The organism is Paenibacillus bovis (genome assembly GCF_001421015.2).
Taxonomy (GTDB): Bacteria; Bacillota; Bacilli; order Paenibacillales; family Paenibacillaceae; genus Saccharibacillus; species Saccharibacillus bovis.
In genome coordinates, this window is sequence record NZ_CP021170.1 from 57,672 (window position 1) to 115,342 (window position 57,671).

60 protein-coding genes and 1 pseudogene (1 of these 61 only partly in view) are annotated in these 57,671 nt (G+C 44.5%); 52 read left to right on the forward strand and 9 right to left on the reverse strand.

The window, feature by feature from the left end; all coding sequences use genetic code 11:
- On the forward strand, positions 1-641 hold the final stretch of the coding sequence (locus AR543_RS23405; protein ID WP_087071398.1) for a hypothetical protein. 1,120 nt of this gene lie to the left of the window's left edge; the window shows 641 of its 1,761 coding nt (coding positions 1,121-1,761); the start codon falls outside the window, past its left edge; it ends in the stop codon at positions 639-641.
- A 98-nt stretch (positions 642-739) separates the two neighbouring features.
- Here AR543_RS23405 and AR543_RS23410 read toward each other — a convergent pair whose 3' ends face one another.
- Both AR543_RS23410 and AR543_RS23415 read right to left on the reverse strand, forming a co-directional pair.
- Positions 740-1,318, reverse strand: coding sequence for a PBECR4 domain-containing protein (locus tag AR543_RS23410; protein WP_087071399.1), 579 nt, complete (start codon positions 1,316-1,318; stop codon positions 740-742).
- 600 nt (positions 1,319-1,918) lie between these two features.
- Positions 1,919-2,296, reverse strand: a complete 378-nt coding sequence (locus AR543_RS23415) for a hypothetical protein (protein ID WP_087071400.1) — start codon at positions 2,294-2,296, stop codon at positions 1,919-1,921.
- Positions 2,297-2,578: 282 nt separating this feature from the next.
- On the opposite strand from AR543_RS23415, the gene AR543_RS24400 reads away from it, so the two are divergent.
- Positions 2,579-2,719, forward strand: coding sequence for a hypothetical protein (locus AR543_RS24400; RefSeq protein WP_158524021.1), 141 nt, complete (start codon positions 2,579-2,581; stop codon positions 2,717-2,719).
- A 206-nt stretch (positions 2,720-2,925) separates the two neighbouring features.
- Here AR543_RS24400 and AR543_RS23420 read toward each other — a convergent pair whose 3' ends face one another.
- From AR543_RS23420 to AR543_RS23425, 3 genes are all read right to left on the reverse strand, one after another.
- On the reverse strand, positions 2,926-3,342 hold the full coding sequence (locus tag AR543_RS23420) for a hypothetical protein (RefSeq protein WP_087071401.1): 417 nt from the start codon (positions 3,340-3,342) through the stop codon (positions 2,926-2,928).
- 133 nt (positions 3,343-3,475) lie between these two features.
- The gene (locus tag AR543_RS24405; RefSeq protein ID WP_158524022.1) at positions 3,476-3,613 is read right to left on the reverse strand and encodes a hypothetical protein; all 138 of its coding nucleotides are present in this window, start codon (positions 3,611-3,613) and stop codon (positions 3,476-3,478) included.
- Positions 3,614-3,818: 205 nt separating this feature from the next.
- Entirely contained in the window at positions 3,819-4,811 is a 993-nt protein-coding gene (locus AR543_RS23425) for a hypothetical protein (protein ID WP_087071402.1), read from the reverse strand.
- Between the two features lie 618 nt (positions 4,812-5,429).
- Here AR543_RS23425 and AR543_RS23430 point away from each other — a divergent pair.
- Both AR543_RS23430 and AR543_RS23435 read left to right on the forward strand, forming a co-directional pair.
- Entirely contained in the window at positions 5,430-6,017 is a 588-nt protein-coding gene (locus tag AR543_RS23430) for a DUF3841 domain-containing protein (protein WP_227871920.1), read from the forward strand.
- Positions 6,005-6,373, forward strand: a complete 369-nt coding sequence (locus tag AR543_RS23435; RefSeq protein ID WP_087071403.1) for a helix-turn-helix transcriptional regulator — start codon at positions 6,005-6,007, stop codon at positions 6,371-6,373. Before AR543_RS23430 ends, AR543_RS23435 begins: the two co-directional genes overlap by 13 nt.
- Before the next feature lie 173 nt (positions 6,374-6,546).
- Here the strand turns inward: AR543_RS23435 and AR543_RS23440 are convergent, their stop codons facing one another.
- Positions 6,547-7,950, reverse strand: a complete 1,404-nt coding sequence (locus AR543_RS23440) for a helix-turn-helix domain-containing protein (protein ID WP_087071404.1) — start codon at positions 7,948-7,950, stop codon at positions 6,547-6,549.
- Between the two features lie 479 nt (positions 7,951-8,429).
- Here AR543_RS23440 and AR543_RS23445 point away from each other — a divergent pair, with 479 nt between their 5' ends.
- Complete coding sequence (locus tag AR543_RS23445) at positions 8,430-8,654, forward strand: hypothetical protein (protein ID WP_087071405.1); 225 nt, start codon at positions 8,430-8,432, stop codon at positions 8,652-8,654.
- Between the two features lie 64 nt (positions 8,655-8,718).
- On the forward strand, positions 8,719-8,898 hold the full coding sequence (locus AR543_RS23450; protein WP_087071406.1) for an aspartyl-phosphate phosphatase Spo0E family protein: 180 nt from the start codon (positions 8,719-8,721) through the stop codon (positions 8,896-8,898).
- Between the two features lie 1,952 nt (positions 8,899-10,850).
- Here the strand turns inward: AR543_RS23450 and AR543_RS23455 are convergent.
- Together AR543_RS23455 and AR543_RS23460 are read right to left on the reverse strand one after the other, a co-directional pair.
- Positions 10,851-11,276 carry a hypothetical protein gene (locus AR543_RS23455; protein ID WP_087071407.1) on the reverse strand — a complete coding sequence of 142 codons (426 nt, stop codon included), beginning with the start codon at positions 11,274-11,276 and terminating at the stop codon, positions 10,851-10,853.
- A complete protein-coding gene (locus AR543_RS23460; protein ID WP_158524023.1) occupies positions 11,276-12,547 on the reverse strand; it encodes a ParM/StbA family protein in 1,272 nt (423 codons plus the stop codon). The genes AR543_RS23455 and AR543_RS23460 overlap by 1 nt, the downstream gene beginning before the upstream one ends.
- Before the next feature lie 529 nt (positions 12,548-13,076).
- On the opposite strand from AR543_RS23460, the gene AR543_RS23465 reads away from it, so the two are divergent.
- Positions 13,077-13,424, forward strand: a complete 348-nt coding sequence (locus AR543_RS23465; RefSeq protein ID WP_158524024.1) for a hypothetical protein — start codon at positions 13,077-13,079, stop codon at positions 13,422-13,424.
- On the opposite strand, the gene AR543_RS23470 is transcribed toward AR543_RS23465, so the two are convergent.
- Positions 13,402-13,764 carry a helix-turn-helix domain-containing protein gene (locus AR543_RS23470; RefSeq protein ID WP_158524025.1) on the reverse strand — a complete coding sequence of 121 codons (363 nt, stop codon included), beginning with the start codon at positions 13,762-13,764 and terminating at the stop codon, positions 13,402-13,404. The genes AR543_RS23465 and AR543_RS23470 overlap by 23 nt on opposite strands.
- Positions 13,765-13,936: 172 nt before the next feature.
- On the opposite strand from AR543_RS23470, the gene AR543_RS23475 reads away from it, so the two are divergent.
- From AR543_RS23475 to AR543_RS23690, 45 genes and pseudogenes are all read left to right on the forward strand, one after another.
- The gene (locus AR543_RS23475; protein ID WP_087071411.1) at positions 13,937-14,455 is read left to right on the forward strand and encodes a hypothetical protein; all 519 of its coding nucleotides are present in this window, start codon (positions 13,937-13,939) and stop codon (positions 14,453-14,455) included.
- A gap of 387 nt (positions 14,456-14,842) precedes the next feature.
- Entirely contained in the window at positions 14,843-15,232 is a 390-nt protein-coding gene (locus AR543_RS23480; RefSeq protein ID WP_087071412.1) for a hypothetical protein, read from the forward strand.
- A complete protein-coding gene (locus tag AR543_RS23485) occupies positions 15,232-15,546 on the forward strand; it encodes a hypothetical protein (protein WP_087071413.1) in 315 nt (104 codons plus the stop codon). Before AR543_RS23480 ends, AR543_RS23485 begins: the two co-directional genes overlap by 1 nt.
- Positions 15,547-15,639: 93 nt before the next feature.
- Positions 15,640-15,891 (forward strand): hypothetical protein, encoded by a 252-nt coding sequence (locus tag AR543_RS23490; RefSeq protein WP_087071414.1) that lies wholly within the window; start codon positions 15,640-15,642, stop codon positions 15,889-15,891.
- A gap of 381 nt (positions 15,892-16,272) precedes the next feature.
- Positions 16,273-16,683 (forward strand): hypothetical protein, encoded by a 411-nt coding sequence (locus AR543_RS23500; protein ID WP_087071416.1) that lies wholly within the window; start codon positions 16,273-16,275, stop codon positions 16,681-16,683.
- A 64-nt stretch (positions 16,684-16,747) separates the two neighbouring features.
- On the forward strand, positions 16,748-17,119 hold the full coding sequence (locus AR543_RS23505) for a hypothetical protein (RefSeq protein ID WP_145953959.1): 372 nt from the start codon (positions 16,748-16,750) through the stop codon (positions 17,117-17,119).
- Between the two features lie 18 nt (positions 17,120-17,137).
- Positions 17,138-17,884 (forward strand): hypothetical protein, encoded by a 747-nt coding sequence (locus tag AR543_RS23510; protein ID WP_087071418.1) that lies wholly within the window; start codon positions 17,138-17,140, stop codon positions 17,882-17,884.
- 129 nt (positions 17,885-18,013) lie between these two features.
- Positions 18,014-18,244: a hypothetical protein gene (locus AR543_RS23515; RefSeq protein WP_087071419.1), complete on the forward strand. Its 231-nt coding sequence runs from the start codon at positions 18,014-18,016 to the stop codon at positions 18,242-18,244.
- Positions 18,241-18,585 carry a hypothetical protein gene (locus AR543_RS23520; protein WP_087071420.1) on the forward strand — a complete coding sequence of 115 codons (345 nt, stop codon included), beginning with the start codon at positions 18,241-18,243 and terminating at the stop codon, positions 18,583-18,585. The genes AR543_RS23515 and AR543_RS23520 overlap by 4 nt, the downstream gene beginning before the upstream one ends.
- A 378-nt stretch (positions 18,586-18,963) precedes the next feature.
- Positions 18,964-19,737 (forward strand): DUF1492 domain-containing protein, encoded by a 774-nt coding sequence (locus tag AR543_RS23525; protein ID WP_087071421.1) that lies wholly within the window; start codon positions 18,964-18,966, stop codon positions 19,735-19,737.
- Between the two features lie 149 nt (positions 19,738-19,886).
- On the forward strand, positions 19,887-20,894 hold the full coding sequence (locus AR543_RS23530) for a hypothetical protein (protein WP_087071422.1): 1,008 nt from the start codon (positions 19,887-19,889) through the stop codon (positions 20,892-20,894).
- A 16-nt stretch (positions 20,895-20,910) separates the two neighbouring features.
- On the forward strand, positions 20,911-21,267 hold the full coding sequence (locus AR543_RS23535; protein WP_087071423.1) for a hypothetical protein: 357 nt from the start codon (positions 20,911-20,913) through the stop codon (positions 21,265-21,267).
- An 81-nt stretch (positions 21,268-21,348) separates the two neighbouring features.
- Positions 21,349-22,029, forward strand: a complete 681-nt coding sequence (locus tag AR543_RS23540) for a hypothetical protein (protein WP_087071424.1) — start codon at positions 21,349-21,351, stop codon at positions 22,027-22,029.
- A gap of 204 nt (positions 22,030-22,233) precedes the next feature.
- Positions 22,234-23,268 (forward strand): CpaE/TadZ family protein, encoded by a 1,035-nt coding sequence (locus tag AR543_RS23545; protein WP_087071425.1) that lies wholly within the window; start codon positions 22,234-22,236, stop codon positions 23,266-23,268.
- A gap of 78 nt (positions 23,269-23,346) precedes the next feature.
- A complete protein-coding gene (locus tag AR543_RS23550) occupies positions 23,347-24,177 on the forward strand; it encodes a metal-dependent hydrolase (protein ID WP_087071426.1) in 831 nt (276 codons plus the stop codon).
- 37 nt (positions 24,178-24,214) lie between these two features.
- Positions 24,215-24,655: a hypothetical protein gene (locus AR543_RS23555; RefSeq protein ID WP_087071427.1), complete on the forward strand. Its 441-nt coding sequence runs from the start codon at positions 24,215-24,217 to the stop codon at positions 24,653-24,655.
- Positions 24,656-24,716: 61 nt separating this feature from the next.
- Positions 24,717-25,082 (forward strand): hypothetical protein, encoded by a 366-nt coding sequence (locus AR543_RS23560; RefSeq protein ID WP_087071428.1) that lies wholly within the window; start codon positions 24,717-24,719, stop codon positions 25,080-25,082.
- Positions 25,083-25,126: 44 nt separating this feature from the next.
- The gene (locus AR543_RS23570) at positions 25,127-28,360 is read left to right on the forward strand and encodes a hypothetical protein (protein ID WP_162495396.1); all 3,234 of its coding nucleotides are present in this window, start codon (positions 25,127-25,129) and stop codon (positions 28,358-28,360) included.
- Between the two features lie 18 nt (positions 28,361-28,378).
- Positions 28,379-30,424 carry a hypothetical protein gene (locus AR543_RS23575; RefSeq protein ID WP_087071430.1) on the forward strand — a complete coding sequence of 682 codons (2,046 nt, stop codon included), beginning with the start codon at positions 28,379-28,381 and terminating at the stop codon, positions 30,422-30,424.
- Positions 30,405-32,432: a TraG/VirB4 family ATPase gene (locus tag AR543_RS23580; protein ID WP_087071431.1), complete on the forward strand. Its 2,028-nt coding sequence runs from the start codon at positions 30,405-30,407 to the stop codon at positions 32,430-32,432. The genes AR543_RS23575 and AR543_RS23580 overlap by 20 nt, the downstream gene beginning before the upstream one ends.
- Before the next feature lie 14 nt (positions 32,433-32,446).
- The gene (locus AR543_RS23585) at positions 32,447-33,745 is read left to right on the forward strand and encodes a M23 family metallopeptidase (RefSeq protein WP_087071432.1); all 1,299 of its coding nucleotides are present in this window, start codon (positions 32,447-32,449) and stop codon (positions 33,743-33,745) included.
- Positions 33,746-33,750: 5 nt separating this feature from the next.
- The gene (locus tag AR543_RS23590) at positions 33,751-34,014 is read left to right on the forward strand and encodes a hypothetical protein (protein ID WP_145953962.1); all 264 of its coding nucleotides are present in this window, start codon (positions 33,751-33,753) and stop codon (positions 34,012-34,014) included.
- A gap of 1 nt (position 34,015) precedes the next feature.
- Positions 34,016-36,364, forward strand: a complete 2,349-nt coding sequence (locus tag AR543_RS23595) for an FtsK/SpoIIIE domain-containing protein (protein ID WP_087071434.1) — start codon at positions 34,016-34,018, stop codon at positions 36,362-36,364.
- A 15-nt stretch (positions 36,365-36,379) separates the two neighbouring features.
- Positions 36,380-37,558, forward strand: a complete 1,179-nt coding sequence (locus AR543_RS23600) for a hypothetical protein (RefSeq protein WP_087071435.1) — start codon at positions 36,380-36,382, stop codon at positions 37,556-37,558.
- Positions 37,559-38,124: 566 nt separating this feature from the next.
- Positions 38,125-38,688: a winged helix-turn-helix domain-containing protein gene (locus AR543_RS23605; protein WP_087071436.1), complete on the forward strand. Its 564-nt coding sequence runs from the start codon at positions 38,125-38,127 to the stop codon at positions 38,686-38,688.
- Between the two features lie 86 nt (positions 38,689-38,774).
- On the forward strand, positions 38,775-38,981 hold the full coding sequence (locus AR543_RS24410) for a hypothetical protein (protein ID WP_158524027.1): 207 nt from the start codon (positions 38,775-38,777) through the stop codon (positions 38,979-38,981).
- A 196-nt stretch (positions 38,982-39,177) separates the two neighbouring features.
- The gene (locus AR543_RS23615; RefSeq protein ID WP_087071438.1) at positions 39,178-41,274 is read left to right on the forward strand and encodes an ATPase, T2SS/T4P/T4SS family; all 2,097 of its coding nucleotides are present in this window, start codon (positions 39,178-39,180) and stop codon (positions 41,272-41,274) included.
- Positions 41,274-42,143: a type II secretion system F family protein gene (locus AR543_RS23620; protein ID WP_087071439.1), complete on the forward strand. Its 870-nt coding sequence runs from the start codon at positions 41,274-41,276 to the stop codon at positions 42,141-42,143. Before AR543_RS23615 ends, AR543_RS23620 begins: the two co-directional genes overlap by 1 nt.
- Before the next feature lie 30 nt (positions 42,144-42,173).
- On the forward strand, positions 42,174-43,067 hold the full coding sequence (locus AR543_RS23625) for a hypothetical protein (RefSeq protein WP_087071440.1): 894 nt from the start codon (positions 42,174-42,176) through the stop codon (positions 43,065-43,067).
- A 20-nt stretch (positions 43,068-43,087) separates the two neighbouring features.
- The gene (locus tag AR543_RS23630; RefSeq protein WP_087071441.1) at positions 43,088-43,309 is read left to right on the forward strand and encodes a hypothetical protein; all 222 of its coding nucleotides are present in this window, start codon (positions 43,088-43,090) and stop codon (positions 43,307-43,309) included.
- 4 nt (positions 43,310-43,313) lie between these two features.
- Positions 43,314-43,736, forward strand: coding sequence for a DUF4320 family protein (locus AR543_RS23635; RefSeq protein ID WP_087071442.1), 423 nt, complete (start codon positions 43,314-43,316; stop codon positions 43,734-43,736).
- 10 nt (positions 43,737-43,746) lie between these two features.
- The gene (locus tag AR543_RS23640; protein ID WP_087071443.1) at positions 43,747-44,172 is read left to right on the forward strand and encodes a hypothetical protein; all 426 of its coding nucleotides are present in this window, start codon (positions 43,747-43,749) and stop codon (positions 44,170-44,172) included.
- Between the two features lie 13 nt (positions 44,173-44,185).
- Positions 44,186-44,878: a Flp pilus assembly protein CpaB gene (gene cpaB, locus AR543_RS23645; RefSeq protein ID WP_158524028.1), complete on the forward strand. Its 693-nt coding sequence runs from the start codon at positions 44,186-44,188 to the stop codon at positions 44,876-44,878.
- 135 nt (positions 44,879-45,013) lie between these two features.
- Positions 45,014-45,304, forward strand: a complete 291-nt coding sequence (locus AR543_RS23650) for a hypothetical protein (RefSeq protein WP_087071445.1) — start codon at positions 45,014-45,016, stop codon at positions 45,302-45,304.
- Positions 45,305-45,314: 10 nt separating this feature from the next.
- A complete protein-coding gene (locus AR543_RS23655) occupies positions 45,315-46,211 on the forward strand; it encodes a copper amine oxidase N-terminal domain-containing protein (RefSeq protein ID WP_087071446.1) in 897 nt (298 codons plus the stop codon).
- A gap of 56 nt (positions 46,212-46,267) precedes the next feature.
- Complete coding sequence (locus AR543_RS23660) at positions 46,268-48,589, forward strand: CARDB domain-containing protein (RefSeq protein ID WP_087071447.1); 2,322 nt, start codon at positions 46,268-46,270, stop codon at positions 48,587-48,589.
- Positions 48,590-48,643: 54 nt separating this feature from the next.
- On the forward strand, positions 48,644-49,066 hold the full coding sequence (locus tag AR543_RS25085; protein WP_158524029.1) for a prepilin peptidase: 423 nt from the start codon (positions 48,644-48,646) through the stop codon (positions 49,064-49,066).
- A gap of 17 nt (positions 49,067-49,083) precedes the next feature.
- Positions 49,084-53,562: a fibronectin type III domain-containing protein gene (locus AR543_RS23670; protein ID WP_087071449.1), complete on the forward strand. Its 4,479-nt coding sequence runs from the start codon at positions 49,084-49,086 to the stop codon at positions 53,560-53,562.
- A gap of 102 nt (positions 53,563-53,664) precedes the next feature.
- Entirely contained in the window at positions 53,665-54,750 is a 1,086-nt protein-coding gene (locus tag AR543_RS23675) for a DUF3900 domain-containing protein (RefSeq protein WP_087071450.1), read from the forward strand.
- Positions 54,751-54,825: 75 nt separating this feature from the next.
- Entirely contained in the window at positions 54,826-55,311 is a 486-nt protein-coding gene (locus AR543_RS23680; protein WP_087071451.1) for a hypothetical protein, read from the forward strand.
- A gap of 423 nt (positions 55,312-55,734) precedes the next feature.
- Positions 55,735-55,860, forward strand: a complete 126-nt coding sequence (locus tag AR543_RS24910; protein WP_257790514.1) for a hypothetical protein — start codon at positions 55,735-55,737, stop codon at positions 55,858-55,860.
- Positions 55,861-55,876: 16 nt separating this feature from the next.
- A pseudogene (locus AR543_RS24785) lies at positions 55,877-56,362 on the forward strand (DNA cytosine methyltransferase); the annotation flags it as partial.
- Positions 56,363-56,501: 139 nt separating this feature from the next.
- Entirely contained in the window at positions 56,502-56,927 is a 426-nt protein-coding gene (locus AR543_RS24790) for a hypothetical protein (protein WP_227871922.1), read from the forward strand.
- A gap of 2 nt (positions 56,928-56,929) precedes the next feature.
- The gene (locus AR543_RS24795; RefSeq protein ID WP_227871923.1) at positions 56,930-57,091 is read left to right on the forward strand and encodes a hypothetical protein; all 162 of its coding nucleotides are present in this window, start codon (positions 56,930-56,932) and stop codon (positions 57,089-57,091) included.
- Positions 57,091-57,492, forward strand: coding sequence for a hypothetical protein (locus AR543_RS23690; protein ID WP_087071452.1), 402 nt, complete (start codon positions 57,091-57,093; stop codon positions 57,490-57,492). Before AR543_RS24795 ends, AR543_RS23690 begins: the two co-directional genes overlap by 1 nt.
- Positions 57,493-57,671: the final 179 nt, after the last annotated feature.

Here is a 57,671-nt window from a genome sequence, read left to right on the forward strand (position 1 = left end):
CGGCGCGAATAAGGTATGAAGAAGATATTGCCAGAGAAGAGGCTCAGAAAGCAGTCCAGGAGCTTCAAAACGAGGAAGTTGATCAGCAAGCTGCTGGAAGGGAGCAATCCGAGTCTGCTGACACGCTGGAAATTAATCAACTCGATGACCGTTCATACGAAGAAGCAGAGTTATTAGCAAGCGATCCAGATTATCCACCCAACATCCGAATGAATGAAAGAAAAGAATGGGCGCCTTTTGAGTATCCGATGAATTATAAACAGCGGGAGCAGGTCACCTATGAAATTCAAGTTCGTGGTTATACACTGGCGGAACCTGATCAGCTCCTGCATTGTAGTGAGGCGGAGGGGCTGCAGATTGTACAGGCGATGAAGGATGGCAGGATTGAAAATTCTCCACTAGAACTGATTCGTAATGAGCAGACGATCACAGAAGCTTATGCGCACCTGGATGATAAAGGCCGACTCGCAATGGGACACTTTTTGTATCCAGAAGGACTTGCCGAACCTTGGTTTTTTACTATGACGACTAAGCAGAAAGAAAAAGATCAACAAAAAATGAAGCGATTACAGAAGCTGCAGCGTCAACAAGATAAGCAAAAAAAAGGTGTTCCTGAAGATCAAGAACGCTTTGATTTTTAATTTATATATCTTTATGTATCTAAATAAATATAAATGAGTCCTACTAGTTGTTAAGTAGAACTCATTTTTCATATCTTCTATTTTTTGTCTTCTAACAGCTAATAGCTGTCATTCAAATCAAGAGTTTCTACATTCCGTACTTTTACTTGAGTGAATGGTTCTGATCTTCCTACTCGAAAACTTAATGGACTATAAAATCGAGATTCTGGATCTTTGTTAATTTTACGAATCCGGAACTCACAAAATTTTTGGCTAAGTGGATGCCGGAAAACGAAACTTGCTTGAGTAGGATCATTTGACTTCGCTAATTGAAGTTGAGGTTTTTGCATCATTTGATATAGAAATGGAAAACAAAGCATTCGGAGCTCGTCATCTTTAAATGTTCTATTATTAGCTGCCTTTAATGATTCAAAAGTAATATTTTCATTATTTAATTGAATGAAACCATTATATCCACCACCATGATTCCCTAAAATATGGTGAATACCTAGCAGATGAGCAAGATTACCACGTTCAAATCGTATTCTAATCTCTTTTAAAGGACTAGCTATTTCCATTCGGAACTGTCGATCAGATAAGTGCTGAAGGTAAAAATCTGTAATAATTTTTAGTGTGAGCTCACTAGATTTGGGAATTTTATTTAACGTAAGTAGCTGTTCGACAGTTAATAGACCCAATGCATAATCTCCTAATATAAAGAGAAGACCTTGATATGCTCAAGGTCTTCTCATAGTATAATTTGGCAACGGCAGGGACCTTCTCCCTACGGGATAAACCAAGCCAGTCAAATATTCGAATTCCCAATATAAGACTGTAGTATCAAAAGATACCTTAATTATTTTACATCTTGTATAAACAAGATGCCGCCCGGCGCGGTATGCGAAGTGCCAAAATTTCACTTGCTCAAAAGCAAGCCTCGTTCGCATATATGAGTATCGTTAACTTTACAACAACTTTTTTTACTCTTCATACACTCTTTAGAAAATTATCATTAACGATACATGTATATTATATTTTAAAACGCATTATATTTCAAGAGGATTTTTAATGAGAAGCCCGCCGCCTGCGGGTCGCAGCGCATACCTCGCATGAATAATACACTGTTATTTTCAATGTAATTGTAGGCTTAACAAAGGAATTAGGAGTCTATTAAAAGTCGGTAGGTTTTATACAGCTAACCTAAGCTTGAGTGACCGGGAAGCGGCCTGCATCCAATAAGCATCTTGAGCCAGCTGATTATAGAGCGCCCATTCTTTTTGTAGCATGCAGCCAGTCACTTAGCCTGCAGATAGCTGTGTATGACTGCACAGCAGTAATTGTACAGCCTGATACCGCGTACGGTAGGGTTTAGGGATGGTATAAAGCTGCTCGATCACCACTGTATACGTTTCAGAAAGTACATAAGCTCGATTCATAGCGTCCAGGGAGAGCAGGCCAAATACGCCTAAGGACTCTTCGATCAGCTGGATGCGCCAGGCTTCCGCGATCTGCTGATCCGGCAGCAGGCAGCTGCTTGTAAATACACCCGGCCGATCCCGATCAAAATCCCAAAACAGACCGCTGTCTTGCTGCAAAACAAAGCCGGTCAGCGGCGATTGTAAAAACGACTCAATCTGGACGTGTTCAGATAGCAAATCGGCGTGCTGCTCGGTCATTGTTTCTTCCGGAAGCAAGCAGCCGGGCTACAGCATAGTTCATAGGATCACCTCTGCCAGCGAGTATAGAAGGGCAAAGAGATCGAAGTCAATAGAACGAATACCACAAAAATAAAGAGGGAAATTAACACCGGTATGCCTCAGAGGAGACAAATAGGACGGGGAAGGCTTTAAAAAGAAAGCTATAGTTTAGCGATGTTTCTGGTTAGAATGCGGAACCACGGTACGCTAGCGTAAGCGCGTAGAACGAGTGCGTGGATGGCTGTGTAGCGGTGGTTTGGCTTGTTCTTCCGTTTCGATACGCTCGGTGCGATCAATTCGCTGCAGCGCGGTCTCATCGTGCTGTGGATCGGTTTCGAAGGCTATCCATTCTCGCCCATGCATCTTGGCGGCAGCCGGACCTATGCTTCTTCTGGCAAATAGATCGACAACTTGTTCACCAGGCTGTCTGCTGTTTAAAATTATCTGCAGGTTCGTAATATCGAGGAAGCTGTATCCTAATTTGTATACTTCATCCTACTCTTATTACATAGTTGTTCCTGGGATAGAAAGAGTAGAGGAGAGTAAAAAGCCCCTGTTCTTCCAATTTAGAAGACAGGGGTTTTCATTATTTAATCAATGGTCATTAGTCAGACCGGTGTAACTGAAAAAGTTCCTTTAACACCATCGGGGGCGGTAATGGATACTTGGTAGCCCGAACCATGGAAACTACCAAATCCTACAGTAGATTGATACACAGCACCACCAGGTCCTGTGGCACGCATCGGCATTTTAACCACGACTTGTTTACCATCGTTAGCATATACCGTGAAGTATACAAGCTGTCTTGGAGCAGGATTGTAAATGAATATACGTACATCCACGCCTCCATCGAGATCTAATTTTGTGGATTTTGATCCAAACGAATAGGGACCGTAGGTCACAGATTGCGCTTGTACAGACATGGTTTCTGCTGATGGCTCAGCGGATGCTGACGTTGATGCAACACCGAAAAGGGATAATGATAGAGACGCTGCCAGGGTACTTGTAATGATTTTTTTAAACATATGTATGCTCCTTTTTATTTTTTTCCGTATAATTGTAACATAAGGAAAAAATTATACAAATATAAACAGTCTCATGAAAAACGTTATACAGGATAAAACAAAGCGAGCCATGATGCGGCTCGCTTTGTTCAAATTAATACACATAGGCGCCAGTCGTAGGAGCTTTGGGAGCTGTCAGTTTGATGAGCACAAAAGCTGCAATCACAAGGAGCACTAGGACGGGAACGCCGAACGCTTTTCCGCCGCCCAGGGCAATACCAATTTTGCGCATAGGATACACCTCTTTTCAGGAATAAGGCTTTGTGCAGAGATCCACCAAAGAGTAGCGAGAAAGTGCAGCAGAACACTCTGGGGTTTTATTTAAAAGCAGAATTTGAGGCCCCTAGCTGGCTGCTAGACCATATTTGGTAGCTGTTTAGGTATACCAATCAGGATCGATACCTTATTAGCGCCTTATACGCGGGCTCAGGAGCTCATTATTTTACCGGGAACAGAGATGAGGATTGCCACTTGGGTTGATTTTTCAGAACCATCTGCTCATTCAGCTGCTTGCAAAAGTCTTCCCACTTCTGCAGACGCCCAGGAGTGGATAAATAGTCGACGATCATTGGAGCAAGTCCACTGGCCATTAGCAAAAAGATCAGCAGCCGGCAGCCAGCTGGGTTGGCTGTAAAAAAGGGGAGGCTCAGCAATTCACGAATTCCTTCCCCTGCAGGGGAGTGTAAAAAGGGAGCTGCAGCCAGAGCAGCTGCATAGCTTCGAATCCACTGGACAACATTTTCAAGAATCTCCTCATTGTTTTGACGTGTAAAGGTAGTGGGCTGCAGCCAGGTCTCCAGTTGAAACATAGCCTGCTGCTTTAAAAATTCTTCCATGTCTGTATTTTGCAGCTTTGGATCCCCTACAAACTTGGCGATCAGAGGAAAAGCGATGTAGCCAAGTGTTTTAAAGCCTTCTAAAAACAGCTCGGCTTGAAGCGCTGCTTCTTTTCTCGCCTCAATCTCAGCGTTCATACGTTCCTGGTCTGATTTTTTCGGTCGTCCGCCGCGCGGAGTCGTAAAGGACATAAGAATCTCCTCTTTAATGATTTCTTTCAGACTTTCCTCAAATGCAGATCCACTACTGATGTTTTCGACTGCAGTTATCAGCCGAGCTTGGAATTGCTGCTGGTAGTCATAAAGCTTGTTCATCAGGATAGGGGTTCGAACGGGTAAGCCTGCCCAGTATAAAACGAATAGCGTATCTTTCTTGGTAATATGCCGATGCTTTACCAGTTGATGAATCAGGCGAATCGCGTCCATCGCCTGGGCATAAGTAGCCGGTTCGGTACCGTGATATCCTTTGCTGCGCAGGCTGGACCGTAACAATCCCCAGGATACGTATTTGTCGAACATGAATGAGCTGAGAGGAATGTTCTCTTTGCTCGCCTGCTCCAGGATCTGTTCTTTGGTACATAAGGAAGTGTGCATGTTTGATTCCACCTTTTATTTGATTGAGAAGATGGTTTAATCGTACAATTCTGCGGATGTCGAAACTACAGCAATTAATTCTTAAATGCATAAAAGTATGAAGGAGAGAGATAAGAAGCGAAATCGAGGGAATGATGATATGATCGAGAAGATGAAGAGGCTGCCAGAAGCACTGGTTCATCCGCTCATCGATCTTTCTTGAAATAAATAGGGGTTACACAGATGCTGGGATATAATCACGGGATGGGTGCCTGAGCAAGGTGCGTTGTATAATAAAAAGAGTCTCGCAGATCTGCGGGACTCTTTCTATAAGCGATATTTGTTAGTGGCTTGCTATATGGGTGTTCCGGGTAAAAAAAGCAGCCTGGACATCTTATCCAGACGCGGTCAATTACTACGGAGTCGTCTATTAAAAAAAGCCCCGGTAGAATCGGAGCCCCGCCAACACGCGGTGATATACACCTTATTACGTATACGATCCGATAAGAAACGTATGTAGCGAGTATAATTTAGAATGATGAAAATGAAAATCGGTAATCCTGGTCTTCATGAAGCAGGGTAGAGCATACGATATGATCTTTCTGCAGCATGTCTGTACATAGAAGGTGGAATTATCGGTTGTCCAGGAGTGTGAAAGTCATAGAGACGTATTGGACCATACAATCTGAGGAAGTCTGGGAGCTTGCTGTCCGGCGTGGCTACCTGATAGGAGATCCACACTATTATATGTTTCCGGAAGAATATGAATGGATGATCCAGCAGATGAGAAACCGGCTACCGGGCTATATCGGCGAACCACCGATATGGCTGTGGTTACAGAAACCGGATATGCGCAGTACCGGTCACGCAGAGTCCGGAAGTAAGATCGTTCGCCTTACGGTGCAGTTGGATCCGCGCAGCGTCCTGGTGTCGGACTGCTGGGATTGGGAAATCGTGCTGAATAATGGATTTAATGCAGACACAGAGGCCGAATCCCAAGCGTTTGATGCAGGAGAATTGCAGCTTACGAAGGAACAGAGCTGGGAACGCATATTTGAACTCGATCGGCCCCGGGATAGCTCTTGGATCGGTAGCCATCCTCGTATACTACAAGGTACGACAGGACGGATTGATCTGCAGTATATTCGGAAAGTAGAGTACTTTACTGCTCGCCAGTTAGGACGATATTTAAAATCGAAGAAGGAGACTGAAGTATGGCATTTTTGATTGGTCAGCGACCGTTTATCAAGCTCTATATTCTACACATTCTTGATCAGCGACAAAGTTATGGGCTGGAGATGATAAGTGAGGTGAAAAGATACTTAAAGGAAGAGGGATACACACCGCCACAAAGTGAAATATATCGAGGTTTAAACGAATTAGTAACAGCTGGCATTATTGAAACAACTCATCGAATTAAAAAAGATCATAATGGAAGCACGGGCGATTTTCAGGAAATTATTCTGTACAAATATACAATAGACGGCAGGCAAAAGGCAGAAATGTTTAAACGTGAGGTGAAACTAGAACTTGATCGTTGTATAGGGATGCTGAAACAGGCCAGAAAAGATAATTTCAAGTAAATAAAAAGGAACCCTATAGTGTAGGGTTCCTTTTTTATTTAGCTTACCATTAAGCTCCTTCACCGTGGATCATAGGTTTAATGGTAGCTTCACCATTAGTGTTTGAAGTAATATTTGGTGGCAGCGTAAGTAGTGTGAAAGCTAAAGCGATGGAACAAGCAACAATAAGTGATTTAAGAGACTTCTGCATAGTCACTCATCCTTTCTCTAATATTAGCGTAATCTTCCATTTGATGTAGGGCAGCTGAACCTTTGTAGTTTTCAATTAAACCCATGGATTTTAATATCATGTCCCTATTTCTGAAGTTAAGAGAAACTTCAAAACATCGTAAAGCCATATCCATGCCCTTCTGATAATTAAAACTCCTGAAAAGATATTTTGACAATGCACAAATGAGCTTAAGATATTCATGTATAAGCTTTTCTTTAGCATAGTATGATTCATGATTCGCTAAATCGCTTCGTAAAATTATAAGTTCATACGCCTTATCAATTACATCTTTACTGATAGATTGCTGATATCTGTTTGCGACTTCAACAATTTGTCTTATTGCTGGTAGAAGTTCATCGTCAGAATAATCTTTAAGGTAATTCATATATTCTGGAATAATACTCAAATTTCCTTTTTCTAGTTGGAAATAAAAAGTATTTGCTTTGGCAAACATTTTAAATCGTTCAACGTGAATCCAGCCTTCATCATCAAGTTCTGGAAACCAAGATAAATCTCGATATTTTTCGATTAATTCCTCTGCTTTATCAAATCGTTTATAGAAATTATGCACAGATGTTTGCATAATAAATCCTTGTCCGTAATAACGAACTAACGGATCTGGAAGTGGTTCATCCAATTCATCAAAACTATATGATGAATTTTGCATTTTTAAGATATGTTCAACGAGAGTAATAAGCCGCTGACTAGCCAAGTCAAGGGTAGGCCAATCTTCATGATAGAAAAGTAGCAGTCGGCAAATTTCAAGCAAAGCGTTTATACGGATACGAGGTGGCATACTGCTCGTCATAGTGTAGTTTAGCCAGTAATTAATGTCGCCTATTAACTTATCTCCAGTGCTGATTCTAATAGAGAGTTTGCGATAATTAATAACAGACATAATAGTATCCGTATCCGTCTTGCTTTTAGGTTGCAATTGAGAAAGTTTATCATAAACTGGCAGAAAATCTTTTTTAAGCTGTGGCTGTTCCTTATAAAAAGTATCAACCAGCATAAAAATATCCTTCAAATGTAAAGATGCTTCTTCGGAATCTAAATACGAATCTATAATCATAAGGGCTATTGTAAATTCTTCAAGATTCAAAGACTCTTGAAAGGCAGTTTTAACAAATCGCCAGGCGCCTCTTTTATCTGCAAAGCGAGATCTTAGATAAGGTTTAAGGTGTTGATCTACTTGCAAATCGAGTGCTTTTGCAATCTTATAAAATACTTTGAATGGTATTCTATAGTTGTTTAATGCATCGGAAATATTTCCTTTATTTACACCTGAAAGTTCACTCAATTGAGTGCTAGATATTTTAAGGTTTATCATAATATTTCTTACAAGATCGACAAAATCGCTGGCCATATATTATTCACTCCTCAGCAGCAGAACAGTAATCTGTGTAATCAGTAAACTACCTACCAGAGATCAGCTACAGATACTTATAATGATTGTTATTTGCACCTATAATTCGCTATTTTTATGAAGATTATTTGTGGGAAAAAAAGCTATAATATTGCTGTTTATAGAACTACATTTTTATAGCTCATTTCAGAATAAAAAGACTAAAGAGTAAAACTGCTCACTTTCGTAACTGTACTAAATCACTATGTAAAACATTGTAACTAATAGTGAGTGGTACGCTACAATTCGAAAAAGGTTACAATCAAACTTGCAAGACTGATATAAGGAGGCCTTATATTGATTATCGGATAATAACTACCAAAATCTCACAAAATTATTATGACATGCATTTTTCAAGTTTACAACACAAATTTAGTGTGATAGTATGGTTTTAACTTGAAAAATGATATGCAAAATTCAAGTTAAGGAGCATCAGATGTATGTATTCTAAAGAAACCGGTTGGGGCGGATCACGAGAAAATAGTGGTCGAAGTAAATTACACAAAGTAAGAAAAAATATTACGCTTTCGCTTTACCAGGAACAATGGGATCAAATTAATCAGATATTAGAAAATAAGAAGAAAAATAGCCCGAAACTAACCGAAACAAATCTCATTACACAATGGACGTTAAATGGAGTAAATGAGGACATAAAAGAGATATAATCTTCTGTGGGCCGGAATGTGTAGAGAGTCACATTCCGGCAATAAAAATTAAGGGGGAAGGAGTATGAATCAGATCGAGCAGCTCGCTGCGCAGATCGAAGCAGCTAGAACAGAACTTAATCAGTTGGTGATAGACAGTACATCGCTTTGTTCTGGGATTATGCTAAAGAAGAGTAAACTGTTAGATGATTTACTAAATCGTTATCAAAGTAAACTGCAGACAATGAAAAAGCCGGTTGCATGAACAACCGACTGAGGCGTGAATTTTCGACGGTCCACGCCTCTCCATTCTAAACGAATAAAGGAGAGAATTGCAATGGATGCAACGCAACTTTATGGGTTTGTTATAGTGCTGGTGATTGTGGGGTATTTTTTCGGAAAATTGATGTATGATAAACCCACTCAAAAGTCGGAACATAATTAAACTAAAAAAAGAGCAGAATTTACATACGGAATGTATGTAAATTCTGCTCAATAAGTTCCACTAATCAAAATTTAATTGTTATTTTAATTCTTCGTATGCTATGATAATCACAACATCACCACATGCTCGTTGAAAAATGAAAAAAGCCTCCATTATAAGCTGCCGAACTCAGAACGCCAATTCTGAGTCTAGCGGTTCAGATTTACCGATGGCACTCGGATAAAATCTAGCTTACAAAAGAGACAATCTTCATTAGAAGCAATTATTTACAGCCAAAATTTTTGGGTTGTTGTAATTACTTATAATTTAGCATACCTCTATCCAGATTTCAAGCTTTTATGCTATAGTTCAATTTGAAAATCTGGTTTTTATAAGCCCTAGATTTGCCGTGTTTTCGGTGAATCTAGGGCTTTTTTCGTATTCAACAACAGAATTTAGTGGTCATGAGTTCAATTTGAAAATGCTAACATTTCAAATTGAAGAAGAGCAGCCTGCTTTCACTCAAAAAAGTGATAGTTCTCTAGGCTTATTTAATTATGCTTAATTTCTTAAAATACTTAATATTTTTCATAAATTTATACGTTTATAAGTCGATTTACTAAGGGCAGTTTAATTTAAACCCTCTAGTAAAGGACTTCTAAACTACTTACTTTAGATTTTTAAACTAAATAATCGGCGCACAAACCTGAAATTTCAAAAAATAAGGGTATGTGGGCTTAGTTTCCTATTGCCTTTTTTAGATAGGAGCTGGTCGCTTCAGCCTATGCCAGGCTGCGTGGTTAAGCATCAAAAGTGCAGGAATAACACGTTAAAAAACTGCGATCGCACTGGACAGAGCCTTACCTCGAAGGTGTGATTATTTCCGGGTTGCTGTGTATCGATCACAGCCATCGATCCTTAACCAGGATCTGTGAAGCCGGCTTCTTCTGCATACCTATTGTCGGGAGATAATTGCACGTGCGGAAGTATGTTGGGCGTGTCCCCAGGCACATAATCCGGTTAAGAGCCAGTCCAACGTAAGGCAAAACGAAGAGCTGGAAGGATGTGACTCCATCCTAAAAAGCAACCGTTCCGAAAAAGTACGTAGTACAGGATCGATGATACATACTGGAAACTGTATGTTAGATCAGACTACGGTTTGAGAAGTAGCTGCGAGGCTGTGGTGGCCTGGTTGGTCATAGGAACCGTAACCAACCAAAGGAGATCCTTTAAAGCAGTTAGCGCGAAAGCGCGTGGCAGATACAATTCCGGGAGCCGACCCCCGATGCGTGGCGGCAGGACCATCTGCAGACCTTATCCCGATCGCTTGTTTTTATTTTTTTGCGATCATCGATCGGGATAAAGGTGAACTGTGTCCACTCGCAAGGCCCATGCCACATCCCAAGTTCAAAAACAACCCTTAAATTTGTGCATTTTCATCATATTGTTCACCGAAAAAAACGTAGGGGCGGGTGTGGGGAGGCTGTTTTTATATATAAGCGAAACGTAGAGAAGCTTTGGCTTGCATAGCAAGGCTTCCTTTTTAGACGGTTGTGGATAGTTTGGGTTTGTAGGATTAGTTATACACAGGTATGTATGATGGAGATAGCGAATATGCCGATATTGCTATTGTGAAATTAAAACTTGATGAAAAATTCATAATAGATAGATAAAGAAGAGTTTAAAGGGTGGAGGGAATCCCCGTGCTGGCTGTAGCTGTGGTCAATGCGTAGCATTGTCCAGGGCTGCAGACAGTCTCGGAACAGCAAAGCTGAAAAAAAGCCCTGGGAGGCTTAAAAGTCATCTCTACCAGGGCTGTCGTCTATTTTATTCTGTTGATTCTGTTCAGCTGGTTTATGTTGTATTTCAGCAGGCTGAATCTCTGCCGGTTTATTAGCTTTTTTAGGCAATACTGCAGCTTCGGTTTCTTGATGATCCGGATGAGAAGCAATCATAGTGACTGAGGACTCTGCAGGTGGTGTACCAGGAGGGTCTATACGAGCCAGCTTGCTCTGTGTGAGCAGTTTCACGCCTTCGTAGCTACTGAGATCCATGTATCCTACATTATCGATAAAAAACTGTGTCATTAGTCCAATAGTGACTTGTTTACTCTTTTGAGCGTTAAAAAAGGTTTTGATTTTTTCTAAAACATCCGGATCAAACTCTTTTTCTGTAACTTTAAAACTAATATTTTTGAAGTCTTTCTTATTACTTGCCATCAACCTTCACCTTCCTGAGTTGTCCCTTTACTGTTCTTTAGATCTTGTTTTAAGACTTCTAGGGACGGCTCAAATTTACTAAAGAAAATTGTGGATGCAAGAACTTCTAGCCCATCACGGTTCATATACGGCGCCAGTTCTTCAGGTACCCAAAGAAGAATTGCTCGGACAGATGTAGCATATTTCATCATCATAGGAAGAAGATCTTTTTTGAATGTAATGCTGCCCCCACCATAAACAGGGAATAGACCAGCATTACCGCCTATTTCTTGATAACGTTCAGTAAATTTGTTGTAAATAAACTCGGATTGTTCATAGTTGGCCGTTTCCATCAGTTCTACTGCAGTCGCGTGATGGGGATGCAATTTATCTAATAAAATATCGTCAAACTGATGACGCGTAACCGTCAAATTGTTGCTCAATTCTTCATTTAAAGCGCGTGCTGCAGATTCTTCAGCATGACCAACGCCTGCCTCAATGCCTTCGCTACGCTCACGATCAGGTTTTAATCCATTCATAACCGGCAGATCCGATGTCCCGTGACCAATATCAGTAGACAGGCTACGCTGACTAACAATGTCCTCGATAGTATAACTCGCTACTTTCTTCTTCCATTCTTTAGTTTTATCATCATCAGAATCTGTTTCTGTATACAGTGCTTTAATAGCAGCCAACATCTCTGACTGATGTTTCTGAATCGCATATATTGCCGGCAACCCTTCCATGGTCACTTTTACATCTGTAAAGGTAATCGACACCAAAACTTTTTGATACCCCACATATACGATTACGGTATGCGCATGACCATCGTTTAAAAAACGATCTTCCAAATGTTTGCAATTGATTGGCTCAGCCTGGGTAGCCGGGATCATGCTGGCTAAAACATCCTCGCATTGAATCGAATCTGGTAGACTACCCATTTCTTTGAAAGCCCGAGTAACTGCATCAGCTGCTACAATTCCGAGTGCTGTAATAATTGTAACATCACTCTCATATTTTTTTCCGTTCTTGATCGGCATTGCAATTGCCGGCGGATGCATTAACGCACGTTGGCCAATATAAAATAATCCTCCTCTATTAATGGCATTTGACGAAATTTCTACGGTTAATTCTTCGAATATTTGGTCGATTCGTGTCGAGATATTGTCGTCAGAAACTTTTGGTATCTGATTGACTCGTTTTATTGCTGTTGGAACATTTGGTAAATTCTGTCCGTTAATTTCGGACTTTGCCTTTACGTTACCCAAATCTAGAACTACTCGATCCTTCATTTTTACAGAATAAGTCAAATGAATCCCTCACTTTATCATTATTTAATAGTGAATCTATAATTAATTATACCACATAAAATAATTATTTTATAATTATAAATTAACTATAATATAATTATTATGGTGTAAATATCATAAAATTGGTTTATAGTTATTTTATAGTGTTTTATACACTATAAAATAATGTATTTAAGATTATAAAAAAACTATTTAATCATTAAAATATAATAATGACTAAATAGCTTTAGGAGGTGATCAGAAATAGTGTTTCTTAATTTTATAAAAAGATAAAATTTAAGGACTTGAGAATCAGTTCATAATAACCAGCGGTTGATTAAAAGTAGGAAAAATTTCAGGGGTTCGTTTAAAAACTAAAACAGGGTTTCACACGAACCTGTTCTATACTGTTACTTGTTTAGGATACAGATATATCCAAGTATGTAATTTGGAAATCATGCAATTTCTTATGCTGGAGCTTGTTGGCGCGAGCACTTCAGTACACTTGGAGTGAAAAATTTAAAAATAAGTGGTGATCAATCTGAATACAAAAGGCCGAACCAAAAAACTTAAAGAGATTGGTGTGACTACATCCCTTACGATACCGAAAGAATTTAAGAATTACATTACAGGTGAAACCGTTCCAGTGAATGAACAACACCTGGAACTTTTGAATTCTTCTACATCAAGAGGAGAACACACTTCCTTACTCATGACGGGGCTACACTTACTTAACCAATTGAATCAAGAAGATGAAACGCCGCTGCCTGTTCGTCTAGAGCTGGCAACGCTTCGAAATGATATTTCGGGAATAAATATACAAATGAAAACACTAGCTGATTTCATTTTGTTCCATGCTACTCGTTCCGATCAGCACTGAACTGATTTCCCTTAGCAAGTATCATTCGATTAATGATGAAATGGATGGATTCTTTTTCTTTTCGATTTAACTTACTATAATCATTCATCATTTTTAATTCATCTTCATCCAGCTTGTGTTGTACCGATATATTTAAAGCAGACAAGAAAGTATCTGTATTAAGATCAAGAGCACTATAGTAGCGTTCAATTACATCCAGACTCGCATTTGAGACTCCACGTTCCACTTTCGAAAGATAGGAGGAACTTACATTAATCTTACTTTCCATTTTTTCTAAGGAGAATTTCTTTTGCTTGCGAAATGCTCGTAAAACCTTACCTACAGCTATCTGAAGTTCCAACTTATATATCCCCCTAGAGTTTGGAGTACCTTTATCTTCTCAAATTATAGATAAAGGTAATACTCTATTTTCATTTATTAGAACTATATTGCTAATGTTTTTTAATAATAAGCTTTATAGTTCAAAAATCGACATTCTTATTGCTATACAACTTTATTAAAGGAGAATAATTATGATGTTCCAACCAGATGAAATTAATAAAATGTCTGCCATTTTACAGTACTGTTCATCCGATCAGCATTCATTAATCAGATCTATGGATCACTTAATTCAAACAGAAGAAAATGATCAGCGCAGCGATGTATTAAATACCTTAAAAAAAGCTCTTCTTTTGTCCTGGGGTGACAATCAGAAAAATAAAGAAATGCTGGCTGCCCTTCCTGTACTTACTAAAATTACTCATCGGAAATCCAGAGAAATAACACCAGGTGCTTCACTTACAAAAAAATGCACTTTTAGCGGTACAGGTCACTATGACTTCTTCTTGATTGAAAATACATTTGATCATAAACGACGTCTTTTTGCTCGTAAGACTGATATGAACAGAAGAATAGTGGCGGAGCGTTTGCAAAGCGTACCGGTATGTTTTGGTGAGTATGCTGCCTATCTTTGTGAATACTCACTTGACAGTGAAAAAGAATACCTAACAGTCATGACAATGCTTGAAAATCAATGGGCTATCTTCACTTGACTTAAAAGGGTTCTAGTTTGATTTATCAAGGATTTAAGATGGTCCCTATTTGATATTTAACTTGAGCAACCAGCTAAACGTATCTTTCTCTTTCCTACATTTATCGGAATGAAAGCGATTTTTAAAAAAGAAGATGAAGCTGGAGTGTTAAGAAGCTTTAGTTCTATGCCGGATATTTATGTATTCAATTGACAGAGAATCGAGAATCTAAAGGAGGCTTTACTATGAACGGCTTGAACAAAAAAGGAATTTTATTATTAACCATTCCCCTTGTTCTTTTCACTTTTTCTATTGCTGGTTGCTATTTGGATTTATATCTTTTAACACACAACTACGCTGATCGACCTTATATGATTTAATTAATTTTTATTCATAAGGAGTTTAATCATGACACTTACTCTTACGGAAAAAGTTACATTAACGAATTTGGAATTGAACAAACTAGCTGCTGAGCAGTTGGATTACATTTTTGAAGTACCAGACAGTTTGGACCGAGTAATCATTATACGAGCAGACGGACAGCCTTCAGAGTTCAATCCTTGTAAGTATGCTGCCCAAACTACGGAGCTCGTTCATAAGGCACTGAGTCAGTGTGAAACTCGCTTTAGAGTGCAGCTGCTTACGCTTGTAAGTGGATATGAGCTGCCTATGGACTACAGGGATCTTATTCATTTTTGTAGACCCCATACTCGAAAAATCACCCTGGCTGCTGTTGTAGCGCTGCAAGAATTCGAAAAATCTAAAAACCAAAAGAAATTAAAGGGGAAAAGCAGCTAATGGGAAAAAGCTTTGTGATTATGGTATCAGTGATGCTCCTTGTTGTTTGTATTTGGGGTTACCATGTCGATCAACAAAAAAAGCAGGATCAGATTGAAAGTACACCTACATTTGAAGTGCAGGGATTAATTGAATCGATTCGTACAATTGCCAAAGACGAAAAATGGGGAGCGTCAACGACCTACTACATCAAAGTGAATGGCCAAGAATATCCGATCAATACCATGCTTTGGGATGATCAAAAAGTAGGTCAAGTCGTTACCTTAACAGGGAATAATTATGGTGTATTATCCGTAGAAAGCTCCACGCCATAATTAATAGAGTATAGACTGATCGGGATTCACTAAGTCATACGTGAAAAATGTATAGTTCGGATAACCATGAATTAAAGATAAGGGGGAACCATCGTGGAAAAACAAAAAATAAGCCATATGTCGATTGTGATCCGGACGTGGAAGTGCTCTTGCTGCAGCCAGTCCTTTTATGAAATGCATCAGTTTGAGATTTCTCAATGTCCCAGCTGCAGTTGTGATCTGACCGTTCAGGCGCCAGAGCAGCTGGACGAGAATGAACAGTATGAGCTTCAAGTAGATCCAACTACCGCAGAGGTATCGATCATCAATACCAAGACAGGGGAGAAAGTGGTAGCTGCTACATGATAACAGATACCAGCTGCAGTATCATAGAACGCTTTATAACAAGATTCTGGATTCAAAAAGAACGACCAGAACCAGGTCAGATGGTGTTTGGTATTCTCGCCGGTCCAGATAATCAAATGTATTACGCCGGAGCCCGGGATATCTACCCCGATGCGGCGTCTTTCGAACGTTTATGTGAAGCTATGGGGGCTCTTACTATACACCCTGCTTTATCCGCCTGGTCCCAGTACGCGGCTACTTCTCATCCTGAAAGGTCACCGCAAATCAAACTTTGCTTCAAACCCACTCGCTACGCTATTCCTGTATGGTGCAGCCCTATCCAGCATAAGCCACAACTATAACGCTATTCCACTCTACTTAACCCGATAAAGGACGATGTATATGGACTCTTATATCAAAGCAAATTACAAAGCGACACATCCGATTTATCAGATTGGGGACACCATTACTGTTCCGGATCTGCCGGAGAAACAGGATCTTATCGGTATTATCGATTACCGAATCGTCCGCGGCCGGATCGTAGTGAGATACAGCAGTCAGGATCACCATCCGGATCGTATCCCGCTGCGCGCTCCTGCAGAAGAAGAGATCATTCACTGGGATCATATTTTTGAAGAAGAGGAGATCCTTCGGGGACTGACTACCGGCGATTTTCAGCAGATTGACAAGAAGTACTACCAGATAAGCCGTATCTGCAGCTTGAATGTCGTAGCCGGTCGATTGAATGTTGCTGCCTGGGCGCTCCCTATTCTGCAGGTACCCGACGTTTCAAAAGAGCTCGTGAGCAGATAAAGCTGATTAGCGCTCTTTTGAAAGAGATGTTTCACATGAAACAAACGATATGCAGTGCCTGTACTTGAAAGCAAAAAAATTAAAAGTAGTAAAAAAAAGGGGAATGACGATGGTATACCACATCCAAAATAATCAAGAGATTCATGCTTTTGTTATCGGAAAAAAATCACAGCCAGGCGCTTTTTACGATAAATTTGATCAGTCGTTTTGTCAGCTAGATATTGAAGAGTCTTGTTTGTTTTTCACGAAAGAAGAGGCAGAGCAAGAGCTTGTATCCTATGGCAGTTTCGCAGAGGAATTAATCCTTATTCCGATCTGCTGTGTCTATGCCGGCAGCGCCTTTATGCATGCTACGTACCAGAACCCGAGCTGCTGGGACGTGATCATGGAAGAATGGTTAACCGGTTTCGATAACAAATACGTTTACGGGTTTTGATAGAAGGAGGATGACACGTTGACAGCAGCAGAGGTTAATGCGAAGTATCAACAAATCTTTGAGGGCCTGTCACCTCAGTTTGAATATCATTATTCTTTTCCTAGCCTTTTATTGGTTTCAATATTCGTTCTGATGCTATTATTTATGGCTTCTTCCGAGAAGATCTTACAAGGAAAAATAGATTTTTCGTTAGAAAAACTGGTGATAGTATTAGGTACTTTTGTGACAGGTTCAGCGATTATCTCAGTTCTGGTCAGCGCTCTTCTCTCTATGAGTACGTATAATAATGCCAAAGAAACTGCAGCAGCCGCGGTTGAGAACCAAATTGAGCAATGGAAAATGAAGACAGCTGAACCTTACTTGGCTTCTTTACCGGCAGAAAAGCATACACTTGTGTATTTGAAAATGGCTCCCGAAGTACAGACGGAAACGACGGGATCATTCATCTCAGGTACCGGGGATATAAAGAGCCATTCTGAACTTCTTACCCCGATGGTGATGTCTTATGAAAAAGACGGCAAACTCATTACCCGTACCGAAAAATTTCCGAGTCAAATGGACTTATCTACAGATGGGTCACCAGTTGTAGAGTATGTAACATTAAGAGAGCCGCTCGGCGTAGTGGATCCGGATCAGCGCGAGAAGAAGCTTTGCTCAGGTGAAATCCTATGCTTGATTCCAGACAAGCAAGCTGAATATATGCCTGGAGACTACAATCATACGATTCACTTGCCTAAAAATTACCGGTTTACGGAGATTAAATAGCTCGCCTACCATGCTCTATGCTCGCGTAAAGGTGATTTGGGGTTAACTAAAGCCCCAATGGTCCCCTAAATAAGCTTAGAAAGCCGCTGAGAGCCCCTATATCATATTTAAAGGTCAGGTTGATAAGTGATGGAAGAGAACAAGATTTCAGACATTTGGTATTGGACCGAAAAAGCAGAAAGAAAGAGCTACTGCAGCCAGATCAAAGCTGGAGAACCAGCCTGGGCCCTTTTTCAAAACCAAATGCCCAATCAGTGGATTGTTGAGGGTCTTGTCGTTCAAGTTCGATGCTGCGGGGACCAAGTCATCTGGAATATGGATGAGTGGATCAACCCCCAGCCAAAGGAGAGCATAACATGAAACGTATGTCGACTAAACGGATAGTGAGTTTGAGTATAGCTGTATCGCTGACTGCCCTATTTTTAATTTTCACGAGTGCAACCTGGTCAGGGGCTGCACCGGAGTACCGGGAAGTAGAAGGGATTATAACAGATATTCAAGACCTTTATACTCTCGAAGAAGGACCGGCGAGTGGGTACTACAAACAGATGCGCATGCTAATGATCGGCAGCGAAGTTTTCTACCTTTCCCTGGCAGGCAAGTCGCCCAGCAGTGATGCATACCGAGTACAAAAGAACCAAGCCGTTACCCTGCAGGTGGACGAGAACCGGATGGTAAAGGCGCTGCTTATTGAATCCTAATGAAATATCAAAAAAGAGGAGGAAAAGCCGTGATATCTACCCGAACCCTTTCCGTCAGCACCCCATCGCACCCAGCCTATTTCGTTGCTAATCACCCGATCATATTTATTGTCGGCTGCTTGATACTCTGCGCAGTTGTGCTATACGAATTAAGCAATATCGCTCCTTTACCCATGCTCTTTTTAATGTTGGTTGCGGATTATTCACTTTTATTGATTATAGGGTGCCTGGTGATTTGTTCATTGGCGCTATATCTATTCCTTTACTTTTGAGAATAAAAGAGAACAAGAAAAAGCATCCATATTTTGAGATCACACAAGAAAGGCGCCTGCCATCAGGGTTTTAGATAATAAAGAACGAAAAATAAGGGGGAGTACCATGGAACAAGTTCATTCATTCTATCCAGAGCTCAATGCTGCATCCACCAGGGAAATCCAGATCAGTATAGAGGATTGGAAACTACGCAAGTATTACTTGGAAAAAATGCTTCAAGGCCAGATCCCGCTGGGCAACACCTTAGAGGGGCTGCAAGCAGAGATACAGCAGATCGATTTACAAATTAGCAAGGCTGAATATGAAAGGCAGCTGCAGCGTACTAAAGGAGCTGTAGAGCATGACTTACAAGCTACTCTTCCTGAAGCACTGGATGATTATGAACAAGTCGTTATCAGCCGGCTGGAGAGTTACCGCACCACGCTCGGACGCCAGGCGAAGATCAAACAACGGCTCGATTTTGTACGTACCCACTTTTCGGATCATACGCTCAGTATGGTTAGGAATTATACAGGAAGTATCCAGGGCAGCGGCGGTTTTCCGTCTTCGCCTGCTGAAAGAGCAGCTTTTGACCATATGCGAACGATGGAAGAGATGGAGTGCACTTATATGGAGTGTGAACGAGAAATTATGGGGATGAGCCGGGCCATTGACCACTTGAATCCAAAAGAGAGACAGCTGTTGCTGGTCGCTTTTGTGGAAGCACGCCCGGCCTGGAAACAAACAGATATTTACCTGCAGCTGAAAATCTCCCGCGTTACGTTTTACCGCCGAAAGAAAAGGGCCCTTTTAAATTTGGCTAAACAGCTGAGAATCATTTCGCATGAGTACTATACCGATAAGGTTCAAGAGTTTGAAAATAAGACCAAAAAGAAATAAAAGTGAAAAATGAAACAAAATGAAACATTTTGATCTACCAGTGAAACACTGCCGATCCACCCATTCGGTACAATTACATTAGCCCATCGAGAAGTCGCCGATCCGGCGGCTTTTTTTATGTATATAACACTCAATAAGGAGGAAGGGATATGATCCCACTGATTTACCTGCACGGCGTCCCTCTGGAAACAGACCGGCTCACCGAAGATGCGCTGCGATTGTTTGCATCGCGTGATTTACCCCATCTTTTTGAACAGATTGAGCTCGCTCAGCCGCACCTCGTGGTGCTAAACGCAGTGAACGCACCTACCGAACTGCCGGCTATTCGTCAGCGGCTGGCAGATTGCTATCCAGATCAAGAAGCAGCAGAACCCATGACGGAGATTGTGGTCCTGGTAGAGCATGAAGAAGCAGAAGCTGCGAGACACTGGACGGAGGCGGGCGCTTCTGAAGTATGGCTTTTGAGTGACTGGCCGGAGCAGCTGCTGGACTATGCGGCTCAGCCGATCCAAGAAGAGGCGCCTGCAGCATCCAAGGTTCACCGTATCGCTGTAGCCAGTGCCCATCCCAATAGTGGCAGTACTCATACATCGCTTTTGCTGGCTATGTATCTGCAGGAAGTGTGTCATGCCCGGGTAGCGATCTGGGAATGCGGTGTTCAAGGCCTGGGGACGTACCGGCATATGCTGTATACCCTGGGCGGTGAGCAGACCTTATCGATGCAGTATAAACTCCATGGTTTGACGATTATCGATTCGGTTGTCGATGATCAAACGATCGAGATCCTGCAGCAAGAATTTGATTACATCATTTACGATATGGGGACTTTGCAGTGTGCGCCTCACGAATATCTGTTTTTCCGGGCGGAAGTGCCTATTTTCCTTTGCGAAGGAGCATCATGGAAACTGCCGAAAGGTATCCAGATTTTAAATAGCTTCGCCAGCAAGCGCCGCATTGAGCGTGTGCAGCTGCTGATTCCTTATGCAAACCAAGAGATCATGAATATGGTCAAACACTTGGAACCGGGGCGGATGTCGTATGCGATGCCGATGCACCGAGAGGTCTTCGAAATCCAGCCAGAAAGCAGCAAAGTCATCGAAGCCCTACTTGCCCCGCTCGGGCCTATTTTGAAGGCTTCCAGCCTGTCGAACAGCTGAGAAAGGGGAGGCGTATATGACTGCTATGCTGCCCGAATTCCGTATAGATCATTCCTATCTGCTGCTGTTTACCAATCATCCTCTACTATGGACCGGTATTGTTATTCTGTTTATGATGATGGTCGCCTTACGGATCTTAATCGCTAAACGAGATCGGCAACGAGAACAGCGGGTCCAAAAAGAAGGAAACCGGGAAAAATTCAAACAAGAATATATCCAAAAGTTTAAAAGTAAACGTCATGGGCAGCCGGATCCGGAAGGAAAAGAACCTTCGGAGCCACTACCTCTACCAGAGAAGTCTCGCTGGGCCGCTTCTTTGGAAAAAGAAGAAACTGCTGCGCTACCACCAGAACCGACTACAACTCAAAAATAAAATACAAGCAAGAGCTTGGGTGAGCATGAGGGAAAACATGGTCACAAGATATCCAAGCGAACCACGAAAGGGGAAAAAACAATGTCTACAGCGATTCGTCAATCCATTGAACTTCCAAATGAATATAAATGGGCTCGTAAAAAGGTCATTGAAGGCCAGCTTGCACGTAAAAATCTACCCTCTATAATCCGAGAACATCTTAGTGAGGAGTTGCAACAGATTGAAGAGGATCTGGCAGCTCACGTACCAGCTTACTCGCAATCAGTACTGCCTGAAGATGCCGATAGTAACCTGCCTGCTTCGCTGGATAAAGTATTTCAAAAAGTTGTGATAGACCGGCTTTATCAGTATAAAAAGATTAAGCAGCGTCAGGAAATACTGAAGCAGCAAATCAACGAGATTGAGCAAAACATGCATGCCGATATGGATGAGATTAAAATGACCGCGAGTTATGGTGAATTCATGGGTGGCAGCGGCCTTCCTTCTTCCCAAGTAGAACGTGCCGTTATGGCACCGCATCTTGCCGTCATTGATTTACGGCGTACAGTTAACAAAAATGCGATCTTAATTGCGCTGATGGAGGTTGCTCTTGGCAGCCTGGATGGCAAACAACGAGACTTTGTAGAAGTTGCTTATCTGTCGGAAGAAGGAGAGATGAAAGAAAGCGCAGTTGCAGCTGAACTTCAAATCTCCCGGGGAACCTACTTTACTCGAAAAAAATCAGCTTTATATAAGCTAGCCGAAGCACTGCACATCATTTAAAAAGAGCTCAAAAAGTAGCTCATCTATAAAAAAAGGGCTAAATTAGACTAAATTTATACTTTTTTTATACTAAATGAGTACTAAAATTGGACACTTTGTCCTCAAAAGTCCGATATAATAATAAATAGCGAAAGATATCAGCCGCCCCTCACCGGGCGGCTTTTTTTATTCTATAACCCACGTCCACGAGGAGGACCCCCACCGATGAACACCGTAAAACCTATGCGTATTTTAACTTTTGGTCTGGAAAGAGAAAATCAAACGTCTGCTATTTTACCCTCTATGACCATGGAGGAAGTAAAGTCCTTGGAGAGTCTCCAAAAAAAGAGTGTATCCCTCAGCATTGCACTTATTGTGCTGGGCGAAAATGAGGCTGAAGAAGCACTATCGATGCTAGTTCCTTACCGAGACCAAATGATGGATACAGAGATCGTTGTGGTATGTAGCAAGGTTACCGCTCAAGTGACCCGGCAATGGACAGCGATCGGAGCGGCAGAGGTGTGGCCGCAATCCTCCTGGATCCAGTCGCTGATCCAATATGGCGGCGGGGGCGACGTTCAAATGATTCCGCAAGTGCCGATTGATTCTGGTGAAACCAAAGTGATTGCGGTATCTACCGTATTTTCTGGCGCAGGCAGCACGTATCTGTCCTTGATGCTCGCCACCTATCTAAAGAAAAAATATAAAGCTAGAGTAGCGATCTGGGAGGGCGGAGTAGAAGGCCGAGAATCCCTGCGTACGCTGCAGTTTATTTTAAATGGCCGAACGCCTATGGCTGATCAGCTCGACCGCTTGTACTACAACATCGCTGGGATTTCCTTTTTTGATAGTACAGTGGACGACCAGACCCTGGAAGCGGTCCAGCAGGAATTTGATTACATCATCTATGATATGGGCGAGCTACTACAAACCGAGAATGAATTGTTATTTTTCCGCGCGCATGTTCCGATTCTGATCGGATCAGGTGCCCAATATCGTCTGCCCGATCCCGCACGTGTAATTAATAAATTTCAGCATCGCCGTAATGAACGTGTTCAAGTCGTAATTCCATTTGGCAGCAAGTCTACAATCAGTGAGCTTCAGCAAATCATGCCGGGACGTCTGATTCATGCGCTGCCGATCCATTATGACCCGCTGGAGGTGGAAGCGGAGTCCAGCGATGTCCTGGCGGCTTTACTGAGCTCCGTACTATCCAAACCCAAAAAACGTACAGCCAAATTGTTTAATTTCGGTAAATAAAAAGAGCCCGCACGTTACCGAATCCCAGCAGTCTCCATCGGAGGCTGCTTTTTTTATGCCTGGAAAGGAGGTGATACGATGAACAAAAAAGGTCATATGGCGCTCGGGGCACTTGCCGGTTCGCTGGTAGCGATTGCCCCTTTACCCTATCCAAGCGGACTTTTGGGGCTGTTAGCGCGCGCAGCTGTCGTCGGTGTAACGACGGTAGCGGCTTTACTCCCGGATGCAGACCACAAAACAGGCACGGTCAGCAATCATGTTCAGTTTTCAGCTAAAACCAGGCGAAAACTGCGAACCGGTGGAGTGATAGGTCTGGTAGCCGGGCTACTGATCTGGCTGCTTATGGGCGCCTACTGGCCACTGAGCGAGCAATCCTTATGGAAAGGGCTGCAGCATCTACCGGTAGCCGCTTCGCCGCTGGCTTCCTTATCGGGCTTATTGATCATGACAGCCGGATTGTTGTCCATGCTGTTGGCTCACATGCGAACGCTGGTATTCAGCGCAGTCGGTATTTTACTGCTATACGGATTCCATGTGTATGACTGGCACTGGATCACGGCTTTTGCCGGCGTTGCTTTTTTAATCTTACCGATCGTGCAGCACCGGGGAATTATCCATACTCCTGAATTTGCAGCTGCTCTCAGCCTTGGTCTGTGGTCGTTTGCTGGCGGCGAAGTTTGGTGGCTGCAGGCGATAGCGATTGGTCTGATCACAGGCTGGTGGGCGCATCTGGCGGGCGATATTTTTGGCAGTGAAGGTATTCATTCGCTGCTCGCTCCCAAAATAGGCGTGGCGCTGCACTGGTTCAGTAACGGCGGGAAAGCAGAAAATACAATCTCTCGGTTTTGCTGGATGGCCAGCTTCGTTCTTTGGGGCGTTGGATTATTTATCCCTTTACTTCACATGTAATTACACAAAATGAGCAGAATAGAAAGGAAGAACCCTTATGAAAAAATGGGGACCATCCGTCATCGCTTTTTTGATGGCGTTTTTTGTATTGCCAATTTCGGCATTCGCAGCAGATAAAGGAGACTCGAAAGTCAATCCCTTTGACAAACTGAAAGAGTATGTATACATGCGTTGGGATATCCTTGAGGGGCTGGATTTTGTACTGATTGTTTTAGGTATTATTTTGTCCGTCGTTGTTTTATTCATCCTGATTAAACTGATTTATGATCTGTTTATCTGGGTCGCCAAAGTGCGAAGCGGAAAAGATTCATTTAAGAATAAAAAGTTTCTGGTGGAAGCCGGCGTAACCGTCCTTCTGTTATTCCTGTTCCTTTCGGGTACGCTGTTTAGCTGGCTCGGAGATGCCTACGACTGGATGGGTAATCAAAATCTTAGCGGTACAACGACAGAAGCCTCTGATACGAATACTAAAAAATGATGGATCTTAGCTTCCTCGTGAAAAAGCGAGGAAGCTTATTTTTTGTAATAGGAGGTAATATATGATCCTTCCGCGTATACAAACGCTTTTTTATTTACAGGATACCGGCGTTTTTGAAGAATATTGGGAGCAAATGAAAAAGATCTATCCGGTTAATACCGGCCTGATCAGTAAAGCCGATCAGATTTTCATTGGACTGAATGTAGTCATCTCGATTCTTTTGATTGGTTTATTTTGTTACTGGTTGATGCGGGTGTTCACTTTTCTCGCCGCTACCCGTACAGCACGAGCGAATCTGGCCGATACCGATTTTTGGGTTCGTATGGGAGCAGCCGGTCTGATCCTTTTTTTGGTCATGTCCGGATCCATACTGGTTTTATTCGAACAACTTTATAATTTGGCGATAGAGAATGGATGGTCTACGTGATGAATATAAAAAAACGTCTTTTCGGGCTCTCAGGAGCCGCTATTTTGCTTTTTGTCGTACTGTCTATCTATGCGCATCCGGCGCAAGCAGCATCGCTGAGAGGGGCGGCTGAGGGCTTCCCTGTCCTTGCTGGAGTAGTCCATCCAGATATGCTGGTAGCCAGCGCAGCCGGTGGAGGAGGGGGCGGAGGCGGCGGTGCAGCAGGCGGAGCGTCTGGCGGTGCATCCGGAGGAGCAGCAAGTGATGGAGGCGGAGGCGGTGATGCCTGGTACATTCCGCAGTGGGTCACGGACTTGATGGAAAAAGTCGATGCCATGCTCAAAACGTTCCAGGATTTAATGAGCGGGAAACTGATCTACGATGCAATCAATAGTGTGGTCATCTTATGGGCGAATGATTCGGTGGAGCCGATCATGGATCTTTTTGCTCGAAGCTTCTTATTTACCCCACGTGTTGCAGAAATGGTCTTTGTGCAAAATGCCTGGTCTATTTTTATGACGATATCTTTTGTGCTGATGGTCGTAGCGGTACTTTTACTCGCCTACAGTTTGATACGCGGAAATAAAGCACCGGGTCCGATCTTGAAAAACTTTATGATTTGTTTTGTCTGCAGTGTACTGAGCCTGACCATTATCAATATTATCAATGTCGGAGTAAATGGTTTTACAGCTACATCGCTTGAAAGCATGGTAGGCGGTACCGGCATCGATTATAAAAATATTTCTGGTGACAATGTGCTCAAATCGATGGTCGTGGGCGGTAAAGCCCTTAGCGATCCTACCTTCAAGGAACAAACGTTAACGCAAACGCTATCCGCTGAAAAAGGCGGAATTTTCACCATGTTCCTGTTTTTACTTACGGTCGTGGATACCATGACCCTTATGACGTTTATTAAACTGATTGCGATCGTCCTGCTTTCTATCTTATCGCCCGTATACGTATCTATTTCTGCCATGCTGGGTAGAATTGATCCGATCACGGGCTTTTTAAATTTATTTGTCCGGACAACACTGGCCGGTTATCTCATGGCTCTTTTTTGGGGCTGGTCGGTGAAACTCCAAAACCAAACGCTAAATCAAGAAGGCTGGCTATATGATCTGGGCATACCGGCAACCTGGTTCATTTGTTTTCTTGCCCTGGTCGCCTCTTTTATTTTATATAACCAGTGGCTGCGCCCGCTGTGGTTTGCGATGAGTGACCCCGTTACACTGGGCGGAGGCGCTACGCTGGAAGGTCTGGGCATTGCGGGTAATCACTTGGCCGATTTTATTGGCCATGTAGGTTCACAGTTTGGTCTGACCGGTCTTCAGAAAAAAGCCAAATCCTGGTCAGATAAATCTAAAAGTATGGCCGATCAAGGGCGCCGAATGCGCGAAGAGCGTGAGCGTCAGATGCAGAACCGGATGAATGGAAATAAAAGCTCGCGCAGCCGGTATCAGCAGGCCATCAATGATCCGCAGGCTGATATGTATCTGCAGGAACCTGCCGCTGCCGATTGGGTGCAGTCTATCGAGACACTGGAGGATGAGGATATTGCGCCAGCATCGTTCCGAGGGCTCAGCTTGCTGGATTCTGGACGGAGCCTGCAGAAAACCATGGATGCGGCTGGTTTCACTCGTCAGACATCTGTTCAACTCGCTGCTGGAGCCGAAGAGGCTGCTCAGCAGTGGATCCATAATCTTCCGAAAGGCCTTCGCGCGCAGGTGTCATCGCTGGATGGTCGCTCCTTGATGATTACCGGTGACCCTACGCAGCTGCTGAAAAATCTGGAGGATGCCGAACTTGGCTATGATCTTCAAAGCAGCCAGTATCTCAATGAAGGGGTTAGCGTCGATGCGAATACTGGCCGCATTCACGCCGACAACAGCGAAAGCAGCCGGGCAGTGCTGGATCAACTCGCTCACGATCAAGATACGTATCAACGCGTGAATATGCCGTATGCAGAGGCCAAAGCAGCCCTCAAGCAGGCTCAAAAAGAAGGAGCCAGCTGGACCAAATATGCAGACCTTCGCAGCGATGGACTTTGGGTTCATTCAAGCGATATAGAACAGGCGATGTTGGATCTTGGTAAAGCGCGTGGAACCACAACCAAAGTGATGCGCGTCGAACTTCCGCCAGACTCTCGATTCTTAAACGAGATGCTGGATACATGGGAAAAGTCCGGCAAATATAACGAACTGCTGGAGGCGATCGAAACCAGCGATAGCGATACAGAGCTGTTTGTACGTGCTGATCAGTACGAGGCTTTCGAGCAAGCGTATAACGACTACCGGAAAGGACGCCGGCCGTACTGGACGACTCGAAGCGGTGAGGTGAAAGTGATCCAAGACCAAACTGCGATTACGTATGGATCTGCGCCAACAAATGGACTGGATATGGGTAGCTTTGAGAACTATGTAAAACGGCGCGTCAAAAAAGAACGTGCTGGCGAATCGGCTCATGTCAATCGGAAAATGAATTCGAAACCAGAAGAAGCCCCACATATCTGGGAAGCCGCTGCAGCGCCGCTTCCTGTTATTTTGTCGGAGCTGCCAAGTACCGCACATCCAAATTATAAAAAACCGAGTCGGGTACAGCGGATGGAAGGGAACTGGTCAGTGAAGTCAGCGGAAATGCTGCCTGTAGCGATTCCTGAAGCTACTTCAGGAGCAGCTCCGGGAATGATCGCTTCCAACAAGCTTCCGATGCGCCGAAACGGTGATCATACTGATGCTATGCGGATATCGAGTCGTCCACGTCCTGCAAAGCTTCAAGGTAAAGGACAATCCAAAATGGCGATGAAAGGTTATCAGCTCCCTGCTACGGCAGCGGCTGCAGCACCTGCTCCGGTAGGTTCAGTAAGTGGAGGTTCCGTCTTGCCGATGCGCCGTAGCGGCGACAGTAGCGATGCAGCTCGTTTATCGGATCACCCGCGTCCTTCCCGTGTGCAGCATACGGGTAACCGGAAGCTGAAAATGAACGCTTATCGCATGGAGTCGCCTTCTTCGGAGTCTCCTGCTGCCGCGCCTGTAAAAAATGAAGCACAAAAAGCAGTAGCGAAGCAAGCAGCGAAAGATGGAGCAGGTGCTGCTGTTCGCTCGGGTGCTGTCGCTGCAGGTGCGACGCTTTTATCTACCGGTTCTCTTAAAGCAGCAGGAAGCCAGGGACTCAAAGCAGGCGCTAAAGCAGGCGCGAAAGCGGCCCAGAAGCGTGTTCAACAAGAGGGTGCCAAAGCCGCTGCGTCGGATGCCGCTAAAAGTACCCTTCCTAAACGAGGAACGCGTAAAAAGAAAGAATAGAGAAAGGAGGAGTTGGACATGAAAGACAATGAATCAAGCCAGGATATTATGCAGGTGGATATCATGGGTGACATCCGGGAGGATGTCAAAGTACTGGGTCTGGGACTCGTCGATGTGCTGTGGATTTTAGTCACAACGGTAGTTATCGGATTTATTATCTTTTCTCTTCCGATCGGTATCATTGAAAAGATGATCTACACGGCAGCTATAGCGATCGGTACGCTGATTTTTCGCTGGATGGAAATCGGGTACCGTTTAAAACGGTTTAAGCATGATGTGTATGGTCCGGAAGATGGGGAGGGCGATGAACTCGCAGCCCTTTTAGGGGTGGAGGAAGATGGCTCCTTTTATCGATCTGGCAATGATATTCAGATGGTGTTGAATGTTCAGGTACCGCCCTGGATGCATGAGAAACGATCCAAGCAGATTCGCCGGATTGCTGCATTCGAGCAGTTTCAGCGAGCTTGTTTGATTGAAGGATTTGAAGTCGATATTATGGCCGAGCAAATTCCGGATTACCAGCATGCGATCTGGAATGATCACCGGGAGCGGACGTACGCGACGGAGGGTATCCGGCAGCTGAGCTTGAACCGGATTCAGCGCCAGGAGCTGCAGGCTCGTCAGGGATATGCCCGGCGCAGCGTGTATACTTTTATGCTGCGTATTCCTGAATTTCGAATCAAGGGAAGACAGCGCGATGATGAGCCAGAAGGGGTCAGCAAGGCCGAACTGCATCGTCACCGAATGATTGCAGAGCTGATGGAAAAACAAAAGCGTGTAGTGAGTAGTTTGGAGATGACCGGGCACCGGGTAGAGCAGGTGGCCGGTTTTGTTGTGCCTGAAATCCTGGGACGCACCTGGGCCAAGTTTTCGTGGTCGGAATGGAAAGCCAAGCAGGGAGGATGGGCCGAGCCTGAAGTGGCTGAACTGGAAGAGGAAGAAGAGGAACTGGCGATTACGTATGAGAATCTGGCTTATCAAACGTTCCCGGAAAGCGAGGAAGAACCTGTGAGCAATCAGAAAGAAGTAACTGAACTGGAAGAGGACTCTTATGAAGAGCTCGTTGCTATCGCAACGGGAGAAGAGATTCCAGACAGTGATGATCCGAAGCCGGAAACCGAAAAGTTGAAAAAAGGAGTCTCTTTTATCCATTTATGGTCCATCCTTATGCAGTATCTCCGCCGGTTCCTAACAAAAGCCAAAGAAGAAGTGGCTGCGGTACAGCAGCGGATCCGCCAGGCTCAGAAAGTAAGAGTATCAAAAAAACAGCAGCGTAATGAGCAGCAGGCGATGGAAAGCACTTCGTCAGAACCACAAGAATATACGTCGATCGACAGTGAAGAGGAAGAGGTCATTTTGGACTATATTCAGTCTTCAGAGCTGGAAGGCGTATTTTGGCTCACTTCGCCGGTCAGCGGGGGACAGTCTTTCCTTGCAGCGAACATTGCAGCCGCTCGTGCGCTGCAGGGGCAGCCAGTTACACTGATCGATTTGTCTGTTGACCGGGGCACTGTTACTTTGATCAATCCACGACTTGATGCGGATGCGCCAGTCTCTATTAAATTTGAGCACTGGATTTCCGAGCAAATCAAGCTTCGCGATCAGCGTCTTTTGCGTGTGATCACGCCGCGCGTGGAGCTATTATCTTACCCTACAACAGCCGAAATTATCGAATTGATTGAGCAGCAGCGCGAGTATGGATTGGTGCTGATCGATTTGCCATGGCACTTCCCGGATGCAGAGCAGATCCGCAGCCGTTATCCGGGAGCGGGCATTATCGATAGCAACTATCATCACTGGCTGCGCTGGGAAGAAGAAGTGACGCACTGGGAGCATGACTTGTGGCTCAATCAAGTGGATGCAGAAATGGAGGTCCATTTCCAAAAACTGATTGCAGAGCAGTATAAGCGTCCGGCTTCAGCTGTATTCCCGCTGTTCCAGTTGGCAAGTAAATATGTGTATATGGGTCGCCCACTTGCTGTAAGTGGACGATTCCGCAGCTACTTTATGTTCCAGAAGTTTTTAAGAGAGGAGGAAATCAAAGATGAACAAGATACAGCTTAAATGGCGATGGAAAAAGAAAAATGAGGAAGAGCAGCAGGAGCATGAGACGCCGCTGCAGCCGCCGGACGAAGATCCTCCTTTACATGCAGCCAAGCGGCTACTGAAATACTGGAAAAAGCGCAAATTCCATCTGCAGATCAATCCGGACACGATCGAAAAGAAAGGCCGCCTGCAGGTCGCAGTGAACGGTAAACAATCCACCACCGGCCATTTTGTCCGGGTGCTAATGATCAAGGATTATCCGCCGTCTATTTTGGTGGGTTACTTGGATCATTTGGAGGAAATGATCGAAGGAAAAGGAGTCACGCTTTCTAAAAAGATTCGCTATGCTGAAAGTACGCTGAAGTGGAATAACAGCATGAAAAACCAGCTCAAGCGTTTGGATCGGAACATTAATGAACAGAGTCCTACCGATCCTGCTCGCAAAGCGGAACTGCTGGCGAAAGAGACGATTGAGTCAATCCGGGATGCCACGCTGCATAACAATAAAAAGCTGGTCGAAGTGACCACCTTTTTGACCCTTTCTGCTGCCAAAGAATATCAGCTCGATGATGCTGAATCGATGCTGAAAAATTGGTTTGATGAAATGGATGGGAAGCTGGATAATCTGCGCCGGGAACAAGCCGAAGCGATGCGCCAAGTAAGCCCGGTATACGATAAAAACACAAAGCGTAGTAAATTTTTCAATAAACGTCACTATGGACGTGTACTCACGGACGATGTGGCAGCAGGAACCTACCCGCTCACCCGAGGCTCTTTTTCAGATACAGAAGGACCCTACTTCGGAAGACGTACCGAAGATGGGTCTTTTTGTTTTATCAATATTTGTGATCCGAATGATCCGAGAGCGCAGAACCTGACCGTATTCGGTAAGACCGGTTCTGGTAAAAGCTTCTTCCTCAAAGCGCTTGTTGTGTCCTTGCTGCAAGAAAACATCTTTGTTTATGTCTTTGACCTGGACGGGGAGTGGCGAGAGCTGTGCGAAGCAGTGGGCGGCATTTATATCGATCAAACGGCTTCTACCGGTAACTATTTTGATCCGATGGTGATTATGCCCAAGCTGCCGGGCTTGGATAAAGCGATTGAAGGTTACAATCGGCAGCGGTACAGTAATGCCCTGGATATGACCCTGCGCACCTTCTCTATGCTGGCAGGAGAACTGGAGCGATTCCATATCTTTGAAATCGGCGAAGCGATTGAAGCGATCTACACCAAAGCTGGTATCGAAAGACAACGACCAGACACGTGGAACCCGGGCTACCTGGACGAGTCCACCCGGCCAACCATTCATAAAGTATTCCAGGTGCTGAAAGAGCGAGCCAAAGATGAACAGAATGAAGGACGCGAACATGCCTATTATGTGTATGACCGGGTCAAAATCTATTTTGAAGGCATTTACCGCTATATCTTCTCTAAAGAGGAATCGCTGGAGCATATTATCGGTGCCAAAGCGACGGCGCCGCTTGTGGTCTATAAAGTCGGCGAAGGGATTATCGATTCCGATAATGAGAAGCAAAAGAGCGAAAAATCGCAGCAAGCTCATTTAAAAATGTCGATGGCTTTCGATATCGTCAATTCGAGCATCGCCCGGAATAAAGTGGAAGGGGTACGCTTTTCGGCTGTGCTGGTGGATGAAGGGCAGCGGCAGACCAAAAATCGGATGCTGCGGGATGCGATTTTCAGCTGGTATACGGCGATCCGTAAACTCAATGGTCTGATGATTCTGGCCAGTAATACACCCGCCATCATGCTGGATTACTCGGATGGTGTAGGGATGTGGGAAAACACGAATGTCCGGGTCTACTTTTACATGGAAACATCGGCAGTACGCAGCCTGGCTCAGCACTCTACCATTCCGCAGGAAATCCAAGAAGGTATCGAGGCCAGCGAAGACACGCAAACATACTTCCTGGAGTATCACAAGCGGTATGACCAGCTTTGGATGGATGTTCCGGAAGAAGAGGCTGAACTGTACAAAACCCGCGGTCTGAATCAGGAAGCCAGTTAAGGAGCTGATCAGGCATGGTGCAGCAAAGAAGGCAGCGCTCCGGGCAGGGTTCTGATCCAAGTAGGAAGCCAGGGTTTTCGCTCAAACTGCAAAAAAAAGCGGACCAAAAAGCAAAGCGTAAAAAGAAGCGTAATTCCTTTGTATGGGGAAGTTTTCTGGTCGCATTTGTGCTGTTTCTCTGCTTGGTTTGCCTGGGAGTTACCCTACTGTTTTTCCCGTATCTACTATTTCTCGATAAAGAAAAATTAAAAAATGATTTTGTGGCAGGCGGAGCGACGACCGGTATCTGCGCTATCGCCGATCAGCAGGCCGGCCAGGTCTTGGATGCCAAAGGAGTAAACTACTTTTGGCCTGTGCCAACAGTCAGCCGGATTAGCTCACAATTTGGTCCACGAAAAAGCCCAACGCCGGGCGGATCCAGTAATCATAAAGGGATTGATATTTCTATTGCGGGCGGCGGTGCAGCCCTGCTTCCTTTTTACTCTATGGCCGATGGACAAGTGATTTATGCAGGGCCTGCCACAGGATATGGACAGGTGATTTATGTGCAGCATGCTGGAGGAGTCGTGACCAAGTATGGGCACATCGATTCTCATTATGAAGTGAAGCGCGGGGATATGGTCAAAAAGGGGCAGCGGCTGGGCCGGATCGGTGCCGGACGAGTGGGCTCATCAACAGGACCTCATTTACACTTTCAAGTCGAAGTCAATGGAACAGCGGTCAATCCGCTGCAATATGTAAAATTCGGTTCCTCGCTTCAGCCAGGCAATGGGATGAATAAACCAACGCTGCCGACGCCAGCTGTGCCGGCCCCGGCGATTTGTGACTCTCCGATCGTCAAGCCAGGAAACGTGGATATCAGTATTGCTTATGAGCCCTTAAACATTGATGCCATGTACCAGTACCTATCGACACGTAACGGGGTGGGTACACGCATGGGGAATCGATCTATTTTACAAATGGTCGACCGGGTGTCGAAGCAGTACGGAATAAATCCTTATCTGCTGCTTGCTATCACAGGAGCAGAGCAAAGTTTTGTACCTAATAATAATCGAAATGCAGACAAAATCATCCGGAATCCGTGGAATACCTTTGGCTCCTGGCAAAACACGGATAATTCGACCGAAGAATCAGCGATTTATGCAGCGCGTGCGATTGTGAAGCTGCAGGCCAATAAGCCAGACAATGTAGGGCCAATCCAGTGGATGAATATGCCGGCAGGCGTCAACCCGAAAGGGTTTTATGCTGCAGATCCTAAATGGGCAGGGAATGTCTCAGTAATTATGCAGAAATTAAAGCAAATGGGGGGATGAATACCGTGACTACGATTGGTTCAGCGGTAATGACCGGGGTGCTTTTGTATGTGATCTGGAAAACCGTGCAAACGGAGAAAGCACGTAACTTTTTATGGACCGGATGTGTGATTTTTTTCTTTGCGATGCTCTTTTTAAACCGCAATGCAGCTATTGATTTGACCATATCCGAAACCAAGGGCTGGTGGCCTGTTTTTTCGGAAATGGTCAAAAATATGTCTGGAGGTCTACGCGATCTGCTCCGAACCTTGATGAAAGGAGGCGCTTAATATGGAGCCGTCTACACCGAAAGAAGTAAAAGCGAAAACCCCATCCAAAAAAGAGGATCAGGGTTTTTTGGCATTTTCAAATAAAGTAGCCCTCGGCGGAATGGCGGTATGCGCTGCTGAATTTGTATTTAATCCCATCCCCATGTTGTATCCGTTGGCTGAAAGTGTATTCCCTACACTGGCCCTGTATTGGGGAGTGATCAATGGAACGCCATGGGCCTGGAAACATCGCCGGAAAATAGGATCCGGTCTACTTGCGTCTATGAGCCTTTTACGGCGAGGAGGAAAAGGGATAGCGACGGTTATCCCTGCGGTACCGGTAGCTGAAGCTGTACCCGGGGAAGCGAAGGCAAGTCTACTCAGTCCTTTTAAAAAGCAGGGAGGCGGCTGGGAAACGGAGCTGCCTCACCCGCTCAGTGAACTCCCTAAAAATCCACGTCCTCAAGCGTCGAAACCCATGTCGCCGGATTGGGCCAGTGAGCTCATTTCAGATGCGCTCAAATTAGCCGGTTTTGTATTTGAAGAAAATGTAGAGATTCTGGATATCAAATCGGGTCCTACGCTGCAGCAGATTATTTTCTCACTGCCCCCTAAAGTACAGTTCACCGCCTTGGTTAAAAAAATGGAAGATATCAAAATTCACTTGGGGATTGAAGATGGGTTTACGATCATGAAGCCTGGTCAAGGCTATAAGAGTGCAGCAGGCTTCACAATCCCTCATGAAGAACGAACGTATGTCTATCTGCGCGATTTAGCGCAAGCCTTTGTGGAATATGCGGAGCACGCCGAAATTCCGTTTATATTGGGACGCGATATTGTGGGGACACCCCGATTCGCAGATGTGGCCAAGCTTCCCCATATGCTGGTTGCTGGAGAAACCGGATCGGGTAAATCCGTTGGAATTAATACGATTATTACGTCGATCAAGTGTGTGCGCACTCCGGATCAAGTCCAGTTTATACTGGTGGACCCGAAAGGGGTCGAGCTGGGCATGTACAATGGGTCTCCGTATTTACGAGAACCGGTCATCACCGTTATGGAAGAAGTCCCGGATGTTTTGGACCGGATTGTCGAGGAAATGGAAAGCCGGTATGGGCGTTTAATGCAGGTAGGTGTCCGTAACATTAAAGAATTTAATGATCGTATGCAGCAAACGGGCGGGGAACCGATGCCTTACGTAGTCATCATTATTGATGAATTTGCGGATCTGAAAGATGTCAGCGATGGCGATGTTATTGATCACTTTGTTGGGCGACTCGCTCAAAAAGCTCGTGCAGCCGGTATTCATTTAATTCTCGGCACGCAGTCTCCGCGGGCCAGTATTATTAAAGGGGTTGTCAAAGCCAATATCCCTGCTCGTATTTGTTTTAAAGTGTCTGGCGGTATAGAATATCAGATTGCTATGAACTCTGATAAAGAGCGTTACCCTGGTCTACTTGGCAAAGGAGATGGGATTGCCAAAATTGATGGGAATGGTAAATTTCGCTTTCAAGCCGCTGCTATTGGGAGTGATAGCGAATCGACTGCTTTTATTGAGCTATTAACGAAGCGGTCAAGGAATCAAGAACGTACAGTTACGGTCAGTCCGGGGATAGTAAAACAACCGCCAAAGCCGCCCATAGAACCGGTCTTTCCAGCGCTAGCCAGCAGCCGCTGGCAGGTTGAAGAAGAGGAAGAGGCGTACCCGGCAGTGAACCTGTCCAAACCGCCTGTAAGTGAGCCAAAAAAAGAATCTGTTATGGACCCTAATAAGGCACCAACTTTCTTGAGATCGTCTTCTCCGGTAGTAATGGTAGAAGAGGAAAAAGAGGAAGAAATGGGTGACGATACCTTGGAGCGAGATAGCCAACCGGATGAGCTCCCCGAGGAGGAAAAAGAACGCGAAGTGGATTTGCTGCAGAAAGAGAGCAAAATCGATCCGGAGTTACTCAAGCAGGCGGTGGAACTGGCAGAGCAACTGGGCGGACTTGCCCCGATCCGGCTGGAGAAAAGATTGAAAATTCCCATGAGTGCATCGATAGAAATTATGAAATGGATGAAAGAAAAAGGACTGCTTGGAGACTATGATGAGGAGCTCGGTATGCCGATCTATATCGGCGGCGGATCGTCCAGCAAACTGAGCGATGAGGATCTGCAGCACCAGATGAAACGGTTCATTTGTGAGCAGCGGCGCGTGAATACCGGGCAGCTTCGGCAAGAATTTGGCGTCCGCCGGCAGAAAGTCAGCGATACGCTGAAAGTATTTGTTCAGGAGGGCTTTTTAGAAGCGGTCGGTTCACGGCCTGACTACCAAATTGCCTGGGATGAGGAAGAAATCGAAGACTTTATGAATGACGAGCCTTCATTTTAGAGAGGAGAATGAACCATGCAGCCTCAGATTAATAAGCCAGGCATTATGATCACATTGACAACGATCGGTGGAGGAGATTGTAGCGGTGGCCTACTGAGGCTGCTGCAGGCACTACCCAAGGAAGCCAGGAAGTGCGTGATCGAGCTTCCGGATTTAGGGATTGCGCGCCTGTATGATCACTTGGGTCTTCACCGAGTGATCGACTGGGAACCGGCACGTAGTATTAACCAGTGGCTGCTGGATTTTCACTTAAAGGAACACCGTGATATTCAGCAGTATTTGATAGAGCATGAAGCGGTCCATTATTTATGTTTACATCCCAGCTCCAGCAGCAGTCAGCCGGTGACCCAACGTCTGGACTCCAATCAGGCACTGATTGATATGCCATTATATTTGAAACTGCAGCTGTGCGGTCTTTATGACTATATCCTATTTGTTACGCAGGGAACGATGATTCATCCGATGACCCACTTTGCGATTCGCTATGCAGATGCAGCGGTGTTATACAGTGATACCCAGCTCGATATCAATCATCACCTGGGTTTGCTGCAGGAGCTCATGACAACTTATCAAATGGAACCGGAGCGTCTTTTTCATTTTATCCGGCGAAAACGAAATTTGCGGCTGCCGGCGCTGAGCGAGCAGCGAACTGAAGAACTACTGCGTAAAATTCACCGGCTTTCGCGAATCCCCGTGTTTTGGAGAGACCCTATGCTGGAGTGGGTGGAACCGGCTCATCTGGCGGGCCAGATCCGAGCGAAAGACTATAAGGAATATGAGCCTGCCCCGCTGGAACTCACACGCGTTGATCGCACGGATCTTTCCGGTGCCAAACAGCTCAGTTTTGATTGGGTTGTAGGTAGCGCCGGCGCTGCCAAAATCAAAAAGGTAGATGATATGTATGAACAGATCAAACGGTTTGTGTGTGAGCATGGGCTGCATAGCTCCGAGTATCTTCGGATTAAATTCCGGATCCGGCGAAAGCGAGTGATCGATATTCTGCAGGAGCTGGCCGAAGAAGGTGTCCTGCACCGACCGGCAGAGCAGGGGAAATCATATACTATCAAATGGACCAAAGAAGAAATAGAAACCTATCTGCTGCAGTCCAGTCGCAAAGCAGTAGACTTCTATTCAACGAGCTCTTCTTCATCTACGGTACCGGCCACTGTACCCGGTACCGTACCCGTAATATAAAACATCCTCTTTTTTTGGAAAAGCCCGTCATATCAAGGATTGTACGTTTCTTCTGCGGTACCGGTACCCGGTACAGTGAAAGGCGGTACAGTTCATAATCTGGATTCAAAATGCTTCATGCTAGCTGATCAGCAGCTTGCATGAAGCCATCTGCGGGCCTCCTTATTCCTCCTTTTTTTATACATAAATCGGTTCCACACTTTAGGAACACGTATAACAGCTGACAAAATTGATTTGTATCAGGCAATTAAAATCCTCTTCATTTCTCGTATTTGTTCACCTCTCCCTTTTGCATATCATTCTTATGTCATCCCTCTCTTTATGCTGGTATTTCAACTTTTTAGCAAAATTAGACTAAAATTATACTTTTTTTATACTAAAGAGATACTAAAATTGGACTCTTATTGGACACTTTGGCTTAAAAAACGTGTTATTCTAATAGGGTCAGAAAATGACAGACGAATCCTGTAGCGTTTTTCCCCTTCGCTTCAGTCGATAATTTGTAAAGCCGCAACGGTATTTCCCTACCGGATGCGGCTTTTTGTATTTCGAGAGGAGGACGATGTATGTCTAACCCATTAACCAATAAAATTGTAGCGGATCGACTGGATATTAGTTCCTCTACCTTAAAAAGGTGGATCGCACTGATGGAAGAAGCCGGATATGTGTTTTATAGTCCGGGAAGCGTCCGGAAGCTGCTCGAAAAAGATCTGACCGTATTTAAAAAAGTGAAGATGTATAGTGGCAAGCCGAACTGTACATTGGAGCAAGCGGTTATCAAAGCGGTGGATTGGTTCCATAAGCAAAATGAAAATCAAGAGGCTTCCGCGCAAGCGCATCCGGAAGATACAGAGAAACAACGTAGAGCGGAGCAGACGACTGCTGCTCCAACAGGGTCCGCAGCACCTGCTTCTCTCACTCCGGCAGTACAAGCAGCTGCTCTTTCTGTGGACCAGGCTGCCATCATGAAGTACGACCATATCATGATGAATCTGCTTCCAGGGATGTTTTGGAAAGGTAAAGAAACCCAGCAGCTGCTGCAGGAGGAATGGTCGCACTTACGGGGTCTGCTTCTTGGATCATCTACTTCACAACCGGATCTGAATCTTGCTTCAGCAGGTGGTGAGTAAGCATGTTTGGATTAAGTAAACCGAGGGCACGGCGAAGAAGCCGGCCGGCTTCCTTATCGCCGGCTGACATCGATCGCTGTGTTTCTTTGATTTTGAACTGTGATGCGGTCCATGTAGACAGCGCCGATCAGGCCAAAGCGATCGTAGAGGTCGCCAGAAAAAAAGGGCTCGATTTTGAATATGAGCATACACCGCACCATCCACTATACCGTCATACGGTCCGGAACCTGATCTTGGTTGATCCAGAGAAGACCCTGAATGCAAGGAGGGAGCCTATTGAGCGATCGATCTGATGAAATGGGATCAGCATGTATAGATTTGTGGCAGACTCCTCGGCGCTATAATCCGGTGTTTACTATACCGGTAGAGACTCAGGTTTTGAAGACCGGATTGTCTCAACTTAAAGGAGTAGCGACTCCCAAAAATAAACATAATTTTTTTCATTCTGTAGAAAAAGTATGGTGTAAAAATAATTAGGAGGTTAGAAAATTGATACCAACTGTAACAAAAGCTCGAATTATTACTTTAACCTCAGTAGGCGGAGGTGACTTGCTGCCGGGATTAAGTATGCTGCTTAATGAGCTTCCTCGAAAATCGAAAGTGTTGGTTGTTGAGTATCCTTGTATGGGTATACCTCGGATATCCTATAACACATTCGATAATAAAGAAGCATTCGAAAGGTTACACAAACAGCAATCGATTGATCAGTTGCTCTTGGACTTCAATCGTAAAGAATTGAAGCCTTTGCATGATTACATGGTCGAGTATAAAGGTGTAGATTATCTGCTCATTAACCCTCGGTCAATGCCGGACAGCCCAGTCACAATGAAAATCAAATCCAATAAAACGATGATGCATCTTCCAGTATATTTACGCCAACAGCTACAAGAAAAATATGACTTTATTATTTATGTGGCTTCTGGCACGATGCTTCATACAATGACTTTCTCATCCATTAAATATGCAGATGCTGCTGTATTTTTCAATAACACTAGCGTTGATTTCATCAATACCTATACCGGATATAAGCGGTTTTCAGAAGTGTTTGGTGCTGCTGAGGAGCGCTTATTTTTATTCTCCGGCGAAGGTAAGTTTGAGCGAAAGGAGAAGAATTTTTTTAAAAAAGCAAGTGATCTCATTAAAGAAATATCCAAGTTGCCACCGCTAGAAATTCCAATGCAGGCTGCTGTTTTATTGGTAGAGGAAGACATTGAAGAATCAGGAGAAATTCCAGGAATAATTGATCCTATGGAATACCTGGAATATAGCTTTACAGATTCTTTACAAGATGACCTTATTACAGAAGATGACCAAAAAAATCTACAAAAATTAAAACAACAGGTACAGCGAATGTTGAGTGAAAGTCATCTCGATCATTATGTGGCAGCCGTAAATAGTTCTGAATCAGAACAAAAGGTTATGTACTTGATTGCTGACATCATTCGAGATTTGACTACGTACAGTTTTAAAATGCCGCGAGAGCAAGTAATTAGTTGGGTACAACAGGAAATTTTGAAATTAGGTCCAGTACAACCACTCGTAGATGATGAATCTGTCAGCTCGTTTGAAATCAACGGTCCTGAAGAAGTGATAGTTTGTAGAAATGGATTAAACGAACATGATACCAGTATAAAATTTGCTTCGGTTGAAGACTATATTCAAATCATCAATAAAATTTTAGAGCCAATCGGTAAATCTTTTACCGGTAATACTCCGATCATCGATGCGAATCGAAATGGAATTCGGGTCAACGTTATTGCGGATACGACAACTCGTGATGGAGTAAGTGCGCGGTATCCATTGGTAGCTGTCCGAAAATTTCCTAAAGATATTTTCTCTGATGAAGAGGTTGTTTCTTATGGGAATATGAACTGGGAAATGATCAAAGTATTACGGGCACTCACCTATGCAGGTGTAAATATTACTGTTGCAGGGAGTACCGATAGCGGAAAAACGACTACACTTAGTCGATTACCGCTTTATATGCCAAAAATCACTCGAATCATGAGTATAGAAGATACAGAGGAACTTCGTTATGCCTTTAAACAAGCCTACCGAGACTATCCTAATTTGCCTTCTTTGCTGACTAAAGAGATGGACGACCCATCCAAAAGTATTGGAATGGATAAGTTGATTAAAGCCGCACTACGTCAGCGTCCAGATATTCTTGTACTGGGTGAAGTTCGTGATAAACTCGCGGGTTCCCAAGCATTGATCGGTATGAATACCGGTCACACGACCTGGTCCAGTGTTCATGCAGAAAGTATGCAGGAAACAGCGGTGCGATGGCTTCAGCTTAATGATAGTACTGAGGCGGCTGCAGCTCAGGTGGGAAGAGCAATCCACATTATTCTTTTTCAGGAGCGCTTAGATAACGGGAAATGTGTTGTCACTGAATTTGGTGAGCTGCTAGGATTCACGAAAGACTCGACACCAATCATTAATCCATACTTTGTCTATGATTACGAAAAACGTATCCATCAGCGTGTGGGGAATATTACTTCTGACACTATTTTGCGCAAGTTCAAGCGTAAAGGAATAAAAATTGAAGAGATTAATACCGTTTTACAAGGAGTGACTGCTTAATGAACGGTATCCTTTGGTTTTTACTTTCCGGATCATTAATCGCTCTTCTTGTGTTTCCCGCTCCAAAGCGAACAATAAAAATCGAAAGGATTAAAGAGTTACTCGGTTATAAAATCGTGCAACAACGTGCAGAGAAAATAGGCTTTGAATTCCATGTGAAGCACTATATCATTTTGATCGTCATAGCTATTGCTATTGGTGGTTTTGTTGCACGCATGACCAACAATCCATTTATTGCTTTGGCAAGTGTAGTTATGGGATATAGTCTTCCTCGGATTTTTCTTTCGACAATGGAATATAAATATCGTAAAGACATACTCATTAATTTGCCCGTGAATCTTCGCAAAATGGTAGCTCGCCTGGCTGACTGTAAAACGGTCCAGTTATCCATTGAGCGATCCATACCATCTATGCATGGGGTAACCAAAATTATGTTTGCCCAGCTGCTTAGAAAATTGGAGCTTGGTATTGATCTGCAAGCGGCACTTGAACAGATGGCCGATCAAATTAAATTCCAAAAATTTGATGATCTGGTGGGAAAACTGGTCTCCAGTAGTAGAGACGGGTTTCATTTAAAATCTATTCAAGGGTTGAAAGAAAGTATTGAAGATATGCAAGCTGACGTCAAGCTTTTAAAGCGCCTTGATATTGAAAATAAAGCTAAAATTGCTGCAGTCTATTCTATCATCGGAGGGATCTGGTTCATCGTATTGGCTTTCTCCTATTTTGAAAGTAATACAGGAGGTGGACCAGGTACATTCGATACAGTATTTGGGAAAATCGCATTGGCATTTATGATCGTATGTACTTTTATTGTCTTAATGATGAAGGATAAATACATGCGATTGAATATGAATGATTTACGATAGCGCATTTAATAGCCGGGAGGGAGGTGAAGTATGATAGGCGGAATTATGATGGGAGTAGGTCTTTTCTTATTGGTGATTGGACTACTGAATGCACTGCTTCCCAATTTTAAACGGCAAAATCAGCTCAATGCCATCGCAACTTTGATCACGATGAATGAACTCGATCGAGAACGTTCGAAGCAGGGTCATTTGACTCGATATTTAACCAAACATACTAAAGGCTTGGGAAGCCTGGATTATCTTTTGGGAGAAACGACGCGAAGGATGTATTTGGGTTTAGGTAAGAAAGAGAGCTACGAAGTATATATTATTAATCATTTGATTACTTCAATTGCTTTAGGTACCGTACCACTTATGGTTTATACTGTATTCCCACAAAAATTGTTTGTAGCAGCAGCTCCGGTATTAGCAGGGCTGTTTTTTTATACTTCAATAATGAGTATAAAAAACGAATACAACAAAAGACAAAAACTACTAATTCGTGATCTGCCGAATATGATCAGTAAAATGATCATTGCACTGGAAGTTGGGCGCCCTTTAAATAATATTTTCAGGGAAATAAGTGAGCATAAACAAACTAGCCCGCTACTTTCTCAAATGTTAAAACGGCTCATTACAGATAGCAGAGAAATGTCGTTACAAGATGCCTTAGACAAGTTTGCAAATGAAGTGGATCTGCCGGTCGTATATGATTTCACTTCTGTTGTTAACGTTGTTATTGTACGTGGATTTGATGAGGCTGAGAAAGATTTAAATGCTGTCAAAGATGATCTGCGTGATCTACGCTATATTTCATTAGGAGAGCAAACGCGAAAAGAGCCTGGGAAAATGATCCGAGGCTATTTGTTGTTGGGTTTATCTGCGTTGTTGATTTTAGGAAGTATGATCGCTCATATATTTGGCAGCTTTGCTTCGATAAATTAAAAATTAAAGGAGAATTTAAAATGAAAAATCGTATGGTGAATTGGATGACAAAAGGTTATGTAGTAAGCATTGAAAGAATGCAGCGTTTTGCTCGGTCTGAACGAGGAGATGCTACACAAAACTGGATCGTTGGTGGGGTCATTACAGTAGCATGTGGTCTGATTCTGTATGCGTTTCTCAAACCGCAAATTCAGAGCTGGGTGCAAGAGCTGGTTGTAGATCCTCTGAAAAGTATGAAATAAGCCAATGTGGAAAAATAACATGCTGAAACGGTTTATCAATGATGAGAGTGGAGAGCTGATTACCACTTTCATCATCAGCGTGTTTATTAGCCTAATTTTGTTGGGTTGTGGCGTAACCGGAATGCAGTATTCCATAATTAAGTCTAACCTCAAAAATGGAGCTAATGAGACGCTGCAAGTGATGAAGTTGGAGAATGGAGCAGATACAAAAACTCACCAAATTTTTAATGATTTTATGAGATCATATGGAATGGACCCTACAAAAATCACTTTCACCGCAACTCCAAAAATGGTTCAGCGTGGTGATCGAGTTGAGATTACTGTGTCGACACCATATAAACTTTGGATATTAAAAGTGCTGGGATATGACCAAGAAGTTACCATTACGGCCCAAGCATCGGGTCTGGCCCATAAATTTATACGATAAGGAGAGTAAAATGACACTAGTAAAATGGATTTTTATTCTCTTTTTTGGCATTTTGGGTACTGGACTACTTGTAGATTACTTGGCTGTTACAAGTGGCTATGAATCCGTTGGGCGATCAATGGAACAATCACTGGATTCAGGAATTATTGCCTCTGAATATATTTCAGATGCAAGTAAAGGGACAGTAAGTTTAGATGTAGAAAAACTCAAAAAAACAATACATGATGAATTTCAGCAAAATATGAAGCTGGATGCAAATTTAGAGAACGATTTTTATAAAAATACAACATTTATTGTGGAGTATAAATATGACGCGAATGGAAAGCCATGGATACAAATGAAGCTGCACACACAAGTTTCATTTATGTTTAAAAATATTATCAGCTATCCGATCAATGCCGAGCGAAATATTGCGTATGAAGCAGTGTACATGTAGGGGAGGATCCAGGTTGAAAAAAATTAAAAAATTGTACAATAGAACGACACGAACGATCTTAATCCTAATAGCGGCCCTAATTTTTGGTTTTGCCGGATATAAGGTTACCGCGAGTCATGTTGAAGACCAAATCACCACTGCTCCAGTACTTGTTGCAAAAGGAGATATTGGCCCTTTTCAAGAGCTGACAAAAGATAACACACAAGTTGTACAGAAAGTTATTAGCGAGATCCCGGAAAATGCCATCAAAAATTTCGATGAATTAAAAGTTGGAGATTCATTCGCTTCAAGCATTGGCTTTATGGCAGGGGTGCCTATTCAACAAAATTATATCACTACAGCAGCACAGTCAAAACTGGGTACAAGCGTTGGCTTGACTAAAGGGATGCATGAGATCGGCGTTACTACTGATCTGACAATGTCGGCTGGTGGGGAAATCATGCCGGGAACAAAAGTTAATGTCGTGGGAAGTTATAAAGATGGTCGAACCAATGAAACAATCACTTTATCTGATGCTAAATTAACTAATATTAAAGTTGTCAAAGTAAAAAATTCGGAAGGATTGACTATTGATCCTACTTCTACAGCAAGCCAAGTTCCAGCAGTTATTGTTTTAGAAGTAAATGAGATGCAAGCTCAGCGAATAGTCGATTATCAAGAAAAAGGGAAAGTATATCTTATGCTTACTGGAACCGATCAAAAGTAAAGGTACGATATGAACTCCTAATTCTGGGAATTATCCTATTTACAACCGATAACGGTTGTGTTATATTTCATTCAACCGATAACGGTTGTAAAATTTACCAATTCGGTTGGGAAATAGGGTGATAACTTGCCAGATATGAATAGTGAGCTATATCGCTTTTTTGAAAAAATTTCATGGATTGCTCATCCAGATACGACCTTGACTATGAATGAACGAAATAAAATGATACTTCAAATGATCGATATATATAATCCCTTGGATCATATTATGGGCACAGAAGATGCTGCCGTACTATCTGGTAATGAGTTAAGTTCGGATCGGATCAAGCGACTCTGCCAGGAGGGTGAATTACGTGCAATCAAAATTGGTAAGCAATGGATCCTGGATAAAAATCAAGAAATTAAAGCGAAGCGAAAAAGAAAATAGGAGCGATATTATGAAAAAGAATAAGCGTGTGATTACAGGGACTTTGGCCGTTGTAACAGCTGTAAGTATGATTAGCGGAGCTTTATTGCTTTCTGCTCCCAATTCAGTATTTGCAGCAACGGCTATTAAAGTTACAGTTGATTCAGCAACGGTTAACTTTCCGGATCAGAAACCTGTTTTAGATAACAATCGAGTCTTGATTCCAACACGGTTTGTTGCACAGCAGCTAGGTGGTAAAGTAGGATACAATAGCAAAAGCAAGACAGTTACTATCCAACAAGGTGCTAAGACAATTACGCTAAAGATCAATAGTGCCAAAGTGATGGCCGGAGGAAAAACGGTTATGCTGGATGTTCCAGCTAAAGTAGTACGTGGTCGCACTATGGTTCCTCTGCGATTTGTCTCGGAAGCTATGGGTGCGACAGTTGATTGGAATCAAGCACGTAGCCTGGTAAGCATTACTACAGGAACTGGAACTGTTCCAAAACCAGTGCCACAACCGCAGTCTACAAGTGGCTTTCAATTCGATCCAGGATTCACAACAATGGCTAAAAATCTCTTCCTAAACAATATCAAAGAAGAAAATGGTAAGTTGACATTTACTGTGCCTACTGGTGCCACTGCAAGTTTTAATACTACAAAAGGTAAGCAAACAATATTGACACCTGGAAAAACCTATACCTATTCAGTAGGTAAGGGGGAAGGATTCATTATCTTCAAATATGTTGACCCATCTAAAGTTATTCCAGGTGCCCAAAAGCAATCTGAATACTATGTTGTTTATTTGGATCCTTCTATCCGAGGCTACTCTGATACTTCTAAAGTAATTGTTGTAACAGATGATGCAAAACTCAATGAGAAATCCGGCACTTTAGAAGAAGTACAAAAATTAGCAGCTCAGTTATAATATAACTATTAAAAAGAGTCCGTTTTTGCGGACTCTTTTTTGTATGGAGGAAAATAATGTTTAAAAAAATTGGGATCATGCTAGTGACTGTATTTTTTGGGATAACAGCTACGCATTCTTATGCAGCAGAAACCCCTATGTTGCATAAATATTTTGAAAGAGATTACGATGCTACAGGGGAATTTTTGGCGGGTGTAATCCCAGCTTTGGATGATTCACAGGTTTTAACACGTCCATGGGAGTTATCAAGATGGACTGGAATTGTTAATTACCCAGATGGAACAAGCAAAAAGATACAAAATTATGATGTGTTTAATGTAAAAAAGGCCGAAGGTGATACTAACTTCGATAAAGAGAACGGGTTTGGATTAGTTTATAAAAGTCCAGAAGCCCTTGGTGAGTTGTTTGATGCTTTTATACAAAAACCAGATGGGGTTACTGCAAAACAAATTGACTATTATCGTACTATGTTCTCAGTAAATGCAAACGATGAAAGCTATAAAAAAGGAAACTCTTTTTATTATGATATTCAACGCTCATCACCATTTTTGCGTACTGCAGGTATTATCCAGCGAATGGGCTATAAGTTTGATCAAACCAAAAAGATCAGTGAAGACGAGCGGCAAGCCATTTATGAAGCTTCGAAATGGCCAGAACTTAAAGTAGTTCAATCTTCTCAAAGCTTTACACTGAATTACGCAGCATACGGGTTTTCTGATCGAAAGATCCGGATCGTTGCCACGGCGAAGGGTGCTTTTCCGAACCTGAAGCGTGTTGTTTCTTTGACAGAAGGAAAGCTGATCTCTGCTACCAAAGAAAAGGAAGCCGACAGTATTAAAGTCACTGATTTTGATGGGCTACGGAAAGAATTTGGAGAAGAGATCGATGTGGTTCTGGAAGATGGATACGGCCGGACAGCGATTCAAACGGTCAAACTGCCTGCAGTCTCTAATCTCGATTTCATCCCAACGTCGCTCAGCTTGACGAATAGCAATCAGCTGTGGGTGAAATTCAAATACAAAGGCGACGACTTTGTAACTGCTGACTATGTAAATAAACGCGGAATACCGATGGTTGCAAAAATAACGGTTACGGGTCCCGATGGACAAACTCAGAAGCTTCAAGGCATGTACACAGAAAGCAGTAAAAACACTGCGAATGGTCAGACTTATGCATTCTATATGGGGAAAGTGAACATTGGAGAGCAGGCCGGTCGGTACAAGATTAAGGCTGAAGTAACAATTAATAACCCTAATCATGAAGATCGGGCACTTGAATATCCAGCAATCGCTTATGAAAATAATTCGATTACGGATGAATGGACACGCGATTATACAGATCTGATTGCACAATCTGTGAATTCTGATCCAGATCGGCTTTCAGAAGGAAATAAAGCACAAATTACTGCGAAAGTGAAAAATGTCGGTCCAGATACACAGGGGAGCGTACTGATTCGCTTTACGGACAATGATGAGACAATATATGAAGTTCGAAAAACTCTTCCAGCAAATGAAGTGACAACAGTCGGACCTTTTACCTGGAAAGGAGAAGGCGAGGGCTATCATAATATTGCGGTTAATGTAGATCCAAAAGAAGAAACAAATGATGTGGATTTTTCTAACAATATCGCTTATGGCAGTTGTCTCGTGGTTGGTAAAGATGGAACAGCTGGAGCCTGCAGCGGAAACAGTATTTCTAAAAATTGGAGTGTCACCTACCCGACGATCACTGGCTATAAGAAAAATAGTAAAGGTAAGAGAAAACCGATTTGGAAATATAAAAAGGTGACATACCATGAGTCCCTTAAATTGAATGCAGATGTAAATACAAAACAAGGAATTGTAACAGATCCTAATAATCCTAAATCAAGCGATGAGGAGAGCCGCGGTAGTTGGGAGATTATTCCGTGGTCCAAGCAAAATGGAAAGAACCCGAATCATGTAACCCGGGCTGGTTACGGTTTTGAGCTCAAAGTTAAAACCGACTACGCGACAGACTGGGAAACAAAAGTTCCTCACGGTTATGAAAATACTGCGAAGCCAATTGGTGGTAAGTACTATGGACCGGATGAAGTGAAGGCTACGATTTATAACACTCGGGGCCAACTTGTTAAAACAATAAAAATGGAAAAAACAAGTGGAGATCGTAATAATGCTACATGGGAGTTCCCTAAAACTACGCTTGTAACGGAGTCCGGAAAGGTATATGTTGATCGGAAATTTATGACCGATTATAAGTCTCCAAATGGAGAATATACTATTAAAATCTTGAGTAGCGAAGCGGGACGAGCAGGATTTTCTGTGTGCGATACTCGAAAAGTAGAAATATACGGCAGTATGTACGATGACACTCAAAATTTAAGAACACTTGATAAATAAGCAGGCAAAATACTGGAAGTAACAGGATGTCTGCTCAGAAAGAAGGCCAATTTATTGATAAATGTTATATTAATAAGTCTATGCATTTATTTTTCTGTTACAGACATCCGTTACCGAACGATTCCTAATCGTGTAATTTACCCGTTATTTATAATTTTATTTCTTTGGCGGCTCTTTACAGAGCCGTCTTTTTTATGGGGATTGATTCCTTCCTTCATTATGTTCATCTCTTTTTTTTGTACTCCAAATTCGATTGGAGCAGGGGATGTAAAGTTGGTTGCAGTGATTGGACTTTTCTTAGGAATAGAGCAGACCCTGCTCGTGGTTTTTCTGACTTGCTTGAGTTATATAGTGTATGCCGGTGGATCAAAATTAGTAAAGAAGCGATTGCAAAAACGAACTCCTTTAGCTCCTTTTTTGGCAGCTGGTGTATCACTATTAATTATTTTGCAATTAATAAGACCGTTAATTGGATAATATAGGAGGAAAAAAAGATGCGTAAATGGATGAATGGGTGCCTGGCGGCTGCAGTGCTGCTGGGCTCTTTGACGTTGCCGATCAGTGGCAATAGGGTATATGCGGCGGAAGCATCCGCCCAGGATCTTTATTTTGAGCAGGCAAACTATGGAGCTTTAATTGCTTCAGGACTGGTTGAAAATCCCGTATTAAAAACGGTTGGTCGTGGTGGTGGTCCAACCTACTATGAGTACAGCCGAAGCATTCAGGCGGATGCAGCCATTCCCGCGCCAAACGATATGGGAAAAGCGGCGTACTATTTGGTGGTAGAAGCGACTACATCGGTATCGACGGACTATGGAAATGCCACCACATCATCGAACAGACAAATTTCGGTGAGCAGCGATGGTGAACATTACAATCAGCTTTGGCAGCCGGAAAATAATGGACAAGCTCAAGTTGTAGGCTCTCCAGGAACACGTACAGAGTACTGGGTGATTAAGATCAATGGGGAAGCGACCTGGCCGCGTGAAGTCAACGCGCAAGGGGATGAAGTGGAATACCGAACGCTCTATACCAATATGCAAAAGGTCCGGATGAATTGGACCTGGAATGGTCCGTATTCGGAAAGTATGAAATCGATCAAGTATCGGGTCTACCGGAAAGAGCTCCCGCGGCAAACGGATGCTCCCGGCATTACGGTCAATCCATCCGAGGACTACCACAAAGGTCTGAATAATACATTCTCGCTGAGCAAGCCAGGCTACTACGCCAATAGCGGTGAGAAAGACAGCGGCATTTTGCAGTACCGACTGAACGGCGGATCATGGAACAATTATCAGGAAGGCAGCCAGGTATCGATCACAACAGAAGGCGAAGTGAAGATTGAATCCCGGCTGCTGACAGGTGGATCCATCGAAAGCTTGTATGGTACAGCGTACAGTCGTCAGGACAATACACCGCCGACTGCGCCGCAGATCATGAATATCGATTCGAACAAATGGTATACCAGCGGTGTACCGGTAATCATTCACGCCGGTACCGACGCCGGATCTGGACCAGCCAATATCCGGTACCGCTTCTCCGGCGCCACCGAGCAGCCAGAAGGCTACTTATCCGGCACTCCGATGATCGCGAATGAAGGGGTCACCCAGATAACTGCTCGTACCGTGGATCATGTTGGGTTGTACAGCGACGAGGCTACCGCGCAAGTACACATCGATCGCACACCACCTGCTGCCGTATTGACCGCACCGCAGGAATGGGCCAACAGTGTAATGATTTCAGCGTCCGGTACCGATGCGGTATCCGGCATGCATAAAATCGTATTACCCAATGGCAGCTCGTACCGCGGAAACAGTGCCAAATTTCAAGCAACAGCCAACGGGACTTATACCTTTGGCTTTTTTGACGTCGCTGGAAACAGCGTAGAGAAGTCAATTGCTGTCAGCAATATCGATGACGTGAACCCGGTAGTATCCGTGTCTCAAAACGGAGCAGCGTGGACTGGTCAAGACGTGCCGGTTCACTTCACTTTTGCCGATGGTCAGTCTGGACTGAACATGAATAAGCTGTACTACAAAGTGACGAATAGCCCGGATACACCGGATGCATGGAACCCAGCAACTGCGGAAGAAACAATCACGCTGCAGCAGGAAGGCATCTGGTATCTGCACCTGCAGGGAGAAGATCTGGCAGGCAACCCGGTTCACTTTGTGTCCAAACCTTACCATCTACAAAAACAGCCAGCGACACCGCAGCTGCAGGTCGTTGGTACAGATACCGATGAGATGCTGCTGAAATGGTCGCTGCCGGCAGGATCGGCGGAGACCGATGGTTATACCTACGAGGTAACCAATGAAAATACCGGTAAGACCTGGAATGTTCCTTATCCAGCTCACGAGCTGCGAGATTCTTCCTTGCAGCCTGGCGAGAAGTACCGGTATGTGATTGTCGCTAAAAACCATGTTGGCGAAAGTATCGCCAGCCAGGCGGTGACCGGCGTCACGCTGCCGGTCGCTCCGCTGCAGGCAAGTGTCTATCCGAAAGACCGGGATTACTCCACAGCGCTGATCAGCGTCGATCCGGTCAAATCGGCTACAGGCTACCGGATCGTAGCCACCAACTGGGGGACTCAGCAAGTGGATGCCGATGTTACGGTCACCGGTGATACGTACCAGGACGTTCCTGGACTGCATCCGTATGCGATGTATGACTTTGCGATCAGCGCGCTGAATGAATCCGGCGAAGGGATCCCGTACCATATCAGTTACCTCTCGCTGCCGAATCAAGTATCCGGCTTTACGTCGGTGCAGATCAAAGAGGATGCTATTCATTTGAACTGGCATACAGCGACCCGGGATACGTATTCCTGGAGTAGTGTTTCTGAAGATACGTATTACCAGCTGGAGCGCAATCAGACGCGCATTTTTGAAGGCTTGATCACTGAATATGAAGATACCCATCTGGACCCCGGCAAGTCATACGATTATGCCGTAGCTGCCGGCAACAGCAGCGGGTTTGGTACCAAAGCAGTGCTGAGTAATATCTGGACGCTGCCAGCTGCCGTGAAACAGCTGCAGCAAAAAGAAGCTTCAGCGGATCGCTTTACCCTTTCCTGGGTAGCACCTGCAGGCGTAACCGGATACCGGGCCGTGGTTGATGATACGTATGTCATCGATATCCCGGAACGAGTCAACCAGTATACATTTGACGGCCTGGCGCCTGGCACCACGCACGCTGTGGTGTTGAGTCCGCGGAACCCATCCGGCTATGGGCAAGCAGTCAGCGCTCTGGGTACCACGCTGCCGGACATTCCGGTTGCTGGCGCCCTGGAAGTGAAGCATGTCGGGGAAGATCAAGTGACGTTCCTGATTCACGGCGTTCCCGGTGCAGATAAATATCGCCTGCAGATCAATCATGAAGAATATGTGGTAGGTGCAGGCGAACTGACAGTGAGCGGCCTGCAGGGCGGCACCTGGTATGATTATTCCTTTGCCGGCGGCAATACAGCCGGATACGGCCAGGCCGCTGTAGAGCGTGTCCTGACGCTGCCTGCAGCTGTTACCGGCTATGAAGTCGGCAAGCATACGCCAACCTCTCTGGTGCTGTCTTGGCAGCCTGTCAAAGGGGCGAAAAGTTACGAGATTTATACACCGGATGAAGAGCTGCTGGCGACAGTAACCCAGGAAACCTACCGCATCACTTCCCTGCAGCCAGGCAGCAGCAACCGCTGGATGGTACGTGCCGTGAATGAGAGTGGTGCCGGACAAACATCGTCGTTTTCTTGGCGGACGCTTCCTGGCTTTGAAAACGAGGACGAGTTGGACTGGAGCAGCCTAGTTAAAGTAACGCATACGGGTGTACATGCTGCCGATCTGTCTTGGCCAGCCGTGCCGGGTGCCGATCGGTACCGCATTTATGATCAGGATCATCAAGTGGTTGGGGAGTCAGCAGAGCCGCACATTACGCTTTCTGAGCTGGATAGTGCGCAGGCATACAGCAAGTACATCGTGGTGCCATACAATAGCACCGGTGAAGGTAAACCGATGACGGTACCGACATTTGTAACCAAGCCAAGTCCGGACTATACCGCCACCTATACAAGTAGCCGCTCGGAGGTCAGCCTGGATCTACAGCACCAATTGGATCATGAAATACTGGTGATTGCTTCCCAGGGGAAAGAACTCTACCGCGGACCGGTCAAAGACTATCATGCCTACAAACAAGACCGCCTGCAGCCAAGCAGCATCTACACCTTTGAGATTTGGACCGAAAACGAAGCGGGCGACCGCTCACCCGTAGTCGAGCTTGAAACACGCACCAAAAAAGAGCGTGAGACGGTGATTGAACAGAAGGCGGATACGCCAATTGATATCGAAACACCTGCAGAGCCGGTCGAAGCGGATCTCGCTCCCGAAGTGTCGCAGGACAACGATAAAAAAGACCGAAAGAACTTTATCGATATCAACCGTTCTTTTGCTAAAGATTCCATTACACGCCTGGCCGATATGGGCATTGTGAAGGGAATCAGTGATGATCTGTATGCACCGAAAGCCGGAACGACCCGGGCAGAATTTATGAGTATGCTGACTCGCCTGGCCGTTCCTGCTGATCAAATTCAGGCTGCTGCAGATGAACAGCTGACCTTTACAGATACACCGGCAGATCGCTGGTACACGCCGGAGCTGAAGGCGGCGATCCGTTATGGTATTGCTAAAGGGTTCAGCGCAGAAGATTTCCGTCCAGATCAAGAGATCGACCGGGAGCAGGCTGCCAAAATGCTGTCTGGTGCCTTGTACAGCCTGGTTGCCGAAACCGACCAGATGAATTATGCCGATGCGTCGGATGTATCGGTCTGGGCACGTCCGGAAGTCAGTGGTCTGACAGCGACTGAAATTGTGGAAGGCTATCCGGATCAGACGTTCCGTCCGCATGCCAATCTGACGCGTGCGGAAAGTGCAGCCATGATTGATCGTGCGCTGCAGCGCGGTATGATCAACGAGCCGGTACAATAACGTAAATGGAAGACCATACGAGGCGGGAGTAGTGATTATCATTACTCCCGCCTCTTTTTTATACCTACAAAAACATTTCCCACTTGAAAAGGAGCCAACCCTATGAGATTCAATATTCATTTTCTATCGTTTTATGTGCTGCAGACCGAAGGGAAAGAAGGACAAACCTATAAGCAATCGAAGCATTATCAAACCCTGGATGAGCAAGAATATGAAGAAAGTGAAGTGAAAAAGTTTATTCATGCGGAGTTTGCCCGGATCGCAAAGCGCAAAGTAGAAAAGAATCCGACAAATGAAGAAGCCCCTACCAAACTCGGTACCTTTGTCGTTGAGCCAGGCCATGAGCTGAGCACCAATCCGAATTACAATCTGCTGATGCGGCTGCGTACCGCGGATCAGAAGGAGGATTTCCAGCAGGAAGCGGATGAGCTGGTGCGCAGCTACTTGGAAACGGCAGCTGTTCGTGGCGGCGCCATGATTATTGCTCAAGCTGGCATGGATACACATTTTGATGATCCGTTTATTTTTGTCATCAAATGCGACTTTGAACAGCAGATCGCCCGCATTTCGGATGAGAAAAGCCTGATCAGTGAGGTGGAAATGGCGATCAGTTCCCGGAATATCAAATCGATTCAATATCCGCATATGCCGGAAGAAGGAATGATTGAAGAATGGGAACTCAAAGTCCACCAGTCGTCCCATGCTCGCTATTTTGAAGACTTCCTGAAGTTTGTGACCTATGAGCAATCGATTCCTGAAATGGTTACGGCGCGGGTTATGAATGATGTTCAAAACTACTTAGAAGAAAAATGGCCCGATGAAGATAGTGAAGAGCGGCAGCAGGAGGAGCATGATCTGGAGCTGTGGGCTGCCAGTAGTAAGCGAGATCTGCAGGAAAAATGGGATCCGCAGCAAGTGATGCATGCTGCAGAGCGGATTGTAGAGATCAAACCTGAAATCGAGATCCGCTTAAAGCTGGGAGATACCGTTATTAAAGGATTACTCGCCGATTTTGGTCATCGATTGCACATTACCAAGCTGGGAAATCAGTATGCGGTCGTCATCGAAGGGGATGCCTTTACGTTTGAAAAAGGATTTTTGCCGGTTGAGTTGCTGCAGCCGGACTCTTTTGAAAAGGTCTCCCAGCAGCTGATCGAAAAAGCAATGCAATTGTCCGATACCAACTGATTAGCAGTTATAACCAGCTGAGCTACATTCGCTATTTGTAGGCTATCGATAAAAGTAAAAATAAGGGGATTTGGCATGATGACAACCACAGAAAAAAACGCTACCTTTCATCTGCAGATGCCCAAATGGAATAAGCCCAAAAAAGATGCTTTTCCGTTGATGTATCGAGCAGAAGATGAATGGACGCCTTCCGATATTCGTAAGCGTTTAAATCGCCGGTTAGATAAACATATCGCCCGAACAGTAGGCTACCAGGTGGAGTGGCTGAGCGATCCTGGCTTCTATATCCTGATACGGCCGCATAGCATTCCCAGTGTCCCTCAAGGAGGCCTCTATACCGTACATGGGCCTGGACCACAAAAGCAGATCATAAATCCTTTTAGAAGCTGCATAGCCCTTACAGAAGAAGAAGCTTGGGATTGGGTACCTTGCTTTTCCACCAATAGGGAGCATTTGCATGCGCTACTGCTGCATATGAAGCATGATAGAGCTTATCGATTTGAAGATCGTATGGACCAGGAACTCTATCACTTTTTAAAAAAGGTTTGGTCCAAGATGTAAGACGAATCCAAAATTATATAGTAAAAACAAGTCCACTTTGGACCACCCCATCATGAGAAATAAGGTCGATGATCTGCATAGAATCTTCGACCTTATATCATTCATATACCGCGTCTTTTTAACTTCTTATTCGTTATAGAAAACCATATCCTCTGCTATTTTCTTTACATTATTCTAATAAATTTAAAAAATGAAACAAAATGAAACGTTTTGAACTTTCGATGAAACAAATCGTTGACTGTATCCTGATATCTTCATAGTATCGGTCGTGAATTCAAAGACATCGTTATTCGCCGTTTCGACCGACCATACAAGAGAAAGGAGCCGTAAAGCGCAGCGATAGTAATAGAATAAATACAAGTGTTTTGCCAAGTTTGATACGGATCAAAAAGATCCCCTAATGCTACATAGCATTTGCCGGACATGTCTAACCATGTCGCAGGCCCATACTACTACGCCGGTCCGGATCGGATCGGTGAAACGCAGCTGATCGGTTCAGCACCGTTTTACAGTGTCCATCCGGACGGACAGACCGGGAGAGAAAAATAGAATGACATGTAAACCAATGCGGAAATTAAGTCTTTTTAGCGGTATCGGCGGCCTCGATCTGGCTGCCAAATTAGCAGGAATGGAAACTGTCGCTTTTTGTGAGCGCGAAGCTTATCCATGCCGGGTTCTGATGAACCGATTCCCCGGCACCCCTATTTATGATGATGTGCGCACCTTAACGGTAGACAAACTCAAGGAGGATGGAATCATTGCCGAAAACCAACCGATCGACCTTATCTCTGCCGGATACCCCTGCCAGCCATTCAGCGCTGCCGGGAAGCGAAGAGGCGAGAAAGATGACCGTCACCTCTGGCCGGAAGTTGCTCGGCTCTTATACGAGATCCGGCCCACTTGGTTTATTGGTGAGAACGTTGCTGGACACGTCAGTTTGGGGCTCGACACTGTGTTATCTGATCTGGCGGCAATCGGCTACGAAGCAGAACCATTCATTGTTCCGGCTTGTGCCGTCGGTGCGACGAACCGCCGAGATCGCGTCTTTATTGTCGCCTATACCGATATCCCTGCAGAATGGTCACTCGACGCCGGAAAACCGCGCACCCCACTCCTTGGAGACGGAAAGCCAAAGCTTGAGCAGCTCTTTACCGAGCAGTTCGGCAACCACATTGGATGGTCCCGCGTTGTTGACGAGTACTGCAGTACCTCGGATGTGGGCTACGCCGCAGAGCCGGGATTACCGGACCGGGGACAAGCCGGGTTCCTCCCGGCAGCTGCGCAAGCAAACGCAGGGGTGGAGCAGCAATTTGAACGACCAGGTCAAAATGTGGCCGACGCCGCTGGCTTCCCAAGTCACAGCCAGAACCTCTATCCAGATCAACGAACGTGGACGCAGAGTGAGCCCGGGGGGACAAACGCGTGGACTGGACTTGCCAACGACAGTGCTGCTGCAGACGCCGAAATCCGAACATCTGCCGAAGGGGGCTTCACCACAGCTGAACCCGGAATGGGTCGAATTCTCGATGGGTTTTCCGCCTGGCTGGACAACTATCCATGGCCAGCAGGAATGGGATCAGCTCAGCACGACTGGGAACCTCCCCGTACAGCCGTAAATGTGCCAGACCGGGTAGCCCGGCTTAAAGCGCTGGGTAATGCCGTGAATCCGATTCAAGCGTTCCCCTTCTTTTATGTGATCCGGCAGATTCATGATTACATGCATCCGGATCGCCTAGCTGCTCGCAGCAGTCAGCAGCTGCTGATCCAGGAGGGGGCCTAATGAATACAGAACTTCAGCAGCATGTGGCATCGATACGCAGCGCTCCCCTGCAGGCGCTGAGCTTTATTCTTCTTCAAACCAAGTTTAAGTGGTGCAAGGTCGGGTGGGTGTCCTGGGCACTCCGCCAGACGCCCGCTGCGCAGCCGCTTCTCAAGCTACAGGCCGCTGCCTTACCCAAAGCAGAGCGTGAAGTGGATTACTGGCCTACCCCTATGGCCAGCGGTCATCAGATTGTCGCGCCGCGGCGTGGCAAAGGGCAAATAGTCACGCTATCGCAGCAGCTGGCTATTTATGAGCCCGATCATATTGGCGAAGTGATTAATCCCGCCTGGATCGAGTGCATGATGGGTTTTCCGGAAGGCTGGACGTCTTTAGATCCTCGCCTCTGTATTCAAGAATAAAAACGATAGCGAAGGGATCAAATGGAAAAGCGAGCGGTGGATCAGCGGTATAACTGCAGCAACGAAGAATGGGTATACAGAGGACTTACCTGGGTCAATTACATGTGGATGCATCACGTGGAATGGTTGACTGATGAGGAGTCCGAGGCCTACGAGGAAGATGAATTTAAAGAACTGCT

Excerpts from the sequence above, each read along its gene's own strand:
- AR543_RS23415 (WP_087071400.1), bottom strand. The coding sequence starts at position 2,296 with ATGACCGAGCAGCACGCCGATTTGCTATCTGAACACGTCCAGATTGAG.
- AR543_RS23420 (WP_087071401.1), bottom strand. The coding sequence starts at position 3,342 with ATGTTTAAAAAAATCATTACAAGTACCCTGGCAGCGTCTCTATCATTA.
- AR543_RS24405 (WP_158524022.1), bottom strand. The coding sequence starts at position 3,613 with ATGCGCAAAATTGGTATTGCCCTGGGCGGCGGAAAAGCGTTCGGCGTT.
- AR543_RS23425 (WP_087071402.1), bottom strand. The coding sequence starts at position 4,811 with ATGCACACTTCCTTATGTACCAAAGAACAGATCCTGGAGCAGGCGAGC.
- AR543_RS23435 (WP_087071403.1), top strand. The coding sequence starts at position 6,005 with ATGGCATTTTTGATTGGTCAGCGACCGTTTATCAAGCTCTATATTCTA.
- AR543_RS23440 (WP_087071404.1), bottom strand. The coding sequence starts at position 7,950 with ATGGCCAGCGATTTTGTCGATCTTGTAAGAAATATTATGATAAACCTT.
- AR543_RS23445 (WP_087071405.1), top strand. The coding sequence starts at position 8,430 with ATGTATTCTAAAGAAACCGGTTGGGGCGGATCACGAGAAAATAGTGGT.
- AR543_RS23450 (WP_087071406.1), top strand. The coding sequence starts at position 8,719 with ATGAATCAGATCGAGCAGCTCGCTGCGCAGATCGAAGCAGCTAGAACA.
- AR543_RS23455 (WP_087071407.1), bottom strand. The coding sequence starts at position 11,276 with ATGGCAAGTAATAAGAAAGACTTCAAAAATATTAGTTTTAAAGTTACA.
- AR543_RS23460 (WP_158524023.1), bottom strand. The coding sequence starts at position 12,547 with ATGAAGGATCGAGTAGTTCTAGATTTGGGTAACGTAAAGGCAAAGTCC.
- AR543_RS23475 (WP_087071411.1), top strand. The coding sequence starts at position 13,937 with ATGATGTTCCAACCAGATGAAATTAATAAAATGTCTGCCATTTTACAG.
- AR543_RS23480 (WP_087071412.1), top strand. The coding sequence starts at position 14,843 with ATGACACTTACTCTTACGGAAAAAGTTACATTAACGAATTTGGAATTG.
- AR543_RS23485 (WP_087071413.1), top strand. The coding sequence starts at position 15,232 with ATGGGAAAAAGCTTTGTGATTATGGTATCAGTGATGCTCCTTGTTGTT.
- AR543_RS23500 (WP_087071416.1), top strand. The coding sequence starts at position 16,273 with ATGGACTCTTATATCAAAGCAAATTACAAAGCGACACATCCGATTTAT.
- AR543_RS23515 (WP_087071419.1), top strand. The coding sequence starts at position 18,014 with ATGGAAGAGAACAAGATTTCAGACATTTGGTATTGGACCGAAAAAGCA.
- AR543_RS23520 (WP_087071420.1), top strand. The coding sequence starts at position 18,241 with ATGAAACGTATGTCGACTAAACGGATAGTGAGTTTGAGTATAGCTGTA.
- AR543_RS23525 (WP_087071421.1), top strand. The coding sequence starts at position 18,964 with ATGGAACAAGTTCATTCATTCTATCCAGAGCTCAATGCTGCATCCACC.
- AR543_RS23530 (WP_087071422.1), top strand. The coding sequence starts at position 19,887 with ATGATCCCACTGATTTACCTGCACGGCGTCCCTCTGGAAACAGACCGG.
- AR543_RS23535 (WP_087071423.1), top strand. The coding sequence starts at position 20,911 with ATGACTGCTATGCTGCCCGAATTCCGTATAGATCATTCCTATCTGCTG.
- AR543_RS23540 (WP_087071424.1), top strand. The coding sequence starts at position 21,349 with ATGTCTACAGCGATTCGTCAATCCATTGAACTTCCAAATGAATATAAA.
- AR543_RS23545 (WP_087071425.1), top strand. The coding sequence starts at position 22,234 with ATGAACACCGTAAAACCTATGCGTATTTTAACTTTTGGTCTGGAAAGA.
- AR543_RS23550 (WP_087071426.1), top strand. The coding sequence starts at position 23,347 with ATGAACAAAAAAGGTCATATGGCGCTCGGGGCACTTGCCGGTTCGCTG.
- AR543_RS23555 (WP_087071427.1), top strand. The coding sequence starts at position 24,215 with ATGAAAAAATGGGGACCATCCGTCATCGCTTTTTTGATGGCGTTTTTT.
- AR543_RS23560 (WP_087071428.1), top strand. The coding sequence starts at position 24,717 with ATGATCCTTCCGCGTATACAAACGCTTTTTTATTTACAGGATACCGGC.
- AR543_RS23575 (WP_087071430.1), top strand. The coding sequence starts at position 28,379 with ATGAAAGACAATGAATCAAGCCAGGATATTATGCAGGTGGATATCATG.
- AR543_RS23580 (WP_087071431.1), top strand. The coding sequence starts at position 30,405 with ATGAACAAGATACAGCTTAAATGGCGATGGAAAAAGAAAAATGAGGAA.
- AR543_RS23585 (WP_087071432.1), top strand. The coding sequence starts at position 32,447 with ATGGTGCAGCAAAGAAGGCAGCGCTCCGGGCAGGGTTCTGATCCAAGT.
- AR543_RS23595 (WP_087071434.1), top strand. The coding sequence starts at position 34,016 with ATGGAGCCGTCTACACCGAAAGAAGTAAAAGCGAAAACCCCATCCAAA.
- AR543_RS23600 (WP_087071435.1), top strand. The coding sequence starts at position 36,380 with ATGCAGCCTCAGATTAATAAGCCAGGCATTATGATCACATTGACAACG.
- AR543_RS23605 (WP_087071436.1), top strand. The coding sequence starts at position 38,125 with ATGTCTAACCCATTAACCAATAAAATTGTAGCGGATCGACTGGATATT.
- AR543_RS23620 (WP_087071439.1), top strand. The coding sequence starts at position 41,274 with ATGAACGGTATCCTTTGGTTTTTACTTTCCGGATCATTAATCGCTCTT.
- AR543_RS23625 (WP_087071440.1), top strand. The coding sequence starts at position 42,174 with ATGATAGGCGGAATTATGATGGGAGTAGGTCTTTTCTTATTGGTGATT.
- AR543_RS23630 (WP_087071441.1), top strand. The coding sequence starts at position 43,088 with ATGAAAAATCGTATGGTGAATTGGATGACAAAAGGTTATGTAGTAAGC.
- AR543_RS23635 (WP_087071442.1), top strand. The coding sequence starts at position 43,314 with ATGTGGAAAAATAACATGCTGAAACGGTTTATCAATGATGAGAGTGGA.
- AR543_RS23640 (WP_087071443.1), top strand. The coding sequence starts at position 43,747 with ATGACACTAGTAAAATGGATTTTTATTCTCTTTTTTGGCATTTTGGGT.
- AR543_RS23650 (WP_087071445.1), top strand. The coding sequence starts at position 45,014 with ATGAATAGTGAGCTATATCGCTTTTTTGAAAAAATTTCATGGATTGCT.
- AR543_RS23655 (WP_087071446.1), top strand. The coding sequence starts at position 45,315 with ATGAAAAAGAATAAGCGTGTGATTACAGGGACTTTGGCCGTTGTAACA.
- AR543_RS23660 (WP_087071447.1), top strand. The coding sequence starts at position 46,268 with ATGTTTAAAAAAATTGGGATCATGCTAGTGACTGTATTTTTTGGGATA.
- AR543_RS23670 (WP_087071449.1), top strand. The coding sequence starts at position 49,084 with ATGCGTAAATGGATGAATGGGTGCCTGGCGGCTGCAGTGCTGCTGGGC.
- AR543_RS23675 (WP_087071450.1), top strand. The coding sequence starts at position 53,665 with ATGAGATTCAATATTCATTTTCTATCGTTTTATGTGCTGCAGACCGAA.
- AR543_RS23680 (WP_087071451.1), top strand. The coding sequence starts at position 54,826 with ATGATGACAACCACAGAAAAAAACGCTACCTTTCATCTGCAGATGCCC.
- AR543_RS24910 (WP_257790514.1), top strand. The coding sequence starts at position 55,735 with ATGTCTAACCATGTCGCAGGCCCATACTACTACGCCGGTCCGGATCGG.
- AR543_RS23690 (WP_087071452.1), top strand. The coding sequence starts at position 57,091 with ATGAATACAGAACTTCAGCAGCATGTGGCATCGATACGCAGCGCTCCC.